Genomic DNA, 53,948 nt, shown 5'->3' with positions numbered 1-53,948 from the left:
TGTTCGTCCTCTTCCGACACACAAGGAGGAAATCATATGAGACAGATTGCGATGGCGGCGGCAATGGCGGCGGGCCTCTTGCTGGTGTTGGGCGGCACAGCACTCGCCGATAAGAAGGGAGAGAAGCATAAGAGCAAGGTCGAAATGGCGGAGACGGCCAAGGTGACGATCGATCAGGCCGTGAAGACTGCTTCCGAGAAGGTGCCGGGCAAGGTCATCGAGGCCGAACTTGAAAAGAAACATGACAAGACGGTGTGGGAAGTCGAGATCGTGACGGACGACAAGATGATCAAGGAAGTGCACATCGATGCGGATTCCGGGGCCGTGATCGATGTGGAGGACAAAGGCAAGGGCAAGGGGCACAAGGGCGAGGGCAAACACTGAAGTGAGGAAAGGTAGGGCGATGAAGGGGACGACGGCGCTGGTTGTCATCGCGCTGCTGATGCCGGGCCTGGCTGAGGCGGCTGGAACGGGCGATCCGGCAAAGGGCAAGCTGCTGTTCGACAAGCACTGTATGGTCTGTCACGGGCCGCAAGGCAAAGGCGATGGGCCGACCGGACGGGCGTTGATTCCTCCCGCGACCGACTTCACGAGCCAGCCGAGCAGGAAGAAAAGCGGGGCCGATCTGCGCCGAGTCATTGAGCAGGGCAGTCCCGGCACGGCGATGCCCGCCTGGAAAGGACCACTGTCCGAGATGCAACTCGCGGATGTCGCCGCCTATGTGGAGACGTTGAGGAAGTGAGGTGCTGCGTTGAGCCGGTTGTGCGTCGCGGCTCTTGTGCTGTGGCTCGTGGGGGTCGGCCTGTTGGCATGGGTGTTTGTGCGGGGGATGACCGCGTCGGCCACCGACGGCCGTACCGAGGTGCTGCTGGCTCCGGCCGAACGAGATCAGATCCTGGCCGAGATGCGGCAGTTGCTCCAGGCCGTGGACGGCATCCTTGATGGAGTCAGGGCGCGCGACCCGGCGGAGGGCGCGCGCATGATCGCCACGGCCGCCCGCACCGCAGGAATGGACATGGCGGCGGACGTGAATCCCGTCCTGATGGCGAAGCTTCCGCTTCCGTTCAAACAGATGGGCATGTCGGTCCACCAGGACTTCGACGGGCTGGCGGAACGAGCGACCCAGGGAGCGTCCAGAGACGAGATCCTCAGCGATCTTTCCAGCATCACAAAACGCTGCACCACCTGCCATGGACTCTATCGGCTGGCCGCGTCCCGGTAGGAAGGTAGAAGGTGAAATGAGGAGTAAGGGTGGCGCGAATCCTTTATCCAGGGCGCTGCTCAAACGGGGCATGCACCACCGGCTGGGTCTCGCGGGCACAGTGCCGCGGCAGCGATCAGACGCCCGCCGGCTCAACCGAAGGTTGGCGCAAAGGGGGTATAGCCATGACTTGTAACGTAGGAGGAATCGAGCGGCCGATTCGAATGGTGCTGGGGTTGGCGTTCATCGCGCTTGGCGCGCTTGCGGATCTTCCGCCGGCTGGCATGTGGATCAGTTATGCGGTCGGAGCCATCGCGCTCATTACCGGGGCGGTCGGCTTCTGCCCGGCATGGAGCCTGTTGGGGATCAATACCTGCCCGACGAAGCCAAAATAAATACCGTCATTCGTCACTGGTCATTCGTCAATCGGTAAACAGCCTGACTACTCCGGACTCTCCGAGTGACGGTTGACGATTGATGATTGATGGGTACTGACGAAGGGGGGAACCATGGCACGCATTGTCATCCTGGGCGCGTCGATCGGCGGGCTGCCGGCGGCCTATGAATCACGGCTGCTGCTGGACAAGCAGCAGCAGGTCACGGTGATCTCCAATATCGATTATTTCCATTTCGTCCCGTCGAATCCCTGGGTGGCGGTCGGATGGCGAAAACGGAAGGACATCAGTTTTCCGCTGGCGCCGGTGCTGGAGAAGAAGGGCATCGAGTTCATCCATGCGGCGGCGGAGCGGATCGAGCCGGAACAGAACCGGGTCGTGACGGCGAAGGGCGATGTGCCCTATGACTACCTCATCATCGCCACCGGTCCGAAGCTGAATTTTCCGGCGGTGCCGGGGTTGGGGCCCAGCGGCCACACCCAATCGGTCTGCACGGTGGACCATGCCGAACAGGCCTGGGGAGTCTATCAGTCCTTCCTTAAGGACCCCGGTCCGGTCGTCGTCGGGGCGGCGCAAGGCGCCTCCTGCTTCGGACCCGCCTATGAAATGGCGTTCATCCTCGACGCGGATCTCCGGAAGCGGAAGCTTCGGCGCAAGGTGCCGATCTATTTCGTTACGCCGGAACCCTACATCGGACATATGGGATTGGCCGGGGTGGGGAAATCCCGGCGTTTGATGGAGGACGAGTTCGCGGAACACTCGATCAAACCGCTGGCGAATACCGCCATCAAAGAGGTCCAGCCGGGAAAGGTGCTGTTGGAGGACGGGCAGGAGGTCCCGTTCCGCTACTCGATGTTCATCCCGCCGTTCACGGGAGTGGATGCGGTCGCCGGCACCGCCGGCCTCTGCAATCCCAAAGGGTTCGTCAATATCGATTCCTACCAAGCCAATCCGAAATACAAGAACATCTATGCGGTCGGGGTCTGTGTCGCGATCCCGCCGGTGGAGCAGACGCCCGTCCCCACCGGGGCGCCCAAGACCGGCTACATGATCGAGTCGATGGTGTCGGCGGCCGTCCACAACATCAAGGCCGATCTCGAAAACAATCCCAAGCGGGAGACCGCGACCTGGAACGCGATCTGCCTTGCCGATATGGGCGACACCGGCATGGCCTTCGTGGCGCTTCCGCAAATGGCGCCTCGCAACGTCACCTGGGCCAAGAAGGGCAAATGGGTGCACCTGGCCAAGATCGGGCTGGAGAAATACTTCCTCCACAAGATGAAAAAAGGCGTGAGCGAGCCGTTCTACGAGAAGGCCATCCTCAGCGCCATGGGCATGGGGAAGCTCGAACGGACCGGGTGATCGTCGGGCATAGCGAAGCATTCCATCGAAGATCAGGAGGAAATGACATGGCGAGATCGAGAGCCTTCTCGTACCTTGTGCAGATCTCGGTCGGTATCGGCCTGGCGTTGACGTGGGTTGGGTGCAGCCATCCCCACACCGGCAAGTTGGCGAACGAATTGAAGGCCAAGGCTTCCATCACCGGTCCCGGGATTTCGGGAGAAGCCAGACTGGAGGAGGAGTACGAGGGCCGGGTCCGAATCAGGGTGAGCCTCCAGGGGACGCCGGAGAGCAAGCTCACGCCAGGCCGCCATGCGATCCATATTCACGAGACCGGCGCCTGTGATCCATTCAGCGCCGCCAAAGGGCATTTCGACGGCAACATTGATCCCCAGGTGAATCCGGACGCCAACGTCAGTCCGGGACTCGGGAACCATCCCTATCACCTGGGCGATCTTCCGAACCTGTTCGTGGATCAGGACCGAAAGGGCTCCCTGTACACTCTCACGAGTCGGGTTGCGATCTCTCCCGGCCTCACGTCGCTCTTCGACAAGGACGGGAGTGCGTTCATCGTGCACGAACTTGAAGACCGGTACCTGCCGGACCCTCCCACCAAAGACGCGCCAGGCGGTCCGCGCATCGCGTGCGGCATCATTGTCAGAGAATAGCTCGTTGCCGAAAACCTAACGCCGCTGCACGATCGGGTGAAGGCGAGAGGCCGTTGTCGGTCGTGAATACGACGGCTCGGCTTCTCTCAGCTTCAATCAGAGGGTGGGACGAAATTCGCCGGTTGCATTGGAGCGGCGTTGATTGTACATAGTTAGTTGACCCCAGCCCTGGGACCTGCGCATTTCATCTGAGCGGCCATGAACATGGAATCGTCCGACCATCAGACGTCCGGATTCTCCACGCCGATCGGCACGAGACGCAGATTTTTCCAGTGGGCTACCGGCGCGGCCGCCTCCATCATTGCGCTCGGGTTGGGCGTGCCCTTGATCGGATTTCTGATTGCTCCGGCCTTTCAGCGGAGAGCCCAATCCTGGGTGGATGTCGGGGGAGTCGATGACCTGCCCATCGGCAAGCCGGCGCAGCTCGATTACAAGCAGACGGTGAAGGAAGGGTGGAGGACCACCGCGGTTCACAAGGGGGTCTGGGCGGTCAAACGTCAGGACGGGCAGGTCACGGTGTTTTCACCGATCTGTACCCATCTCGGATGCGGCTTCAACTGGGACGGCGCGGATCGGAACTTCAAGTGCCCCTGCCATGGCAGCGTCTTTGCGATGGATGGAGCGGTGCTGGGCGGTCCAGCCCCCCGCCCGCTGGACGAGTTACCGTCCAAGGTGGAAAACGGGCGCCTGCTGGTCATGTACAAAGAATTTAAAGCGGGACTGCCGAAAAAAGTGGAATTATAGAGGAATGTGAAATGTGGAATGTTTAGTGGGTAGAACTGAATAGTTTCCCGTGCGTGAACAATTTCTCATTCGTCATTCCTCATTTCACATTTTGAGTCTCGAATGGCTTCCCGACTCTACAACTGGCTCGACAGCCGGCTCAAACTGAAACCCATCCAAAAAACCCTGCTCGACGAGCCCATTCCCGGCGGCGCGAGTTGGATCTACGTCTTCGGCTCCGCGACGCTGTTTCTGTTCCTCACGCAGGCTCTGACGGGCATGTTCCTAGCCGTCTATTATGCCCCCACCCCGGACCATGCCTACGACAGCGTCCAGTTCATCGAGCAAGAGCTGTGGTTCGGCGGCTTCGTGCGAGGCCTGCACCATTGGGGCGCCTCAGCCATGGTCATTGCGATCGGCCTGCACATGCTGCAAGTGTTCCTGTACGGCGCCTACAAGCCGCCGCGCGAGATGATGTGGATCGCAGGCGTCGTGCTCTTTCTCATCACGATGGGCTTTGCCTTTACCGGCTATCTGCTCCCCTGGGACCAAAACGCCTACTGGGCCACGCAGGTGGGAATCAATATGGCGGGAACCGTGCCGCTCGTCGGGGATCTGCTGGTGCGGGTCCTGCGCGGCGGGGAAACGTTGGGCGCCCTGACCCTGTCGAGGTTTTTCGCCGTCCATGTCCTGTTTCTGCCTTCGCTGTTGATCGCCGGCATCATGTTGCATCTGTTCATTCTCCGCCGGGTGGGCCCGGCCGGGCCCTGGACGGACGAGCGCGCCACCCTCAGCCACGAGACCTTTTATCCCCGGCAGGTCTTCATGGACGCGGTGGTGATGCTGGGGGTTTTTGCCGTGCTGGCGCTCCTCGCGGCGATGGTGCCGTTCCCGCTGGCCGACAAGGCCAACCCCGCCGACACGAGCTTCGTCCCGGTGCCGGAGTGGTATTTCCTGTTCTATTACCAACTGTTGAAATACGTCCACGGTCCGCTGGAGCCGCTGGCCACCTGGGTCTTGCCGGCGCTGTTCATGCTGATTCTCTTTCTCTGGCCCTTCATCGACCGGAATCCGGTCCGCAACCCGACCAGGCGGCCGATGGCGCTCGGGACCGGGGCGGCCTTTCTGGCGGTCGTCTTCGTGCTGCTCGGCATCTCGCTGCGGGATCTCTACGCAGTCCCCCATGTCGATCCGGAGGTCGCGCGCGGGAAAGAACTCTACGCGCAGTTCGGGTGCAGCGGCTGCCATCGCATTCACGGGGAGGGCGCAGCGGTGGCGCCGGATCTGTCGTTTGTCGGAGACGAGCGGCCGGACCGGGAGTGGCACCTCCGGCATTTCCGCGATCCCGCCTCAGTGTCCCCCGGCTCGTTCATGCCGAAGTTTCCCCTGACCGAGGCCCAACTCAACGACCTGACCAGCTATATGTTGAGCCTCAAGCGACAATCGTAAGAAGGCGTGAAGCTGTTTGTGAATCCTTTCTGCGCGGAAGGACTCACATCTCGAAGCGGACGGTCTCGTTCCACCGCCGTTCGCGACTGCACCATCACCTTCACTCATCTCTTAAGGAGGCCGTCATGAGAGCAGGCAAGCAGGGTCATGTATGGGTCGGAGTGTTCGCGATGCTGGCATGGGGAGGGCTGGCGATGCCGGCCATGGGCGCGGAAGCCTCATCGCCGGCCGCAGGTTACGATATTCACGTGCAGGCGCCCCATATGATGCCGGACGGCACGCCGGGCGGGCCTTACCACCACTATTGCAAGGGGATTTCCGACCAGATCCTCCAATGTCTCCTCTTCGAATCGACCGACCCCAAGGCCAAACTGGTCGGCATCGAATACTTTGTCGCCAAGGATCTGTCCCGCAAGCTTCCCCCCATCCAATGGCATCGCTACTTCCATGACCACAAAGTCGAGATCGCGACCGGCCGCGTCCAGGTGCTTGACATGCCCGAGGACAAGGCCAAGGCCGTGGCCGAGGCGGCTTCGAAGACCGACGGCGTCATCTATCACCTGTGGCAGCACGGGCAGGAATTTCCCGACGGAACCGTGACGTTCCCGCAGTCGCTGGGGCACAAGTTCCCCGGCCACTCGGAGTAGGGTCTGCCGATCGGTTGTGGAGCACGGCCGGCCGATCGAGTCATCGGCCGATGATCGTGAGGAGGGGCCGGCCTTCAGGCGGCTCCTCCGACCCCCATCATGAAAGCCGCATGACGTGAGCCGCTCACGACGCTTCTTCCGCGACAGGCACATGGTCCTCGCCTGCTGCGCCCTGATGCTGATTGGATTCGGGCCGCCGGTCTGGTCTGCCGATGAAGATGTGCTCAAGCCTCGGGTTCCTCCCGATCAGATCGAGCAGGCGCGAACCTGGGTGAATCCGTTTCCGGCCACGGCGGACAACATCGAGAAGGGAAAGGCGCTGTTCCACGGAAAGGCCTTCTGCGTGACCTGTCACGGCAGGGACGGCACGGGACTCGGCGACATTCCGGGCCTGCGCGGGAAGCTGCCGAGGAATTTCACCGACAGGGTGTGGCAGAAGACGAGAACGGACGGCGAATTGTTCTGGATTCTCCGGAATGGAAGTCCGGGCACCGATATGGCACCATTCATTCCGCTCGTGCTGACGGAAGAGGAGGCTTGGCAGGTGCTGCTCTATGTCCGGTCCTTCGGGCGACCGTCCGACTGAGGGCGCCGCCCATCGATGAAACGCCGGCATTGCAGAGAATTTAATGCGACTCTCCCCCTGATCCCTCACGAAAGGAGGCCAGCCATGCAGTCCAGGCGACACGACAGACCCCGCTTGCCGGGCATGCCCGTTTCATGGCTCACCGCTGTGCTTGGAGTAGGCATCTTGCTGTGGTCCGCCTTCGGCCGGCCTGTTGCGGCGGACGCGTATGAAGTCTGGCTGACCGATCAGTCCGATACGGGCAAGGAAAGCGGCGGATACCTGTACATCTACGATGGCGCGCAGCTTGCGAGCAATCCCGTTTCGGCCAAGCCCGCCTCGACCATCGACCTCTCCGGAGAGATCAACAGATTCTGCGAGGAATCGACCAAGAAACCGCTTCGCCGCCCGCACATGCTGTTCTTCAACCGCGACCAGGACCATGCGATCCTGTCGTTCTTGAGCGGGCAGGTGCTCTTCATGGACGCGAAGACCCGCAAGCCGGAGGCCTGCCTGTTGATGGGGAAGAACGTGCATGCGGCCTGGCCCACTCCCAACCAGAAGATGGCGATCGCCGCGAACATTGCCGAGAAAAAGTTCATCCGGATCTGGACCGACTACCCCGCGCACACATTCAGGTTTGATCCCGAGAAGGATGTGCTGAACCTGGCGGCGTTCGAGAGCGGCGAGCGGCCGGACAACGCGCCGATCTGCCCGATCACCGAGGCCTCCAGCCGGTTTGCGTTCATCACGCTGCGCGGAGGCGGGCTGTTGGTCGTCGATGTGACCGCCACGCCGATGGCGGTCGTGACCATGTTGGACAACAACCAGATTCATCCGGCCGGATGCGGCGGCATTCAGGTCGGCGATACTCTCTACATCAACTCGGGCGGGGGATGGCCGATCGCTCCCCTGTCTTACGACGTCTATGCGGTGGACCTGTCGTCGCTGCCCAAATCCGTATCGGCCAAGCTCGTCTCGCAGCGGGACCAGAAATTTGCCGATTCGCACGGCATGGCGGCCGTGGGCCGGTACCTCTGGAGCGCCGACCGCGCCGGCAACGACATCGAAATCATTGACACGCTGACCAACCTGAGCGTTGGGTCGGTGAATCTCGTGACGGAGGCGAACGCAGATCCGGCTCCGGATCTGATGGACGCCTCGCCGGACGGGCAGTATGTGTTCGTCGGCCTGCGCGGTCCCAATCCGCTGACCGGAAACGACAAGACGGTCAACAATGCCAAGGGGACGATCCCGGGCGTCGGGGTGATCCATGTCGATGGCGGCGGCAAGGTCGGCCATTACAAGGGGCAGGCGGCGATCAGCAATATGAAGGACGGCAAGGAAACCGCCGATACGCACGGGATCGCCGTCCGGAAGTGACGCCATGACCGAGAACGGGCGGTTTCCGTGAAGTAAATCGCGCGGAACCGCCCGCCGTTGCTCCCTGCCAGTTGGTCGCCTGCTTCGATGATGCCAACGACAAGCCGATGGAGCGCCGTTGGCCGTCTCATCACGCTGGTCCTCGTCCTCGATGCCATCCTGCCTCCCATGGCTCGGGCCGAGTGGTCGCTGAACGCCGGCCAAAAGGTCAGTTACACGACCGACGCGTTTCAATTTTCCGCTTCCCGGCGGCTCGCGCTCAGCGAAGATCCGACGCAACCGACCATCGTCCCCTTGGAGAAACCGCAGGATGTGGTCTGGGAGCCGATGGTGGAGGCGGTGCGTACCTCCTCCAATCGGTGGGGCGCCAACGAGTTGTCCATGAAAGCCGTCGGCTTCATCTTCACGGACAAACCGATCTTCAACCACGGGGAGTATCGCATCCAGGGCCGCCAGTGGCTCAACGACTCAACCTCGCTCCTCTTCCGCTACCGCTACGTGCCGAATCTGTTCTTGGGCCCCAACTTCGAGCGTCGATCCGGCCAACGGGCCATTCAAGAGGAGCGAGTGACGTCCCACCGGTGGCGGATGGAAGTGGAGCATCGACTGACCGAGCGATGGACGGCGACGCTGATCGGCCGTTTCGGGCTGCGCTTCTATAACGACGCGTTCGCCGAGCGGGACACGCACTTCTATGCGGCCGGGCCGCAGGTCAGCTATCGGGCAGCCTCCTGGGCGACCGTGGCCCTGGGGTATCTCTACGAGCGAGGCTTGGCCGAGGGCCGCGACGAACCGCAATTCCAGGACGACGTGTCCTATGTTCTCCACCTGCTCTCGGCGGGCGTGGAGTTTCGCCTCCTGCCCAAGCTCACGCTGAGCCTCATGTATCTGCATCTCCGCAAGGACTTCACCAGCGGCATCGCCGGAGATCCTCACGTCGGCCGGTTTGATCAGACCCATCAGGGCTGGGCCGAGCTGCGCTACCACCTCAGCTCGCGAGCGGCCCTCACGGCCAGTTTTCAACGGACCCAGCGGACGTCGACCAATATCGACCGGGACTTCCAGGATTCGATCTTTTCCATCGGCGGCCTCTATCAATTCTAATGCCCACCTATCCAGGCACGAATCCCGGCTTCTGTGGCATAGGGCGACAGGGAGACCAGGCCGCCTGTCGCCTTTGTCTTCAAGTCCGTAGCGGCTGACTGCGTATCTCCTCAAAAATCCGTCATGCCGAACCGCCCTTGGCAGAGAACGGAGCCTTGGGACATGGCATACCTATCGCAAGTAATGGTGTCGGACCCAACCGAGTGTCCGCCTTGCGCCATGCGTGAACGGCACGACGGAAGGCGGGGAAGGCCATGCAGCACAATGCGCGCCTCGGAGGGAACAGGAGGCGGTATGAATCTCACGGTCAGCTATCGCGGAGGCACGAAGTTCCATATTCACAGCAATGCGCACATGGTCGTGACCGACCAGCCGCGGGAAGACGGCGGCACGGACGCGGGGATGAGCCCGGTGGAGCTGTTCATCGGCTCGCTTGCAGGCTGTATCGCCTATTTCGTCGCGCGGTATTGCGCTCGTCACAATATTGAGTCCGAAGGGCTGGTGTTGGACGTGGAATATGAGATGGCCGAACAGCCGCATCGGGTCGGGAAAGTGGCGGTGCGAATCCATGTGCCGGCCTCGATGAATCCTTCGCAAGAAGAACGACTCTTACGAGTGGCCCATGCCTGTACGGTGCACCAATCTCTGGTGGTTCCGCCCAGGGTGGACATCAGTCTGGTCGCGAAAGACCGCACGGCAGCGTGATGTCGCCCTGGCCTACAGAGGCAACGGAAGTGCAACCGAATCCAAAAACGGAGGGAGAGTGTGATGGACGACGTAGTGCCCGGAAGACGGCGGATGCGCGCCTGGGTGATCATGGGCGTGGCGGTGCTCGTCATCGGATTAAGCCTGGCGTCGAGATCCTTGCTGGCGGACGACCGGTCCCGGATCGAGTCGGTGCTCAAGACCACCTGCGCTGGCTGCCATCGTCTGGAGGGAGCGCCGGCCTCCCGTCTGGAAAAAAAAGCGCCGGATCTCATCGGGGTCGGCAGCAAATTCAAACACGAGTGGCTGGTCGGGTGGCTGGCGGGAAAAGAGCCGCCGGTCTATACGTCCGGCTACCGGTGGGATCAACCGGAGGCTCGGCAACCGCACATGGCGTTGCCTCAGGCCGAGGCGGAGGCGATGGCGGAGTATCTTGAGACCAATTTGACGGACCCCAAGATCAAGCCCGGCGCCATCGACATGGCCACGTTCAGCAAGCAGGAGGCCGCCTTCGGCGAAGCCATTTTCAAAGAGCATGCCTGCATCGGCTGTCACCAGATTCAGGAGGGCGGCAAAACCGTCGGAGGGTTGCAAAGCACGTCGCTGGCGAACGCGGGGAGGCGGCTCAAGGCCGATTGGATCTACCGGTTCAACTCCAATCCTCCGGACTATGTGCCGCACAGCGGCGAATTTGTCGGCGACGTGAGCGAGTTGGGGCTGCGCTACGTCACGGGCTTCATCGCGACCAGAGGATGGGACGACTTTCCGTATTATGAACCCTGGACCAGCGAACCGTTCGGCCATCCCAATGTGGACCGCGGGAAAGTGATCTATAAGGAGTATTGCGCGCAATGTCACGGGGCCGCGGGAAAAGGCGACGGGCCGGCTGCGCCGGGGTTGAATCCGAAGCCGGCGGTTCATGCCAACATGGCGTTCGACAAGCTGCCGACGGAGTATCTGTACAACGTGATCTACTATGGAGGGCGGAGCGTGGGGAAAGCGGCGACGATGCCCTATTGGGGCCTCACCATCGGACAACAGGGCGTGGCCGATGTCATCGCCTACCTGCGTGAAACGTTCAAGGGCGGGGAAGCGGTCACGCAAGCGCCGGCGGGCGATGGCGCCTTGGGCGTCTGTCCGCAGCCACGCAACACGCAAAAAGCCCCGGAACAGTTTTTGTCGATGACGAACCCGGTGCCTGCCTCACCGCAGGCCGTGAAGGCCGGGAAGCTGCTGTTCCAGGAAACCGCGAAGCCGCTCGCCTGCATGAATTGCCACGGGGGAAAGGGGGACGGCGCGGGCGTCATGGGCATGGCCTTTCAGCCGCCGCCCAGGAACTTTACCTGCGGCCAGACGATGAAGCACCTTTCCGACGGGCAACTGTTCTGGGTGATCAAGAACGGATCGCCGGGGACCGGGATGATGGCCTTCGGTAACCTGTCGGATGACGAAGTGTGGCAGTTGATCCACTACATCCGTTCGCTGGCCAAACCCTGATCGTCGGAGGAGGCGCGACAATGTCGATGCATCGCATCTCGCGGCGGCGGATGTTGCAACTGGCCGCCTCCGCCGCCCTGGCCGCAGCCGTGCGGCCGCAAGATCTGCTCGGCCCGGCTTGGGCCGAGGAGGCGCAGACCGGAGACGGTGGAAATCCGGCAGGCCAAGACCGGCTTCGCACGAGGGTGAGTCGGCCGTACGACGCGGAAACCCAGGTCTCCTCCTTCCGGGAATGGATCACGCCCACGAAGTCTTTCTTCGTCCGCAGCCATTTTGGTCCGCCTCCTGCCGAGTCGGTGGATCCGGCACGTTGGCGCTTGACCGTGGCTGGTCTCGTCGATCGACCGCTGATTCTGAGCCTGGCCGATGTGAAACAGTTCGAAGAGGTCACGATCACGGCGGTGCTGCAATGCAGCGGCAACGGGCGGGCCTTCCATCACCCGCGCGCCCCCGGAGTCCAGTGGGAACGGGGAGCAGTCGGAAACGCGCAATGGACCGGCGTGCGCCTCACCGATGTGCTGCAACGGGCGGGCGTGCAACGGGCAGGCGTCCGGCATGTGCAGTTGGAAGGGGCCGACCGGCCGGTGTCCGATAAGACGCCGCTCTTCATCCGGAGCATCCCCTTGGCGAAAGCCCTGCATCCGGACACGTTGCTGGTGTACCGCATGAACGGGGAGCCATTGCCGTTGCTGCACGGGGGTCCGTTGCGGTTAATTGCGCCAGGCTGGATGGCCGATGCCTGTACCAAGTGGCTCACCGCGCTGACGGTTCAGGAGCGGGAGGCGGAGGGCTATTACATGCAAACGGCCTATCGACACCCGATCCAGCCGGTCGAGCCGGGGGCCGCGGTGCCGCACGAGCAGATGCGCCCGGTTGAAGCCATGGTGGTGAAATCCCTGATCGTGAGTCCATCGGAAGGTGCGTCGCTCCCAATCGGCCCGGTCCTCGTCGAGGGCGTGGCCTGGACCGGAGAAGGGCGCGTCGCGCGAGTAGAGGTTTCGTCGGACGGGGGCAAGACTTGGCACCAAGCCCGGCTGCTGGGTGAAGACATGCTCTATGCTTGGCGGCGCTGGGACTATCGCTGGGAACCGACAACCGGCGGGACCGCCACTCTTCTCTCTCGCGCGACCGATAGCCTGGGCCATGTACAGCCTGAACGGTCACCGTGGAATCCTGGAGGGTTTTTGTGGAACGGATGGGATCGGGTCACGGTGACCATCACAACCTAGCGAGGCCGCGCCGGAAGCGGATCGTGTGGGTCGCGATCGGCGCCCTGTTCATCGGATGCCTGCTCGTCCTGTCCACGTGGCTGAGGGCCGGTCTTGCGCAGGCCCCTTCCATCGCGACGGCGGGGATGCGCCAGGCCGAAGGACTCCTCATCGCTCGCTGCGCCGTCTGCCATAGCACGGATCTGATCGTCCAGCAGCGCCTCGCTCGCCCGGCTTGGGAAGCGACCGTCGCCAAGATGCGGCATTGGGGCGCGGAGCTGTCGGAAGAGGAGGCAGGACTGCTCGTGGAGTATTTAGCAGGCCGCTACCATGCGACCGCCCCTGATCATCTGCCGGATGAACAGCACGAGGCGATTCCCTTTCGATTCGAAGAGGACGGTCAGATGATGGCCGAACACCTGCCCGGCAACGCCAAGCGAGGGGCGGGCCTGTTTGCGGTCAATTGCCAAGCCTGCCACGGCGCCAAGGCCGCCGGCGGCGCAGGTCCCAAGCTTGCCGGCAATCCGATTCTAGGCGAGGACGAGCGGTTTTGGGACACAGTGGTGCACGGGCGCGGCGCGATGCCGGCTTGGGGCACGGCGCTCAAGCCTCAGGAGATCGCCGATATCCAGGCCTGGCTCCGCGCATTGGATTGACGTGTCGGCTCATCATGATCGCGACCGCGCCCCAATCGAGCCTTCTCCGGCACCTGGTCCTGTCGTTCCTGTCCGTGCTGGCCGTCATCGCGAGCGGGACGGCCGGCTATGTGGCGATCGAAGGCTGGTCGGCCTTCGACGCCCTCTACATGACCGTCACGACGGTGACGACGGTGGGATTCCGGGAGGTGCACGAATTATCCCGGGCCGGCCGCGGGTTCACCGTGGTGCTCATCATCAGCGGGGTCGGCACGTTGTTCTATGTGCTGAGCAACCTCGCGCGGCTGGCGATTGAAGGCGAACTTCGTGTCCTGCTGGGGCAATACCGAGTGGGAGGACGCATGCGGGCGTTGAAGAATCATTACATCATCTGCGGCGGGGGCCAGATGGGACGGCGCATCGGCAAGGAACTGAATTCCAAGGCGCTGCCCTTCGTGGTGATCGAAAAGAATCCGGAGATCGCCGCGCAATTGCAGCGGGACGGCATGGTGGCGGTGGCGATGGAAGGCGACGCGACGAGGGATGAGGTGCTGACGCAGGCCGGGGTCCAGCGCGCGAAGGGGCTGGTCTCCGTGGTCAATTCCGATCTCGAAAATCTCTATATCGTGTTGACGGCGCGAGGCCTGAACAAGGATCTGTACATCGTCGCGCGGGCCGGCGATGAAGGATCGGAGCGCAAGCTGCTACGGGCCGGAGCGAACCGGGTCTCGTCGCCCAATATCAGCGGCGGGATGGAGATCGCGCAGGCGCTCATCCGGCCGGCGGTGCTTGATTTTCTGGAATTGGCGACGCAAAGCGAACACCTCGATTTGCAGATCGAAGAGTTTGCCATCGAACAGGGTTCGCCGTTGGACGGCAAGGCTCCTCACGACTGCGGGCTCAACCATGATCGAGGGTTGATCATCGTCGCCGTGAAGCGGAAGTCCGGGCACATGGAGTTCAATCCCGGTGCGACGGTTCGTCTTGGCGAAGGCGATCGCTTGATCGTCCTCGGAGCGCCTCCCAGTCTGAAACATCTGGAATCCATATTGCGGCTCGGCTCTGCGACCGGCAGGGTCGCGGAATCACCACTGACCTATGCCAGCGAAGAAGGGGGATCATGATATGGCGACGTTCATTGTTTCCGGCAGCCGCGGCACCGACGATCCTACGATGGCGACCCTGCCCTTCATGGCGGCCAAAACCGCAAAGGAGCAGGGACACGACGTGATCCTCTGGCTCTGGAATGAAGCGGTTACGCTCGGTCGCAAGGGCACAGCCGATCACGTGACTGGGGTGAATCTGACGCCCGTAAAGGATCTCCTGGCCGCGATTCAAGCGGCCGACGTGCCGATCTGGGTCTGCGGCGCCTGTGCGGTGGCTAGGCAGATCGGACCGGGAGACTTGGTCTCCGGCGCCACGATCAAGGGCATGCCGGACTATATTAGGGCCGTGGCCGAGCGCGACCGCAGCGTCGCCTTCTGACGGTTTCCTGATGGGAGCGGTGTCCTGCCACGAACGGCGTGGCGCAGCGCGTTCATGCCACGAACGCGCAGGCAAGGCGGAAAGGCCACGTGTGCGTCATCGCCCGTCGCATTTTGCACCAGACCTCCGGCCCGGCCTGTGGATTTTCTCGCCAAGACCCTCCCTAAGCCATTCACTCCTCGCACACTCAACCTTTCGATCCTTCACGATTTCTGGCTCGCATTGGAACCTTGCTAATGGCATGGTCCTGGCAAGAGTGTGATCTCATAGAAGAAGCAGGATCACTGCTGGGTTTTCTCCGGCCGCCAAGAGCCATCGAAAGGGCGGCCGTTCAACCAAAGGTGGTGTAGAGAAGAAACAAGAGTCATCTGAGGTGTTTCTCCGGCGGCGTCAGCTTCGATACGACGAAGAAAAGCCGCCGGTTCAACCAAAGGTTGGGATGGAGGACGCTATGCCTACGGAAATCAGGCCAGGTGTGCCGGTCGGGGGATTCAAGACGGTGGGGCAGATCCATGCTACCAACGATTTGGTCATCAATCGCAAGCAGAACGCGCTCGCCGTCGCGGTGGAGCTGCTGACGGACCACATTCCCGGTGCGCCGGTGGTGGACGAGAAGGGTGAGTTCATCGGCTTCGTCAGCGAGTTTGACATCCTGCGGGCGCTGGAAGCCGGGAAGGACCTGAACAAGCTGACGGCCGAAGACGTGATGGCAAAGGATCGTATTGCCGTGACCGACGATACCACGATCGATCAGGCGGTGAAGCTCATGGAAGAAAAGCGCCTGCTCAATCTGCCGGTCAAGAAGGACGGCAAGGTCGCCTATTCAGTGACCAGACATGATCTCCTGCGGGCCTGGATCGGCCTCGGCGTGTCGTTTGAGTAGCGAAGACGGGAGATCGCGAGCCGTGCTCGCGCGCAATAGAAAGGGAGTCTGTGCATGAAGAAGGGCCTGTGGCTTGCAATCGGATTGACCGCCTGCATGGCCCTGCCGATTGTGGCCGCGGAAGGGCAGGGAATGCGAGGGATAGAAGGCATGATGGGCCCGCGTGTGCCGGCGGACAAGCTCGCTGAGGCTCGCGCGCTTACGAGCCCGCTTCCCGACTCGGCCGAGGCGGTCGAGAGGGGCAAGGCTCTGTATGAGGGCAAGGGCACTTGCTTCACCTGTCATGGACTGTCCGGGCGGGGAGATGGTCCGGCAGGGGCGACGCTCAATCCGCCTCCGCGCAATTTCCATCATCGGGGGTTCTGGCGGCACCGCAGCGAGGGGGAGATCTTCTGGGTCATTAAGAACGGATCGCCCGGCACCGGCATGATTCCGTTCGGTGGTGCGCTGACCGACGAGGAGATCTGGAGCCTCATTCAGTATGAACGAACGTTTTCCGGCGGCCACGGGCCGCGCCGTGGCGGAGGTCAGCCGGAGGGGATGGGCCACAGAGGGGCGCGCGGAAGCATGGGATCGGATGCCGGACAGGAAACCGCCGCTCCGGGCGGTGAATGTTGCCCGCCGTGATGCTCAACGAGCTGTCATTGCCGCTCTTTCGGGAAGGAGTGTGTCCATGAAGAAACACCGCATGGTCGTCCTCGGAGTCGTGCTCATGGTCTTCACCGGTTCCTGGCTGCTGGCGCAGGAGGTACGGGGCAATCCAAAGAACGGGCAGGCCGTGTACGAAAAACATTGTCTTCGCTGCCACGGGGCTTCGGGAGATGGCCTTGGGCCGGACGCGACCGATCTGGTCGTGCCGCCTGCCAATTTTCAGTCGGCCAAGTCCAGGGCCAAGACCGACTTCGAGCTGCTCATCGCGATTTCCAACGGCGTGCTGTTCAGTCCGATGCATGGATGGAGGGGGCGTTTGAACGACACCGAGATGATGGATGTCATTGCGTATATCAGGACGTTTGCGCCGTTTCTGTCCATCTCTCAGACCGGTCCAGTGGCCTCGGACGCTCCGACCGTTGACGACCGCCGTGGATAGGCGATCGGCATCAGGGGCGAACCTGTCGCGCGAGGCCGGCGTGACGTGCCGTCCGAGTTCGCCATCGGATCTATCGCGAACCCCGAGGAAGGAGTGAGCAATGACCGAACAGACCATCGTGTCTGTGTTTCAGCACGACCATCAGGAACTCGACCGGGCGCTGGAACAGTATCGCAGCCTGAAGCAGACACATGTTCAGGCGGCTAAGGACTCGTTCAAACGGGTTCTGACCGGCCTTAAGCGGCATATCATCTGGGAAGAGGAGCTGTTGTTTCCCCTGTGGGAACGGAAGAGCGGCATGACGGGCGGAGGCCCGACGCAAGTCATGCGGCTGGAGCATCGGCGGATCGCAGACCTGTTGCACGCCATTCACGAGAAGGTCCAGGCGGGCAATATCGGCACGGAGGAGGAAGAGCGTCAACTGGTCGAGCTGTTGGCCTCGCACAATATGAAAGAAGAGCGGATTCTTTATCCGGCCATCGATCAGATCATGAGCATGGAGGAGCGGGCCGACATCTTCCAGGCGATGAAGGATCTGCCGGAAGAGCGCTATCACGCCTGTTGCGAGGGAGCCTGATGGCGATGGGACGAGGGAGTGGAATGAGGAGACCGGCGCTGTTCCTCACCCTTGCATTCGGCTTCGTCGGGATGGCCGGCATGAGCGGCGCGTTGGGATTGCCGGCGCCGGTTATCGGCGCACCCGTCAGCGACGGGCAGAAGGTCGGCGAAGGAATGGGAGGTCAGGACTCGGCCGAGCCTCCGTTCAATCCCCATGGCAATTTGGTCTTCCGCGTGACCGGTGCCACCTCTTGCCGCGATTGTCATGCCGCCGGCCGATCCTCGTCGGCCTGGCCTGTGCTGGACAACGAACTGGTGCGGGTGCTCGTGGCCAAAGGGAAGGGCGCGCATGCCGGGAGATTTGCCGACTGTTTTCGATGCCATCCCGGCGGCAGGCTCCCGAGCGAGCGGCCATGATCGTTGACGAGGCGACCGGCGAGGGGACCGGAAGGATCCGGAAGACAGGAAAGGAGCGTGCAGGCAATGGACTAGCAGCCGCCCATCCGGGCCTGACGCCCGGGAGGCAGTCACCGGTCGTGCTGTTTGCTCTGCGGCCGGGCTTCATGATCGGCGGTTGCGGTGACGGACTCAAGGACATCAGGCAGTACGAGCGTGGCGAAGCAGCCGAATCCCTGCCGGTGATCCCCGATACCAGGCAAGCCATCCGCCTATCACCCGCAGCGCAGACTGAGCATCAGGGGGCGATGGTTCAGCACCTGCAGACGATGGAGGGCATCGTCAATGCGCTGGCGGCGGGTGACTTCTGGCTGGCGCAGATGCGAGCGGAAGCCCATCCTATGTTTTTCGAACGGCGGATGGCCTTGGTCCGGCAGCGCATGGAGACCTACCCGCTGGCCTTTCAGGAACTAGCCGTCGCGCATCAGGCGGCGGCCGACGAGTTGGCCCGCGTTATTCCATCACGTGATCTCGTCCAGATCCTTCCACGGCTGAGCGCGGTATTGCAAGCCTGCTCAGCCTGTCATTTGGCCTTTCGTGTGGAACGGGACAACCGCGGAGGGTAATGCTATGACGATGGCCCTCACGCTCGCGGGGGCGTTTCCATCGGAAGAGGCGTTGCGCCGGATGATCCTTGCGCGGAAGGTCTGTTTCGACCATGATCCCTTTTATGTCCGAAACGCCGCCGGCGATATGGTGCAGATCGGATTCCAACTGAACCTCTACGCAGCCTTTAACGATCCTCGTCATCTTCCGCACAGTGACGATCAGGAACAGCGCGAGATCCTCCGGGACCTGCACGGGATCTGCCGCGTGTTCTTCCAGTCGCTTGACGTCCTGAAACCCTGCGAATATCCGGACCCACCCGCGGATCGAATTGTCTATAGTCCGGAGCGGAACTATCGAGCCGATGTCTGTGTGCAGATTCCCGTGTTTGACCGTTCCCATTTCGGTTGGCCCGCCGACCGGCGGGTGAGCGATATCCTCGACACGGTCGAATGTCTGCTCAAGAGCCTGGGAGCCAGGTGGAAGCGGTGGGACGAGGAGGCTACTCCGGCTCAACCCTCTCCCGAGACCTGTGAGGCCAAGGCGCGGCAGGCTGCCGATCTTTCCGATGAAGGGGCCGCATGAACTCGCTGGGATCGCGAGCCAGGCTGGTGGCGACGGCGGCCGCCTTCGTTGTCGGATCGGCATTCGGTATTGAATTCCTGCTCAGCCTCGGTGAGGAAACGGAGTTCGGCCACAGCCGGCGCGGCCATCTCCTCGGTTGGGTGGGGCTGCTGGTGCTTCTGCCCGTCTTCATCTATCCCCTGAAGAAGCGCTATGCTCCGGAAGCCTCGAGGCGGGGCTGGCTTCAACGCTGGTTTGGATTCCACATGATTGCCGGCCTACTCGGACCTGTCCTGATCCTCGTCCATGCCGGGGCGCATTTTCATGCCCTCGTGCCGGTGCTCGCGTTGATCGCGCTGGCACTCGTGACCGTGAGCGGCATCGTCGGCCAGACGCTCCATTCCCTCGCGGTGCGGCAGTTGAATCAACAATGGCGCGAGCTTCATGAACAGGGCCTCTCCGAGGCAGAGATCGAGGAGCGATTGGGGGAACGGGCGGCGCAGGAGGAAGCCTTTCGCTTCTGGCAGCTCGTTCACGCGCCCGTCACCATTCCGTTTGTCGCGCTGACGCTTCTGCACATCATCGGGGCGCTCTTCTTCGGAGGATGGTAGCGACTGATCGGCAAGGGTGCCGCGCTATGGTTGGACCGGCTCAAGCAGGATTCATGGTAAGGAAGACGGCTCACTGATGCGCTATGTGCCGTTGCCGGGCTCGGTGATGCCGAGCGTCTTCATCGGGACCCTCTTGTTCCTGGCCTGGCTTGGATGGGAGTCCTACCGCGCCCCGGAAACCTGGTGGGCGCCCGGGGACCTGAGCCGGGCTCACGTGGATGTCGGGTCCTGTCTCCATTGCCACCAGCCATTCAAGGGCGCGGTGAGCCGAAACTGTGTCGCCTGCCACGGCGAGACGCAATTTTTCAGGACTGCGTCACCGGAGGTGGCTACGGCCCATGCGGAGGTCCTGCGTCGGAAGGGAACCTGCCTCGCCTGTCACACCGAGCATCGGGGCGTGCTGGCTCCCATCACGATCGGCGCGCTGCACAATCCGCACGGCGAGTTCATTTTTCGCGCGACCGGCGCGCGGACCTGCGGCGTGTGCCATATCATCTCGCCGGAAGGAGGCCAGCCCAGCCTGCGGGACAATCAGCCGGTCCGGCAACTCCTGGAGCAAGGCAAAGGGGCGCATCGCCGTAGGCGGATGGCCGACTGCCTGAGGTGTCATGCAGGAGGCGTGACGGAAGTCGGGCAGGACGGGAATGATAGGTGAGGCGCAGCAGCAGTTCTGAGACGCAAAGCACCGGACCAATCCCTCGACAACAGCCCTCTTTCAAATTGGGGATGAGATCGGGATGCGAGCCAGTAATGAATTCCTTGAACAGCTCGAAATGCCCGGCATGAACATTACGGAACTGGCCATATTATAGTATGGAATTATGTATGGCTCCGTGCTAGCCTTTGTTGAGGCTGATGGACAGGACACGGTTTGAGTGGGACCCGGACAAGAATGCCGAAAACCAGAAGAAGCATGGTGTCTCATTCGAACGCGCTCAGTATGCCTTTGCCGACCCTCGACGTGTGATCGCGAAGGATCTCACACATAGTCGGTCAGAAGATCGGTTCTACTGCTTTGGTGAAGTCGATGGCGGCATACTGACTGTGCGGTTCGTGTACAGAGCCTCGATTGTTCGGATCATCGGAGCCGGTTACTGGCGTAAAGGAAAGGCGATCTATGAGCACGAAAATCAAATACACCGATGAGCCGCTAGGCGAAGTTCGCGTGATCCCGGATTTTCTTCCTTCTCCAGCCGACTTGGCTTTTCGGGAGGAGGGCGTCAAAGTCACGTTGGCCTTGAGCAAGAAGTCGGTGGCGTTCTTCAAGGCCGAAGCAGCGCGGCACCATACTCAGTACCAGCGCATGATTCGCCGGCTCCTCGATGCCTACGTCGAGACACAATCTCATGGCCCATCCGCTCGCGCCTCCAGGCCTGCCCGAAAGAGGGCAGCCGGGTAGATTCGATAGACACAAGAAATCTTCACCCGTCATGCTTTCGATAGACCACTCGAGCCCCAAGATCTTTCCAAAAGTTCCACATATTCTTCAAAAGTGACCTCTTGAGTGGAAAAATCAAAAGCCTGGGCAGTCAGAGCATCATCGCGTAAAGGAGAAACATATGTAACCGATCCAGAAAACTTCCGTGCCTTTGCTTGCAGTAACACCTGGACTCGGCTTAGGAAAGGATCATCGAGCGGGTCAGAGCGAAGTTTCACGCCGATTACAGTGACTTCCTGCGCATGTGAGATACGTTCGCACGCGATTCCTCGGACGATTTCAAGCGTGTCGAGATTAACCTTAGACCATTTCCGAGGGGCGTAATAGGCTATCAACACATCTTCCGACTCGCCATGTTTTGGCGAGTCTACAACAGCGATCCTCTTGTAACTTTGCGATCCATCATGCCTAATCCTCATCGTAAGAGGAACCGGCTGGTTTTCTGTAAGCGTACCGTCACCCATCAAGATATCCGGCATCCAATTGATCGATCCGTGCGGTTTTAGTACTTCAACCTTGCCTCCGTATCCCGGTAGCATATAATTCACCAACGCACATCGGCATCCTAGCCCTGCGCTTCCATCTACTGCTTCCATATATCGACAAATCGCCCGTTCGAGAAGGCAGTCATAATTGAGTGTGATGAAAGAGATATCTTTTGCGGATCCGCAAGTTGCGAAGACATGAGATAGTAACCTGTCGTAAACATCAGGCTTTTCGATAAATGCATCATCATATCGAGGGTCATCATTGACAGGAGGAGCGAGGGCACAAGCCGCTAAAAAGTTAAGTTTTTGCAAAAGCTGAAAATTTCCAGAATCTTGAAGTGCACCTGCAAGCACTTCGAATGATGTTGTAGAAGCAAGATGCTTTTGTAGTTCATCTCGAACGGATGAAGAAATCGTACCGTCGTCGTCCTCTAGCTGCTTGAGTTCATCCCAGGCAGCCTTAAGGTACCTAATCAGATATTGATGGAGTGTCGTGCCTAAAGGTGGTCTCGGTGTCCGTGCTCCATGTGAGGCTCCAGCTCCAAGCAGGAAAACTCTCTTTGCTTTCATTTCCGAATGACCTATTAACTGAGAAGCTATACCGGGAGTCGTAATAAGGATTCAGTCAGGCTAGGCGGCGGCCTTCTTCACCCGAGCTTCAGCGCGATGACCTGTTGCGGCCAGCACCCGGATGAGCACGTCGATCGAGACGCCGTGGGTGTTGCCATTGGCAATGCCGGTCACTCGGGTTCTCGAAGTTCCGGCGAGCCTGGCGATTTCGGCATGGGTGAGCCGTCCTGCTTGAATGATCTCGGCCAGCGCGAGGGTAAGCTCGGAGCGAAATTCCATTTCGGCCGTATCGGCCTGAGACAACCCCAGGGCACGCCCAAGCTCGTCAGCGGTCCGAACCGTCACGGTCTTTCTGGTCTTCACGACGACAGTATGTCCTGAGTTGAGGACATTGGCAAGGGTGAGAGAAACAGGGTGAGAGAAACGGGAATGTCCTGAATTGGAGAGACAGGAGCGCATGATGGGCAGAACCAAGACCACTCGTTACGATGTCGCCGAGCACCTTCGAACTCCGGAGGAAATGGCGGCCTATCTGGAAGCCTGCCTGGAGGAAGCCGATGGCGATGCAACGTTGATCGCCAAGGCGCTGGGTGATATTGCCCGTGCTCAAGGCATGGCACAGGTGGCGCGGGATGCCGGTCTGTCTCGCGAAAGCCTCTACAAGGCGCTTTCCGGTGACCGGAGCCCTGGATTCGACACGATCCTCAAGGTGATTGGAGCGCTGGGGCTGAAATTACATGCCCAAGCAACCAGTGGCCGGCTTCGTGACTCAAGAGCCCGTTCACGCGGACGAATGACCAAACGCCGTGCGGCCTGAGTCGTTTACTGCGGCGTCGTTGGCGCGTTTTCTATAATCCAACCCGGAGCGTGTTTGCGCCCACCCGAATTCTCGCATCCACGATTCGGCAGCCTTGGCCGGGCGGCAGGGCGAAGACCGGATTGAGGTCGAGCTCGCTGATCTCACCGACTTCTTCCACGAGCGTGGAGATGCGCAGCAGCAGCGCTTCGAGCGCTGATATGTCCGCGGGGGGATGGCCGCGATAGCCTTCCAGCAGGCGAAAGCCTCTGATTTCCCGCACCATCGCGCGCGCGTCGCGATCCGTCAGCGGAGCCACGCGGAACTGCACGTCCTGCAAGATTTCCACATGGATGCCGCCGAGGCCGAAGGCGACCAATGGACCGAAGGAGGGATCGTGCGTGGCCCCCACCATCACTTCGACGCCCCCGGCAAGCATTGGTTGGATGACGACCCCTTCCATCGCCTCGAGCTGATTGCGCCGCTGGAGTTGTTCGCGGATGTCGCGATAGGCTTGGCGGACGTCCTCAGCATTCTGAAGCGAGAGGCGCACGCCTCCGACCTCGGTCTTGTGAACGATCGTACGGCTGGCCAACTTGGCGGCGACCGGAAACCCCACCTGCTCGGCCAAGGCAATCGCCGCCTCGTCCGATTTGGCAACCCCGCCCGCAGGCAATGGGAGGCCCATCGCGGCCAGGACGGAACGGGTGTCTTCGGCGCTCAGCCAGCCGGATCCTTTTTGTCGCAGCGCCCTGGTACAAATGCCTCTCGCAAGCTGAAGATCGGCATCGGGATGGAGCGGCACCAGCCCGACCGGCTCCCTCCGCCATTCGGCGTAGCCCGCAGCTTTGCTCAAGACCAGGCCGGGCGTCTCGGGCAGGTTGAAGGTCGGGATCGCTTCGCTGGATGTTGAAAAGCGCCGATCCAGATCGCCCTCCGCCATCCAGGTGATCATCACCGGCTTGCTCGTGATGCCGGTTTCCCGCGCCTGCCTGATGCCTTCGAGGATGCCCTCGGCGATCGGCGCCGTGTCCGATGGGCTGACCGAGATATAGAGGATGATCAGCGCGTCGATGTCCGGGGATGCCATGAGCGTGGCGATCGCCTGCCGGTACTGGTCCGGGGTCGCCGAGGCGATCAGATCCACAGGGTTCTTGAGCGAGGCTGCGGCCGGGGTGAAGACAGCCAAGCGTTCTCTCGTCGCCGGTGACAGTTCCGGCACGATCAGACAATTGGCTTCGCAGGCGTCGGCGCAGAGGATGCCCGGTCCTCCGGCATTCGTCAGGATTGCCACGCGACGGCCGGGCGGCAACGGTTGATTCGAGAGGCCCGAGGCGAGCGCGAACATCTCATCCAACGTGTCGGCGCGGATCACGCCGGTCTGCTGGAACAGGGCATCGACGGCCCTGTCGCTCGCGGCCAGCGACGCGGTGTGCGAGCTGGCCGCGCGGCGCCCTGACGAGGTTCGGCCGGCCTTCACCGTCACGATCGGTTTCTGTCTACTCACGCGCCGCGCGATCCGGGAAAATCGCCTGGGATTCCCGAACGACTCGACGTAGAGGAGGATGACGTCCGAGGCCCGATCCTCTTCCCAATATTGCAGCAGGTCGTTGACCGACACGTCGGCCTTGTTGCCGACGCTCACGAAGGTGGAGATGCCGACTTGCAGGCGGCGCGCCGCCGCTAGCACGGCCAGCCCCAGCGCCCCGCTTTGGGACGACATGGCCACCCGTCCCGCGGGCGGAAAGGATGAGGTGAAGGTGGCGTTCAGCCGGATCGAGTCGTCGGTGTTGACCACCCCGAAACAGTTAGGCCCGACCAGCCTCATGCCGTAGTCGCGTGCCTTCTGGGCGAGCATCTGTTGGAGCCTCGCTCCGTCCGCCCCCACCTCGGCGAACCCGGCCGTGATGACGACCAGCGTCCGCACCTTGGCGGCTCCACATTCGTCCACGACCTGGAGCACCTTTTCGGCCGGGACGGCAATGACCGCGACATCCACGCGCGCCGGCACCTTCGTGATGGAGGGGTAGGACGTCAGCCCGCGGATGGACGAAGCCGACGGGTTCACCGGGTGGAGCGCGCCGCGAAATCCCGCCGAGAGCAGGGCGTCGAGCAACTTGGCGCCGATGCGGGAGGGATCGCGCGAGGCGCCGATCACCGCCACGTGCAGCGGATGAAACAGGGGTTTGAGCGATGCGACCGTGGCGACCCGTTCCCTCAGGTCCATCTTCGTCGTTTCCGGTCCCGGTTGGCGGAACTGAAGCTCGACCTCCATTTCATCTCCGTCGAACCGCTCGCGCATCTCGAATCCCGATTCGCGAAACACCTCGCGCATGGCCAGATTGTCCGGCTGGGTCACGGCCCAGAGTCTCGTGAAACCGGCGTCATGGGCGGCGAAGGCCAACCGTTCCAACAGCAGCGTCCCCAATCCCATGCCGTGAAATTCGTCGTCCACGGCGAAAGCCACCTCCACCGTCCGTTCGTCCTTCGCTTCGTAGGAGGCGACCGCCAGGATGTGCAGGCGGTCTCCTCCTTGTCGCGCGACAAAGAAGGTAAGCTGCCGCGCCTGGTTCGACGAGTCGCACATGTCCCGAACCAATTCCTCCGGCGGGGCCGACTCCATGAAAAACCGCCGCCGGCGCGCCGCGGGAGAAAGCCGCGTAAAAAAGTCGAGCAGGGCGGTCTGGTGGGCCTGGTTCGCCACGTAGAGCGTGGCTGTGGTGCCGTCGCGCAAGAGCACCGGCGACGGCTCACCCGCAACCGAAGGAATGGCATCCGGTTGATCTGATCCGAAGCGGCTCATCCGTGATTGTGTTGGCGAGGAAGAGGGTTTTGAATGAAGGTCTTGAGAAACACGCCGGCCGTCCGCTCAGACCGACTCGACAAGATCACCGAATGACGAGCACCGGACAACTGACATGGTGCAGCACCGCATGCGAAACGCTGCCGAGAAGAAACCGCTCCACGCCTCGTCTGCCGTGCGAGCCGATCACGACGAGCTGCGCGTCCTTCGCGGCCTCGGCAATCTGATCCGCCGGATCGCCCTTCAGCACCTGGGTGGATGAGATGTGATAGATGCCGCCGAGCGCGGTCGCGGTCTCGCGCACCTGCCCCTGGGCGTAGAGTTCCATCTCCTCCGTCCAGGCCGCATACCCGTAGGCGAGGGTGGGATCGCCGACATGGGGCGTCGGCACGACGCTGATCACCGACCAGGAAACCGACCGGGCGAGGCGATTGGTCGAGAGCCAGCCTCGCAGGCGGGCGGCATCCTCCACCCCTTCGATGGCCAAGACGGCATGCGTCACCGCGCCGGGATCGCCGCGGACGATCAAGGTGGAGCAGGAGGCGTGCTGAACCACACGGTGGGAGACGCTGCCCAGCACGGCTTCAGCCATGCGGCCTCGACCGCGGCTGCCGAGCACGATCAGGTCGGCCTTGGCGGACTTGGCTGTTTCGAGCACGACATCCGCGGGATTCCCGAATTGATACAGGCGCCGAACCGACTTCACCGTGGAGGGGACCAAGGCCGCGGTCTGGTCTAACAATTTCTCGCCGGCATCGATGAGGGCCTGTCGCAGCTCTTCGTGCGCCTGTTTCGCCAGCGGAACCGGCGTGAACGGGCTCTCGAACGGCCGCATGTCGATGCCGTGGATCAGCGTGAGTTCGTCCGGCGTGAAGAGCCGGCCGGCCACCTGGACGGCATTGAACGTTTGATCCGACCAGTCGACGGCGATGACGATACGCATGGGTCTCCTGTGTCCTAAAACAACGGATGGGGTGCGGTGCCGAAGGGCAGGACCGTCGGGGCTTCTCCGGCGTTCCCGCGAATGCGCCAAGCTCCGTCCTCTTTGACGAGTTGATGGACTTCTTCATGCCAACTGTCGATGGGAACGCGGAGGTTCCCCCGCTCGGAGGTGGCCCACAAAGCCCCCGTGCAGGTGATCTCCGCGAGCAGTCCTTCCGGCGTGGTTGTGACGCGAATCACGGAAAATGTATGGCTACTGGTGATCTCCCGATAGTCCTTGAAGAGCGCCATCCAGATCTGTTCCACATCGGACTTCGCGAGGTCGTGGTAGTTGTACCGCTTGGAGTAGAGGCTCATCACGCCGTCCAGGTCTCGCCGGACCACCGCTTCGTCCGCCCGATGAAAGGTCGCGAGCAACTCGTCCACCGTGTCCCGGTCCGCTTCGATCATGGCATCGGGCAGGATTCTGGTCTCCGCTCCGACCGATTCGATCGCTGCCGGTAATCCGAGGAGCCCCAGCCAAACTATCACGCCGAACAGGCCGAGCGTCAGGAGGAGAAGCCCGGCTTGCACGGGAGACAAGAAGCGGTGCGGTCCTATGGCGCCGCGCGCCATCATAGCATAGGGATGCCCTCCTGGTCCCGCGGAGCCGTCAACGAGTCCATTGGACTCTCACAAAGTCCTCGGCCTTGTTGTAGTGCACGTCCAACTCGCCCTGGTGCGCGTCCTTCAAGGCCGACCCGATCCGGCGGGCCAGGTGCGAGTCCGTGGTCGAGATCACCACCTTGTCCTTCTTTTTTTCGATCGCCATGATCCGCGAGAGCGGATGCTCTTCCTTTTCACTGGCTTCCGCGTTCCGGATGAGTCCGACCAGTTCATGCTCGTGTGATGGCAGGTACGGTCCCATCAAGGTGACCAGCCCTTTGGGATACTTGTCTTCGATCCGCTGGCAGGCCGGGCACAACGCTTCGTGCGCGTTCTCCGGTTTGGGGCCCCAGGACCAACGGCCACGATGGAAAACCGCGCCGCATTGCGGGCAGGCGGTGGGCTCCTTCAGCTTGCGCTTGGTCTTGTAGGTATCGTGCTCGTATTCGCGGACATCCCTGTCTCGTCTTGCTGGTCGTCCGCTTGCGGCGGCGGTCTTGGCTTTCATACGGTCGGCCTCCGTTCTGCCGAGTGGCGCCCGCTCGGCACGGCAATCGGAAAATGAGGTCCTCCTCCGGCGTGGGTTGAGGACACTCATCACCCCACCTTGATCTCCACGCTCTTGGACGCGGGCTTCGCGGTTTTCGGCAGGTGTACCCACAACACCCCGTCCTTGGACTCGGCGGAAATTTTGGCGGCGTCGGCATCGTCCGGGACGGTGAAGCTTCGGGTAAAGCTCCCGTACGCGCGCTCCACGCGATGGAATTTCTTGCCCTTTTCCTCTTTCTCATAGGTCCGTTCCCCGGAGATGGTCATGACGCCGTTGTGGACGGTCAGCTTGATCTGGTCCTTCTTCACCTCCGGCAGCTCGGCCTTGATGAGGTATTCCTTGTCGTCCTCCGAGATGTCCACTAACGGGGACCACTCGGCGACCGTCATGGCCTCCTCTCGTTCGCCTTCTTTCCGCGCGGCCGTGCGACCGAAGAGGGTAGCCAGCCGCTTTTCCATCTCCTCCAATTCTTTCACGGGATTCCATCTGGTGATCGGATCCCAGCGAGTCAGTTCTCCCATGGCGCTCCCCTCCTTTCCGTCTCAATACGAACGGTGAATGGTGTGAACGGCGGCCTCCATCGTCATTCCCGCTAAGCCGCTTCAACCTTCCTCTGCGGTTCCCCGCCCTCCAGCGGCGTCCGGGCCGCTTCGCTCTCCAGGGCGATGTCGCACCGTGGATACTGCGCCGCTTCTTTGTGAGGTGGAAGCGACAGGGCATATTCTCCTCGCCCCTTCAGCGTGACGAGCAGCGCGCCCTCCCGGCTCAGCCGATCGATTTCCGCAAAGACCTGATTCCACGTGAGATCGGGATGCAGGCTCAGCACCTCCTCCATGCGGCAACCGGGCAGGCGCGCGATCGCCTCCAGAATGATGCGAGCGGTCGGTGTGGCGGTATCCATCAGACACCCCTCCTGGATAATCCGGACGCAATGCTCTTGCGAGTGTGCATGCAAGGTGCCAGAGAGAGGAGCCCGGCCTGAGGCGAAGTCCCAGCAAGCCGAACAAGCACTTAGAACAACAGCGAGGCCGGCACGATGTTGCGTTTCAGACCAGCGGGGAGATAGCGGTTGTTGCCAAAAGCCACAGCGGAAGGGAACGACCGATTGAGTCGGTCCGCCTGTGGGAAAGGGTGTTGTTATTGCAGCCAGTCCGGTTTCAACAGCAGGATGAGGCCCAGGCCGGCCATGACGGCTCCGCTCAGGAGCTTGAGCCGGCGTCCTTGACGAGCTTGTAGCTTATGGCGGCTGAGCGTCACGACGGCGATCGCGACCATCAGACTGTCGTCGGCGATATAGGCAAGGTTATAGAGGGCGAGATAGCCGTAGTACTGCCACCAAGTCAGGTCGCGTAAGGTCAGGATTCTGGTATAGGCGGCGGGCAACCCCGCCGTACAAAGCAATTCGATGACATTGACCAGAACGGCGAGCAGGACGACTCCGACGACCGCCCCGGCCATATTGTCGGCCTGAAGAATCCGTCTCGTTCTGGCGTAGAGGTCCGGCTTGGCCGATTCCGGGATTCCGATCGACCACCCACCTTCGGTTGAAGACGCATCGTGTAGGTTGAGGGCGCCGATCAGCAGGGCCACTCCGCCAAGCAGGATTTCCGTGACGCGCGAATAGCCGACGAACCGGAACAGGTTGAGCCAGGCCGCCATGAACGCGAAATACACCAGACCGCTGACCAGGACGAACGTCCCGGCGATCAGAGCCATTTTCTTCCGGTCTCGCAAGTTCACCAACAGGGACAGGAGAAACAGCAGGACCCACATGGCGCAGGGATTGAACCCGTCCAAGAGGCCGAGGACCAGGGTGAAGAGCGGGAGCCCGAGATCCCGCGCGCTCAAACGGCCGAAAAACGAGACCGTCACTGTGTCCGGATCGCTCGCTTGATCGGACGAGGAGCGACAAGGCTCCTCGATCTCGGATCGGCAGGCATCGGGAGGCAGCTCGTCGTCGCGATCGCGTGAAGTTCGGTCGAGCAGCGATCGGATCAGCGAGCCGGTCGTACCAGCCTCGTCGTAGCCGATCAGGAGTTCTCCTCCCACCAGAAAGGCCGGCACGCCGAGTGTCCGAATACCCCGGGCAGCTGCCAGCACGTGCAATCGCTCCGTCGCCTCCGGCGATCGCCCAACGTCGCGGATGACAATCTGAAGGGACGGCCGTTCCTGTTTCAGTTGCTCCAGAAAGGATTTGGCTCGGGTACAGTGGGGGCAGCCTTCTCTGACGAAGACTTCGATGTCCGCGGCGCAGGTGGCGGCCAGCCTGTTGTCGGCTGAAGCGGGGATGGGGTCACCCAGGCAGCAGGCGAGCAACAACACCAAGAGACGAAAGAAACGCATGCCCATGCCCGTTGGACAAGCAACAGGCAGGCCAGGTAGGCGTGCGATATGCTGGCGGGGGACAGAGAACTGAAGGGCGGCCCTTAAATGGAAAAGGGCCGCCCTGTTCGGTTATCGGGCGACAAAATGGGCCCGGCGGTTGGACTGCCAGCAGGCTTCGCTGTGGTCGGTGCAGAAGGGCCGCTCTTTGCCGTAACTGATGATCTGCATCTGCGAACCGGGCACGCCGAGATTTTCCAGGTAACGTTTGACCGATTGGGCCCGGCGCTCGCCAAGGATCAGATTATAAGCCAGCGTGCCGCGCTCGTCGCAATGGCCTTCGATGACGATTTTCTGTCCATCGTTGGCCCGCAGGACCTTGGCGTTCTCTTCCAACGTCGTCCGCGCGTCGGCGCGCAAGACCGATTGGTCATAGTCGAAATAGATGTCCTCCAGCGAGGGAGAGGGAGCCGGAGGGGGAGGCGGTTCCACCGGCAGCGCCGCGGGCGCCTGGGCGACTATGGGCGGCTCCGGCGCCGCAGGTGGTTCGGGAGCGGGAGCAGGGGCCGGCTGAACCGGTTCCGGAGTTGGAGCAGGAACCGGCTGGGCCACAGGCGGTTCGACTTTCGCCTCTTCCATTGGCGGCGGCGGGGGCGGCACCGGTTCCGGCGTCGCCTGCACGGCCGGCGCTTCGGGCTTCGGCCCGGCAATGAACGATTGGTCTCCGGAACCGGACGACAGTTTTTTACCCGAACAGCCCGTAACGATCCCCAGTATGAGGAATCCCAGCAGGACTCGACATGCTGTCGTTGCGATCAATCCATACATGAGTGTGGTTCTCCTTAGCGGATGTGAATGGACTGGGCGACCAGTCCGTCAGGGTTCTTCGAATAGGTGAGGTCGGCAACGTCTCCTACTTTGACATCGGCCAGCGTGATGGCGCGCGTGCCTTTGGTGATCTTGGCCTCGGGCGGAACCGACGCGCCGACGATCAGCTCTTCTTTATTGGGCCGGCCGGATCGGATGACGATCGTGTGCGGCTCGTCCTTCAGGTTCGTGGCCACGACCTGTCCGCGGACCGTGTGAACCGCTCCCTTCTGATTTGCGGCGAAGAGGGACGCAGGCGTGCCGGCCATTCCCACCGCAAGCCAGAGCACACAACAAAGTCTTAGGACGCTCCTCATTGAGACCTCCATTCCATGTGTCGACTGGGTCAGCCGTCGCGGGATCGAGCGACGCTGGTTTCTACGATGTGCGGCGTAGAGAATGTTGTCCCTTATACTCTTCTGTGCGGAAGATGCCAAGATGGACGGGCAATTTTTTGGGCGAGGAGGCGTGCCCGGCAGGCCCGGAGAGCGGTACAGCCTCCTGTCAAAGGAGGGCGGTGGCGATGCCCAAATACATGGCCACGCTCAGGAGGTCCTGGAGCACGGTGGCGATCGGCCCGCTGGCAAGCGCCGGATCGACACCCAGCCGGTCCAGGGCGAGCGGGAGCAAGGTGGCGACCAGCGTCGCGACGCAGGAGGTGGCGAGGAGCGTGATCGAAACGACCAGCGCGAGTTGGCGATGGCCTCCAAAGAGATACAATCCGAGCCCCGCAACGGCGCCGACGGTGGCTCCGATCAAAAGTCCCAGGAGTCCTTCGCGCCAGAGGTGCAGGAACAGGGAGACCCGGCCGTAGGCCAGGGTCCGGACCAGCACCGTCTCCGTTTGCGTGCCGACCGCGTCCGCCATGTAGACGACGAGCGGAAGAAAGAAGGCCAGCGCGATCTCCTGCTGCAAGGCTGCTTCAAAGGCGCGGGCTATTCCCGCGGCCACCCACCCGCCGGCCAATCCGAGAATCAGCCAGGGAATCCTGGCCCGGAAGGCATCGACCGTGCGGTGCGGTTCGGTGGGAGCCGGATGGGTCGAGCCCACGCCGCCTTTTCGGAGCAGATCGTCCACGTGCTCTTCGTGCAACAGGGCGAGCAGCCTGCCGATCGGGATGGCCCCCAGCAACCGGCGCCTCTCATCGACCACGGTCACGTCCGCCTCGTGCCGTTCAACCGCCAGCAACGCGGCCGATTCGGCGACCTCGTCCGGACTCACCTCCAGCGGCGGCGGACCTTGAAGATCGGCCAGGACCTGCTCGGGACCGGCGGCCAGCAGCCGTTCAATCGGCACCTGGCCGAGCAGCCGGCCCTGTTCATCCACCAAATAGAGGTGCCCGGCTTCTTCGAGCTTGCCTTCCCTCAACATCGAGAGGGTGCGGGCCACATGGTCAGTGGGAGCGGCGCGCGGAACAGCCGCCGTCATCAGTTCCGCCGCCCGTCGTCGATCGTCGCGAGGTGGACTGTCCATGCGTGGATCGCTAGGAAGACAGGAAGGCCTTACGGATGCGGAGGGCGAAGGCGTCGACCGCGTTGGGATCGGACCGATGAACACAGGCGCTCAGGCGCTGCGTGGCGACGCCGGCCCAGTGCTCGCCCATGTCGATGACCTCTCCGGGCCGGACCTGGCCGGCCTTCAGCCGAGCGAGATCGGCCCCGACCTCCGTCTCGGCGATCCGCACGGTAAAAGTTCCCCGGTCGAGGAGTTCGCAGAGGTTGTAGAGGACGCGCACGTAGGCCGCCGCATACTTGGCCGGCCTCCCGTCTTTCTTGTCGAGGAACTTCTTGCGTTGGTTCGCCGCATAGGTCATGAAGGCCTCGTAGGCCAGGCGCGGGGACCAGACGGATGGGAAGAGATCGCGCAACTCCCGTCCCCACTCGTCCGCCGAGACGACCGGCGCGAGAAAGGTTTCGAGGACCAGGGGGTAACATTCGAGCGCGAGCGAGAGGAAGAGGCCGATTTCCCAAGCCGTCTCATCCGCCGTTTCCTTCGTCATCCTCGTGCCCTGATACCGGAACCCGACCCGGAAGAGATCCGCGGTCGGCATGACGTAGACGCTTCGATAGTCGGCATCGCTCTCCGGGCCGGCCAACCCATGCGCCTGCGATCCGATCAAGACTTTCAGGATGGTCCGATCCTGTTCCATGAGCAGCACGTTCCCATTGATCAAGCGATCACTGCGATGAACCCATCGGGATGAACGAAATCACGATGGAAATGGCGATGAGCACCACGATGATCCATTCCAACAATTCCATCCGGCGATTGGCGGCCCGGTCGGTCATCTTGCCGTAAATGCTGTCCAACGTCTGGAGCTTGCGGATGATGCTCGCGTCCCAGTCCTCCAGATGAAAGCGCTGCGAGATCATGCGATACAGCCGCGCGAGGTACTGGTCTCCCAACAGCTTGAGCGTGTTGGTGACGCGCTCGAAGAGGATGGCGCTGTCCACCTGCATTTCCGCGATGCGGGTGGAGCTGGTTTCGAGCGAACGAGGCAGGGGCAGCCGGCTCCACGGGGTCCTGGCCAGCGCCTCATAGGCCTGGTCCAGCGCGAGATCGAGTTGGCGGTCGAGCAGGCGCATTTCCAGCAGTTCGACATTGGCGAACTCGATCACCGCCCGCACGTCTTCCATGTCGGACCCGAACAGAAAGGCGGCGTTCCAGTCGATCACCGCGAGGTCCTCGGGGCTGAAGGAGAGACGGTAGGACATGGCGTCGCGGATTTCCTGCTCGGAGAGCGGGGCCCGCTCGCACCGGAGGATCTGCGCCAGCTCGTGCTCAAACGCCGTCCAGAGAAAAGGGCGGTTCGGGGCGCTGGACGCTTCGATATGGAAGATCGCGTAGTCCTCGACCTCCCCGGCCAGCGCCGGCTTCTCGATGGCTTCCCCGAGCGCCTCGGCCAACTGATCGACCCATCGGCGCGAATCGGTCAAGAGCGAGGGGTTGTCGTAGAGGGCTTCGCTCAGCCCCAACAGGCCGGCGAAGGGACCTTCGATCGGGATCTTATAGGTGACCGTCAAGGCGCCGAAGTCGTAGAGCATCAGCTCGATGCTCGGGCTCGTGGCATAGTGCCAGAGCTTGATCGGAGCGGTCTCCTGCAATATCCGCAACGGCGCGGGGCGGTATTCCAAATGCGGCGGCGCGCGGAGCTTGTAGCGGATCTGGGCCCGTTCCTTCAGCGCGGTGATGCGGCGGTCGGCGAGGTCGAGATTGATGGCGGCGCCGATGTCATAGGCGAGCAGCGCGAAGCAGGTGCCCTTCTCGATCGTCAAGCGCTGTGCATCGTCCGTCGGCATGGCGGGACTTCCTCAGCGCAGTTGTTAGGCTACAGGATTCATGACGGCTCGCCGCAACATCGCGCCTGGGAACCACGGCATTCGTCAATCGTCACCCGTCATTCGTCAATCGTGGAACTGCCTCCTCCGGCTGGCGGTTGACGTATGACGCATGACGGTCCCCTAAATCAATTCCTGGTACCGGGCCTTGCGGTAAATCTCTCCCTTGCTCAACAGCGCCGCTCCGGTTCCGATCACCGTCACCAGCAGCATGACGAAACCCCCGGCGAACGGGATGAGTGCCAGGACAAAGTAGAGGATCAACCCTGTCAGGAAGGCGCCCCTTGCGCCGGGCGCTCGTCCAAGGCCTCGCAACAGACCCCAACCCAGCCAGGTGATCGCGAAGACGCGGCTCAGATAGAGGAGCAGGAACAGGCCGGCTGCCGCCACCAGCGCAAGCGGGATACCCAGCAACGTGGCCGCCAGCAAGAGAATCACGATCGGTCCCAGCAGGCACAGCACCAGGCCCATCCCGAAGGAGGCGAGCGTCCGCCGGCTCAGGTTGGCCACGGTCAATTCGGTCGCGATCGGATAGAAATGGATGAGCACCAACCCCAGCACGAGCGTCGACACGAAACTGATTCCGGCGAACAGCAGCTTCCCCATGGCGAGCCCGGCCAGGATCTGTTCCGGCTGAGGCATCCGGAGCGTGCGGAAGGCCCGTTCCGTGACCCGGCCCTTGACGACGCCCGGATCGTCGATGATCGGGGAGCCTTGTCCCATGTAGCTCAGGTTCCCCTCGATCCTGGCGTTGGACGTCACGCGAAGCGTGCCGGCGGCGGCGTTGACATGGCCGCCGATTTCATTGGAGAGGATGACCTCTCCGCCACCCACGTTCAGACCCTTTGCGACCGGCCCGGCTAAATGCACGGAGCCTCCGCCTGCGACCATCGCTCCCTCCACGCGGCCGGTGCCGGCAGTTTCGATCATCCCGCCTCCCACGGTGAGGTTGCGGCCGATCTGCCCGCTGATCGAGACCCGGCCTCCCACGACCCGCGCGTCAGCCGTCACCGTGCCGGAGATCGTCACGATCGCGCCTGCGGCCAGGAGGTCGCCGTTGATGGTTCCATCCACGATGATCCGGCGGGCGATCACATGGGCGTCGCCGTTGATCGTGCCGTAGATCTCCACCTGATCGGCGGCGGCGAAATAATCCCGATTGATGGTCTGTCCGCGCGGCACGGTCACAAGGCCACGGGAACCATCCGATTCCTGACTTTCTTCGTCCGCCAGGACAAGAGGCGGCTGCGACGTGTCCAACAGGCCTGCGCCGAGGATGATCATGATCCCGATGAGCCAACGTGGTCCGGAGGATGTCATAGAAGACTCCTTTATTCAGGCGGCGCCAGTTCGCGAATGTACCGCAGCGCTTCGAGGATTTCTTCATCCGTGAGACGGGTCAGCCATCCGTGCATCGGCGTGTAGGCGACTCCATAGGCGGCGGCCATCCACAATTCAAAGTCCGTTTTCGCACGGATGCGCGGAGCATGGAAATTGGCCGGGCGCACGACGAGCGAGTCGGCCTCCGGTCCATCCCCCTCGCCATTCAAACCATGGCAGCGAAAACAATGCTCTTCATAAATCATGCGGCCGGTGCGGATGCGGCCGTCTTCGCCCCATGACGCCGCCAGGCCCGCCGCGAGCCCGATCATCGTCACGAGTAGCGCAATGGCGGCGATGCGGCCGGTCATGCAGGATCCTGTCATGCGAACGCCCGCGGGCCATCCCGCTCAGACTGAGACAGGCGGCCGTCGTCTCCGGTTGTGACCGGACGCCATCGGCGCCGGACCAGCTTGCGCAGCTCTTCGGCCAGCAACAGGCCGAGCGCTCCAAGAACGAGGACCGGCCAGACCCAGAAGGGAATGGCCTGCGTCGCGAACACCGCCTGCCCCCAGGGGCTATAGACGATCAAGGCCAGGAGCGTGAGCTCGACCACGATGCCCAGCCAGAGCAGCGGATTGGTCCACAGTCCCAGGCGAAACGAAGAAACCTGGTCGGATCGGCAGGCAAAGACGTTCGCGACTTGGCTCATGACGATGGCCGCCAGTGTGACAGCCGTGGCCTGTTTGTACAAGGGAGCGGACCAGGGCAACGGGTCTCCCCAGGCCCAGCCCTGTACGTGAAGAAACCAGAAAAAGGCGCCGAGCGCCACCAGGGATTCCAGCAGGCCCAAGAACAGGTAGGCGCGCAGGAGCAGCGCCCCGTTCATCAACCGCTCGGTCCGCGGGCGCGGCGGCTGATCCATCACGCTTTGGTGTGGGGGCTCGGAGCCCAGCGCGAGCGCCGGCACGATGTCGGTGCCGAGGTCTACGGCGAGGATCTGCGGCACCGTGATGGCGAGCGGGATGCCGACGAGGCCGTATCCCAGGTACGGCACGATTTCCGGCACGTTGCTCGACAGGACATAGGTGCAGAACTTTCTGATGTTGGCATAGACCGTCCGTCCCTCCTCGATCGCGTTCACGATCGTCGCAAAGTTGTCGTCGAGGAGAATCATGTCCGCCGTGTCCTTCGCCACGTCCGTGCCGGCCACGCCCATCGCAATGCCGATATCGGCCTTCTTCAGGGCGGGCGCGTCGTTGACCCCGTCCCCCGTTACGGCCACGACCTCGCCCATCTCCTTCAAGGTCGAGACGACCCGCATCTTGTGCCGCGGCGCCATGCGGGCGAAGACCGGTTCCGGCTGGCCGGGACGGGCGGGAGTCAGCAGGCCGCGCAAGGCCTCCTCGGACATCGACTCCACCTGCGCTCCTTCCACGACCGGAACGAAGGCATCCGGTAGCAGCGCCGGCGACGACGGGGCGAGGCCGATTTTGCGCGCGATGGCCTCCGCCGTCAGCGGGTGGTCGCCTGTGATCATGATCACTCGAACTCCCGCGCGCCGGCAGCGCGCGATGGCTTCCGGCACTTCCCGATGGGGCGGGTCCATCATCGCCACCAGCCCCAAGAACGTGAGATTCTGTTCGACCGTCTCGATATCCAAACGTTTGTCATCCGGAACGATCTCCCGCATCGCCACCGCGAGCACCCGATAGGCCTGTTGGGCGAAGGCCCGGCTTTGGACCAGGATCTTCCGCCGCTCATCCGGAGTCAGAGCAGCCCGCTCGTCGTTCTGTCCGACATGGCTGCAGAGCGCGAGGACGGATTCCGGCGCGCCTTTGACGTAGGCGGTGAGGCGCCCGTTGATCCAGTGGAGGGTAGCCATGCGTTTGCGGTCAGCATCGAACGGCAGTTCCCCCATGCGGCCCGGGAGCTGGTGAGGCAGCACCCCATGGTCGTCCAGGAACTCGACGAGCGCCACTTCGGTCGGATCGCCCGTCCATACAATCCGGCCTCCAGTCTGCCTGACGCGCTTGGCGTTGTGGCAGAGGGCCATGGCCTGGATCAGCGGGCCGAGCTGCCGCGGGTCCGCCGTGCTGGGGAGGTGATCCTTGACGAGGAGCAGCCCTTCCCGAGATTCCATGGCCAGATCGTTTACGTAGAGGCACCCCACCCTCATGCGGTTCTCGGTCAGGGTGCCGGTCTTGTCCGTGCAGATCACCGTCGCGCAGCCGAGCGTCTCGACGGACGGCAGGTGTTTGATCAAGGCCTTGCGCTTCGCCATGCGCTGGCTGCCCATGGCGAGCGCAAGCGTGACCGTCGGCAACAGCCCTTCCGGGACGTTGGCGGCGATGATGCCGATGCCGAAGATCGCGCTGATCCAGAACCCGAGATTCATCGTGAGCCCGAGCGCAAAGACCAAGAGGCCCATCGCCAGCGAAATGAGCGCGATGACCCGCGTCACCCGGACGATTTCTTTCTGCAACGGACTGAGCTCCGGTTCGACCGTGGTCGCCAGGTGCGCGATCCTGCCGAACTCCGTCGCCATGCCGGTGGCGTAGACGACGGCGCGGCCGTGGCCGGCGAGCACCGACGTTCCGGCAAAAACCAGGTTGGGGCTGTCGAGCGGGTGGGCAGCCCTGGAGGCGGCCGCCGTACAGCGTTTGGGCGTGGCCTCTCCGGTCAAGGCGGAATTGTCCACGCGGAGGCCGGTGGCCTCTACGAGACGGGCATCGGCCGGCACCTGCTCTCCCTCGTCCAACAGGAGGACATCCCCCGGAACGACCTCATCGCGGGGCACCTGCTGCGGCTGGCCCATTCGAATCACCCAGGCGGTGGAAGGCAAGAGACTATGAAGAGAAGCGACCGCTCGTTCGGCCCGGTACTCTTGCCAGAAGGCAAAGCCGGCGTTGAGCAGGATGACGCCGACGATGGCCCAGCCCAGCGGGGCCATCCCTTCGCCCGGACGCATCGTATCCGCGATAAACGCGAGCAGGGCCGCAATCCACAGGAGCAACGCGAGAAAGTGGGTGAGTTGTCGGAGCAACCGGAGCGACCAGGGCGTCTCTCTTGAGACCTCGAGGCTGTTCGTCCCATAACGTTGAATCCGGCGCGGCACCTCGTCGGGAGCCAGGCCGGCCGGCGATGACTCCAGCCGTCGATACACGTCGGCCGTCTCAAGGGCGGCCACATCCGTGGCGGATATTTGGTGAAGACCGGCGCTCGACGACATGGTCATCCGACCATTCTTTCAATATGTGACCCGCGACCTATCCTATGGTAAGCGAGTGCACCGGGAATGCCAGCGGCGGATCTGTCTCACCGGCAGGCCGGAGCTGTCAGATGGCCGGAGGAAGATGAGTGTAATGCCCCAAAAAATATGTGGAGAGAGAAGGATTCCGCCTGCTCCACTGTAGCGTTTCGCGCCAGGTCCGAGCTTCCTATGGGGTGATAGGCGTCATCATGCTCGCCGGCCTGTGGAAAATATGATCGAAGATAATGGCACCCGACTTGCGAGACAATCATCAATGAGATGAAGGCCATAGAAGGGGCGCCGTGCCCGCGTAACAACATCACCCGAAACAAGAGAATGAGGAAACCATGACGCAACCCTTTGCCGTCTGGCTGACCGGGCTCCCTGCTTCGGGAAAAAGCACGATTGCGACCGAGCTGAAACGGGCGCTGGCGGAGGCGGGTCTGAATGCGGAGGTGCTCGAATCCGATGCGTTGCGCCGGGTCCTGACGCCGGAGCCGACCTACAGTCTGGAAGAACGGGATCTGTTTTACCGGGCGCTCGCGTACTTCGGCAGCCGGCTCGTGGCCCACGGGGTGCCGGTCCTGTTCGATGCCACGGGTCACCGCCGCGCCTATCGCGAGCTGGCTCGGTCGCTGATTCCCCAGTTCTTGGAGGTCGCGATCGTCTGTCCGCTCGCCGTCTGTGAGCAGCGGGACAAGAAGGGCACCTACCGGGGCGGCTATGCCGGCAAGAGCACGACGGTGCCGGGCCTACAGGTCAACTATGAGCCGCCGCTCCATCCCGACGTGACGGTCGATACGACCGTCACATCGGCCGGATCAGCCGCCGAGACGATCATGCAAACCCTACGAAAGCGAGGCTGGCTCTCGCAGGCCCGGGACTTTCAGCCGAAAGCGTGAGCCGTAGCTCGGCGGTTGCCACGCTCGCTCACCGAGCACGCGTGATTTTCTTACGTGCCCAGGACCATGTCGACTCAGGCAGTTGTCGAGCCCTTGCATCGCCTGCCCGCAAAGGTGCCGCCCGGCCTGAGGGTCAACCGCACGACCTCGCGTTTAAGGCCGAGGCTAAACCGCTTGCGTGGCCCCATCGGACATCCCCTTGGTGGCCGCCACAATATGATCCGTTTCGAGAAGCAACGCCGAAAACCCGTTTGCTTGTTTGCTTCTCCCATATACCTTGTGTACACTGACGGTGTACATGACAGGTGGATGCATGGGATCAATCAATGTTAAAGAAACACGCCGCCTCTTAAAAAGTCTCCTCGATCGTGCCGAGGCCGGTGAAACGATCACAATCGCGCGGCGCGGTGAAGTTGTCGCCAGGCTGGTGCCTCCATCTCGCCGCCGGCGTCGACTCCCGTCGCTCGTCGCCTTGCGCCGTTCGATCAAACGAAAAGGGCGTACGTTGAGTCGGATCGTGATTGACTCGCGCGTGACCGAGCGCGCGTGACCGTCTATGTGGATACCAGCGTTCTCGCCGCCTATTACTGCCCCGAACCGTTGAGCCTGGTCGCGGAGCGGACCTTAAGGAGTGTGACCGCACCGGCGATCAGCGAACTGACCCTTGTCGAATTCACCTCGGCAGTTTCCCGAAAGATTCGGGAGAAGACGTTGTCTCGCGAAAGTGGCGTGAGAGTGATGGCCCAATTCGAAGCGCACGTCGAGGAGGGGTACTATGAAATGCTGTCCCTGAAGGCGCGTGACTATCGTTTGGCCAGGTCCTGGTTGGGGAAATTCCAAGGGACGCTCCGCACGCTTGATGCACTCCATCTCTCCGTGGCCGAGTCCGCGGCGGCGTCGGTGCTGACCGCCGACCGGCGGCTTGCGATAGAAGCGCGGAGCCTGGGCCTACCGGTCAAACTGCTTACCCTCGGACGCGTGGGATAGAGCAGTTCGCACTGTTCGAATACCGCCTGCTCGGCCGAACGCGTCCCGTAGCATTCCCTCGGCTTACCCTAAACATTCTGGCCGTGGCGAGCCAGCGGGAGAGTCATTAAAGCCCTTCGGCCCTCCTCATCACTCCAGGTGTACCAGACCCTGCGGAAGCGCAGCTGGCTTGCGCTGCCCGCGACTTCCAGCCGAAAGCGTGAGATGTCGCTGTTCCCCCACCCTCTCCCCCAAGAAGGGGAGAGGAGAAGGTGAGGGGGGCTTTGCATGCTACATGGGTGAACGCTTCGCGTTCATGACAACTCGTGAAGCATTACTCGGGAAACGTAGCTCGCCGAGCGCATGCTGAGTTACCTGCAGCGACGTGCGATGTGGGCGCCTGCGTGATCGCTGTGCGAGTCTCCAAGAGCTAAGACCCTTCCCTGCCGGCCATTGAACCAGCCCTGGCACATGGCCTATCATGCACCCACAATGAAGCCGCTCCTTGACCGCATTAGCATCAATCCCCGCATCTGTCATGGTCAGCCTTGCGTGAAGGGGACTCGAATCATGGTCTGGCTCATCGTCCAGTACCTTGCCAATGGGAATAGTGTCGAAGAGGTGCTGGCTGCTTATCCGAGTCTCACGCGAGAAGATGTCCGGGCCTGTCTCGCGTATGCCGCCGAAATGGCCCGCGAACGGGTGCTCCCGGTCGAAGTCACGACCTGACAGTGCAATTCAAGCTCGACGAGAATTGTGATCCCCGCTGGCAGGCGCCGCTCATCAGGGCCGGGCACGCCGTGAGCACGGTCTTCGATGAAGATCTGCAAGGTGCTGAGGATGACACGATCGCCGCAGCCTGCAAGCGAGAAGAGCGGTGCCTGATCACCGTAGATCTGGACTTCGCCCAACTCTTGGATTTTCCTCCGGAGCATTCCCCGGGTTTCATCATACTGCGTCATCCACATCCCACCCTGGCAGGGATGCAGGGACTCATTGAGCAGATCGTTCATGCGGTCTCTAAGGAATCGCCTGTCGGCCGACTGTGGATCGTGGAGCCCGGCCGTATCCGTATTCATCTCGGTCCCACCGAAAACGAGTGATCCCGCAGAGCTGGTGGCCTGGGTGTGTGTGATTGCCAGACTCGCCCTCCGAATCTTTCTTGGAATTTCTCCGCGACCTCGGCCACGACGTTGTCCGTGTCGGCGAAATCCACTCCGCCACAGCCGAGGATAAGCGAGCAAGGCGTCGCCGTCTCCCACTCGCCGCGCCCTAACCCCACGGTCTCGTGAGAAAAGGCGTTCAATTCCCAGTTGCTAAAATCAAGTCCTGGCCCTCTTCGGGTGCATGTTCCCATCCCCTCTGCCTGGTCGGACGGTCCATCTGCCGGGAGTTCCGGGGGATTGCACCGCTAGGACCTCATCCGTCACAGTCCGCTGCTACAATCAGCGGAGTTAGCGACAACCCGGGTATTCGGAAAGGGGACCAGGGGAAGGAGACCAGAGCTTGGAGAATCCGGCCAACGAGCGCCGCTGAAAGGAGGATACTCGATGGGCGATTATATCTATACGAACTGGCGAGGCAAGTCATTTGACGTCCATGAAATTCTAGACGAGTTAATAGCGAATCATCCTGAATTAGCTTATATGACCCCTGAAAGTCTTATGGAGTCGATCGCTATGTTCGAAGAGGTGGAAAGATTCAAGCAGTTAGAAGAAATGTGGGAGAATCCAGAGGCGAAGACCAATCGCTGAACCACATCCACGGGAAAAGGGTGTATGGAAGGGCCGGGGAGGAAAGAGCGCAAAGATGCCAATCCTGGCGCACGGATGGTGCGGATGATCCGCACCCTGTGCTCGCGGGGGATGACCAGGGCCGAGCTGGAAGAGGAGTTCCAGGTCAGCCGGCGGCATATCTACGACTATCTTCAAGCGATTGAGGGACTCGGCTATGTGTTCGTCGATCACGAAGGGGGCGGCGAACGGGTCTGGCGCATCGACGGTGGCTATCAGGGCATCAAGCCCGAACCGGCGACGCTTCCCGAGCTCATGGCGCTGCACTTGGCCAAGAGCCATCTCGCATACTTGAACGGTACGCCCTTCGTGGAGAGCCTGGAGCACCTCATACAGAAGGTGGAGGCCGGGCTGCCGACCAAAGTCGCGAATCATCTCAAACGCGTCACCCAGGTCTTTGTTCCGCTTCAAGCCCCCATCCGGCCGTATGAAAACCAGGGCCCTCTCCTCGCGCAGATTCAAAGGGCGCTCCTGCTGCAGCGCGTGGTACGACTGAACCATACCGCTGCCGGATACGATGAACCGGTCGAGCATCGCGTCGACCCCTATGCGCTGCTCCTCTATCAGTATGGGCTGTACCTGTTCGGCTACTCGCATCGCTCCAAGGCCCGACGCCTGTTCGCCGTGGAACGGATTGCTTCGGTGGAGCTGACCGATGACATCTGTGACATCCCTGAGGATCTCTCCATCGAGCGGGCCTATGAACGATTGTTCGGCTTGATCGACGAACCGGTCCATACCGTGCGGATCTGGTTCAGCCCGGAGGTCGCCTACCTCGTTAAAGAGCGGCGCTGGCATCCCACTCAGCATGTAGAGGCTCAAGCTGACGGGTCCGTGGTGGCCACTATCGAAGCCGGCGGCCTGGATGAGCTGGCCTCCTGGGTCCTGTCCTGGGGCGCGGATGCCAAGGTGCTGAGTCCCCAGGCTCTCATTGTCGCCGTCCGGTCGAAGCTTGCCGCCGCCTCCCGCCAGTATTCGTCGTAGCCGACCGTCTCCAGCCCATTGCCTGTTCCGCTGACCGAAGCCCTGTGACCTGTTCCGTCACAGGGCGGGTGTAAGCTCGCCTTCCAGAAGGTGAGGAGGCTCACCGTGACCAATCGAGAGGGGAATTGGGTCGCGCGCACGTGCATAAAGCGGAATTCCAGAGACCAAGGAGGCGCCCCATGCTGAATCGGCGATCGTTTATCAAGAAGGCGGGGCTCGTGGGCCTGGGCACGCTCCTGCCGGCCGGGCCGATCGGTGCGGCCGCCATGAGAAGCCATTCGCGGATCGAGAGATCGGGTTGTGGACCGGCCGATGAGGAGCCGTGCTCGCGAAACGATCCATCGGCGTTGGACGACTTGCTGGCGATTGAGCGATGGGAAGATGTCCGTGACGAGGCCGATTGCCGGGAGGTCGTGCGGTCTTATCTGCCGCCGTCCGGACGCCTGAAACGATGGTCGCCGATAGCGAGTTCCTGGATCGGACCATGTCCCTTCTGCCACTCCGGCTGCTTCGAGGTTAGTCGGGAGTTGTATGCCTGCACCGACTGCCGTGCGAGCGGGTCGCCGGTGGAGTTCATCGCGCAGGCCGAATCTCTGACACGGGCCGAGGCCCTGCAGAAACTCGCGCGGATGCTCGACGCGGGTATGCTTCAAGGCGTTCGACGCGAATATGCGCGATTCTGGCGCGTCATGGAAGACGCCGCGAACTTTTATCATTCCATACTGCTGGAACGACCCGAAGGGGAGCGAGGCCGGGAATGGGCGAAGCGGCAAGGCCTCACCGAGGCGACCATTCGGCAACTCCGGTTGGGCTATTGTCCTTCCGCGCCGGACACCCTGTTGCGAGATCATCTTCAGGAACAGGGCTACTCGGAAGACGAAATGAGAGTCGCGGGGCTGATCGGGCATCGGATCGGTCAGCAGCGTCTCATCGATCGTCATGCGAACGACGTGCTGCTGGTGCCGGTCCATGACGGCCGGGGGCGTGTCTGGTCATTGCTGGATGAGCCTGTTGATTGGAGGCCGTGTCAAGAGGTGCTTTGGGGGGCAAGGGAAGGACCGCTGTACTCGCACCGGTACGACCGACTGGTCTATCCCTCGCCCGGTTGGCCGCAAGACTTCCGGCGTCACGACCAGCTTTTTCTCACACAGCATCCATTGGATGTCCTGCTCCTCCGGCAGCAGGGCCTATCTCATGTCGTCTGCCCGGTCGGAGCCAGAAGCTGGGACAAGCGGGCTGTGCTTCGCACGGCCTGTGCGATGGCGGATCATCTGATCCACGTATCGGTAGGTCCCATGGATTCGCTCCTGCTGGACGATCTGCTGAAGGTCGTTGCGCCTTACGGGGATCGAGTCCGTTTCCTTACGCTGCCGAGCGGGACGAGCCTCGGACGACTGCTGCAATCGGAAGGCTCCTCCCGTATCGCCAAGCTCGTAGCCAGCGCGCAGCCCATCACCCGGCTTCTCATGGCCTAATCAGTCATCTCACAAGAGGAGGTGACCCATGGAATGGATTTTCGCCTTGATCATCGAAATCGTGGTGCAAGGAGATGCGCTCATGCGGGTCACGATGAACAAGTCGCTCAAGCAGGTTGTACAGGAGTACATCTGCCGAAAAGAGTTCGAGGAGGCCAGGCCCGACTTCGAGAAGGCCTCGTGGATTGACGACCCCGTGGCCCGGTTCAACGCCCTGGACAAGGTGCGGATCCAAGTGTTAATACGCTGCGGCGTGAAGCCGTGAGGTGAGGGGTGCCAAAAGAAGTTCCAGGAGAACAAAATGAATTCGTGTGTCGCAGGTCTTTAAATTAGGAGGTAAGTGCCTCAGCAGGATATAGGTACATACTTTGTATTGGGGAGGGAGATAGTCCATGATATACAACTTTAGATTCGATCGTTCTCATAGAAGTGAAATTTTAAGACGAGTGGTGGAGCAAAGGCGGTTGTCCCAAGGATGGGGAGGTGGAGGAGAGAGAGACCTAAGAGTCGATGGAGAGAACTTTGTTGAAGAATGCAAGCTCTATCATCAGCTGGCCACCACTCGAGTCCCTACGAATCTGACGTGGATAAAAGCTTTCAGGAACGGAGATCTCTTGGTAGTTCCTCATCTCCCCGAAGAGAACAAGGTAAGTATTCACGTGGTGGATGGTGATTTTCCGAACTGCTATGAATACGAGGACGGTGACACGACCTGCCAAAATCATCGGATTAAAATAAGGGAATCTCATGGACTCGATGGCAATCTTTCTATTGATAACCATGAGTTAGCAGCTTGGCGTGGCAAGTTGCCGTGGATGAGACTTCCAATTTTACAGATTCCAAGCTACGAGAACCATTTTCAAAAGATCCTAGTGGCACTCAAGGAAAATCCACACGTCAGATATGACAAATCGAGCCTGGAGGATTTCTTAAGTAGCACGAGAGAGCGTGTTGTTGCTTTTATTCAAGAGGAGCTGAACAAGGTAGCTCCTTCAAAAACTGCCATATCATTCGAAGCAATCTGTGAATATCTGCTTAAAGCAGATGGCTACAGCATCGAAGGGCGCAATAGTTTTGATGGACAAGGAGGTGATCTAGATCTCCGCTGTAGACGGCTTAGAAGATCTCTATCACCTTTTGAGCCAGGAGAGACAATTCTGTTTGCCCAGGTAAAAAAGCACAAAGGGACCAGCGATCAACAAGGGGTTGATCAAGTGGTTAAGATGATGGCTAGAAATCCGGGTGCCGAGGGATGCGTAATGAGCCTGGCCGATCATTTCTCGGAGGAGGCGAAGAAGCTAGCTGAGGCCAACGGCGTGTTATTGATAAATGGCAAAGAAATTGCGCGCCTGTTTCTCGCTAATTTTGCGGACAAGACGGAGGCGTAAAGGTACCAGAAGGAAGGAGAAAAAAGGGGGAAGAAGCGGCCAGCTCAGGAGTCCTTGTTGGATCGCCTCGTCCGAGGGCGGCTCCACGTTGCTTTCTCACCCCTTCTTACTTAGAATTTTACCAGCATCATTGGGGTCTCATTGGGGTCAGGCATGACTATTGACTTTTGGTGAGTCTGTTACGTAGGCCTCAATGGCAGTGTTGTTTGAACCGGAACTTGTGGCAGCCGGGGTTGTTCTGGAAATCGCAGATGACCGCACGGCGCACGTCCGTGCGCGCCAGGCGCTCGCTCTAGCCGCTACTTCTTGAAGAGATTGTCGAGCGCGCGTCGAGCATCGTCAGCCATCTTGGGGTCAGGCATGACTAGATGCAAATTAGGGTCACCTATGAAAACGACTGTCAAGAGCGAGCATGCCCGTCCGCGATTCGGTCCCCCGCGCGTCTCAGTGGACGACGAGTCAGTCACCTATGCGGGCTCATAGCCCAGGATGAAATGGGACACCGGTCGCGCAATCAGGCACTTCGGATCTGGCTCACCGCGGATGGTCAGCCGACCATGACCCCGGGGCGCTGACCGGTGCTGCCCTTCGCCATCGGGCGAAATGCCTCCTGCTTTTTTAACATCGCGTAGATCGTCTTCAACATGGCCCGTGCCACCGCCACCCGGCCCACGTTCCGCCCATGTTTCTTCGCCACCCGATAGTAGAGACTCCGAAACTGGGGAGCAGCGTTGATCGCGTGGACGGAGAGCTCCACCAGAATCCACCGCAACCACGACGAGCCCTGTTTCGTCAGACGTCCCAGGCGGGTCTTCCCGCCGGAGGCATGGACCGAGGGCCCCAGCCCGGCATACGAACACAGATGGCGACTGTCCGGGAATCGCTGAATGTCGCCGATCTCACTCAAGATCAACAGCGCCGAGTACGCACCAATGCCCGGCATCGTCTGGAGCAAGCGCGCCTGGGGCTCAGCCGCCGCCTGGGTCTCAATGGTCTTGGAGACCTGGCGAATCTCAGTGGTCAGATGCTCCAAGGTGCGGAGATACCCGTCGAGCCCGAGTCGGTAGCACGACCGCACCGAAACGGTCGCCAGAAAGCGGCGGCTCTTCACGCCGCAGGCCATCCGCGTCGGCGTCTGGAGCCCGGTCTTACTGACGACCGCCGCGATCTTGTTCTTCACCTGCGTCCGCAGCCGCACCAAGGAGGCTCGATACCGAAGCACCTCCCGAGTATCCCGCACGTCGCGCGGCGGAATGTAGGCCGCCGGGACCAAGTCCGCGCGCAGCAACTGCGCCAACGTCGTCGCATCGATCTTATCCGTCTTGATGCGCGCACTGGCGATGGCCTTGGTCTTCAGCGGGTGCGCCAACACCAGATCCGGATGCCGCTCCTCGATCAGTTCATACAACCACATCCAATTGCCCGTCGCCTCCACCGCAATGCGCGTCTCCGCCGGCAACCGCTCCAAATACTGTTGCAACTCGCCGGTGGCGTGGGTGAGTTCGCGCTGCTCCAGCACGCGGCCCCGATGATCGAGCCGGGTCACGAAGGACTTTGCCTTGTGGAGATCGATCCCGATATACTGGCTCACGGCTGCACCTCCTGGTTGAGGGTTGTGCCCTCCCGTCCGTGGGAGCGAGCACCTTCGGAGCTTTCGCTTCCGCTCCGTGGTCCATCGAGACCGCATTCTACCTCGGCCCCGACGGTGCAGCCGTTTTCATTTAATCAGGCATGACTAGTGACTTTCCGGGGCGTGGTCGCAGGGAATGAGGCGTTTCACGACGAAATCGGCCACGCGGTCAGAAGGTGGCTGAATGGGGAACCAGGGGGGACCGCCTGAAATTGGACTCTGACTCGTATTTGACTCAATCAGACGGCAGTTCCTGCAATATGACCTCCATTGGTCCGCTCCTCTCTCGCGTGGCCCCTGATTCCCAAACACGAACAATCAGGTGGGTTGCCGGTGAAATGCAAGAGGGTGTCTTCCAATGAGCCCCGCCTCGGCAGCCTATCAGCCTATTGGCCGGCACGACACGTCGGCGAAGTAGCGGACCGCTTTCCTTGAGCTTTTGTACCCCCCCTGCTACGATCAGGTCACAAACGAGCCACGCGGAGGTCCCATGTCCACGCAACCCCGCTCAACGAGGCTGACGTACGAGGATTATCTCCTCTTCCCCGATGACGGGAAGCGTCACGAGCTGATCCAGGGAGATCACTCCATGACTCCTGCGCCGAGTACCAAGCACCAGCGCATCTCGCGCAATCTCGTAATCGCCATGGGCGCGTTTATCCGCCAGCACGCACTTGGGGAACTGTTCGATGCCCCCTGCGACGTCATCTTGTCCGATGAAGACGTGGTCCAGCCGGATGTCCTATTCGTCACTTCGGCCAGGAAGGGCATCGTGACCGACGACAACATCAAGGGAGTGCCGGATCTCGTCGTGGAAATCCTCTCCGATGCCACCCGCAAGAAGGACGAAGTGACCAAGCGCAAGCTCTATGAGCGCTTCGGCGTGAGCGAATACTGGATCGTGGATCCGGAGCTTGAGACAGTGAAAGTGTTTCGGCTCGGCCACCACCAGTATATTCGGACGGCTGAGCTTTCGACCGAAGCGCACGACACGCTCACCACGCCCCTCCTTCCGGAGTTCCGCCTCCCGCTCGCCGACCTGTTCGAGTAACTCCGTGAATGGAAAGATCCTTCTTGCTTAGCCTGCATTATTCATGAACGCTTCTGCTGCAATCGCGGATTCGCCGCTGCGACAAGCTGGCATGCAGTTTCACGGCCTGCCAGCGGGCGGGCTCGCCACTCGGTCGGTTCGACGTACTGTTTCAAGTACGCCTCACTCCCTCGCGGCTCCACGCGCCCGTCTCGCTTGGCGACTGCCGGGTACCCGTTGCTCTTCCCGATGCAACGGGTGCAACGCGACGAACCGTCATGAATAATGCAGGTTAGAATTTCACCCGCCACAGGAATTTCTACCGCCCAGCCAGCACATCCTCTCATCACCTTGAGCCCTGATATCATGGGCGGCACACCTGTGTTTCGCGGGACCCGCGTACCTGTCCAAACCCTCATCGAGTATTTGGAGAGGGGCAGACGATCGACGACTTCCTTGAAGGATTTCCGACTGTCACTCGTGAGCAGATCATCGCCTTCCTCGAAGAGGCCAAGGCCCGAATGGTGGCCATCGCCTCGTGAAGGTTCTCCTGGACGAGTGCATTGACCGTCGTTTGGCCAAGGAGATTGAAGGCCATGACGTGGTCACCGTGCCACAAGCCGGTTGGGCCGGTATCAAGAACGGCAATCTGCTGAGGTTGGCTCAAGATCAAGATTCTATGAGCATAGCGAGCAATCAGACCTCCCGTTCGTAGTCCTGATGCCCTCCGACCAGAACCATGTCACGGTGTCGCCGTCCAATATGCCGAGTGCGCGATAGCCCAACGTAACGCCAACGGACCAGGTCTTTTCTTCCTGGTTTACGCATTTAAAGTGCAAGGAAGGGTGGAACGGATTCTCTCGCCAGAGGGAGAAGGACTTGCGAGCGGCCTTCTTTACAGGCTCGGGTAGGCGATCATAGGCTTCCCAGAAGCTGGGGATGGTCTTGGACTTCACAATCTGTCGAAGTCCATATCAGAGGCGTTGCCCGCTGCAATCTCTTGCCGAGCTTTCCGCGCAGCGGCCTGTAATCGATCGCTGCGAGCGAACAGCTCATCCCATTTGGCCTCGTCTTGCGCATCCAACGCGAGACGACGAAGCTCCTCGACCAGATGTTCTTGAGTTGATTCAGGCAGCGTCTCGAGCAGCTTGATCGCGGTTTCAATGGCTTTCGTCATCCGCAGGCTTCCTTCTGTGGAAACTGTAGCAAGACCTTCTCGGGGACTCAAGTCATCTTGCCGGAGCTGGTGGGTGGTTCAGCACGCTACCGAGTGGAAAGGGGTCGGGAATCCATGTTGGATAGCCTCGCCCCTGTACGGCTCCACGTTGGTGAGAAAACCCGCCCCTTGCGGTCCGGTGCGTGTGTGCGCGGTAGGCACTCGCCCCGGCAGGCTACTTCTTGAAAAGATTGTCGAGAGCGCGGCGAGCATCCTGAAGGTGCCCTGATCCCGCCGAGGTTTCGCGCTCAACGGTTGTGCGCAGCCCAAAGAAAGTGCAGTCGTTGCGGGCGCGCTTGTCGGCGATGCGCTCCGGGATCGGCTGGGTGCATTCGAACCGCTGCCCAGGAGCGAAGTGAGCGCACTGCTGGCAGGCATGCAGCTCGGCTTTGCACTTGGGACATTGGCCGAGCGTATCGGTCACCGGCGGGAGCTGCGTCCCGCAATCTGCGCAGCGGACGACGGTGCGGCTCTGAAGCGGAGCGGGCGTGCGCGACAGGGACGGCCCCTCCGGCTTTCCTCCTCCTGCCTTTTCGGAGTCCCGATACCCTCGCTGGCCGTATTTTCTGTCCGCCATCGCGATCACCTCGATTGACAGCTTCAGTCTACTCCTTCTGAAACTTGCCCGCGAGTGGGTTGTCGTGACGGCCCGCGGCGTGAGCCGAACGCGCCTCCCTGCGGCTCGCCAAACACATGCTCCAAAGAACAAACATGCCTGCGGCCTGCGAGTGACGCATGACGCTTGACGGTTGACGAAAAGGGCGCCCTACGCCGAGGGCAGTTCCAGCGTATACAACTCTCCCTTCATCTGCTGGTGAAGATCGCAGCGAAACGAATAATTGCCGCCGCGCTCCGGCGTGAAATAAATCACCAGCGTCTTGCCGGGATCGACATAGACCCCTTCGATGCCCGTGCCGTAAGCAGACACGCCCTCGCCCTCCACGCTGAGCCCCAGTTGCGCGAGCACCGGCGCCGTGAAGCCGTGCCGGACGATGTCGTGGTTACGCAGGATGATCGCGGTCGGGACGCCGAGGCGGACCGTGCCAGGCTTCCCGAGCATGAAGGCATATTCCTGCATGGTAATTTCGATCCGCTGGACATCGACCGGTTGAGCCGCCGGGGTGCCGACAACGCGGACGGCCTCGCCGGAGGCCGAAGCTTGGGTCAACCAGACGAGCAGCGAGATGACAGCGGTGAACAGGATCCGAATAGGCTGTGGCATGGACGAGGCTCCTTCTATGACGATGACGAGATTGAAAAGGCCGTGTGTTGCGAAGATTGTCTCACAACCGTCCTCACAAGCGCTGGAGGCTGACCAGGCAAGCCCCCGCAGCTCACCGGCGCTCCGCGACGTAGGCGACGCAACCGTCCAGGGTGGAGAGACGGGGATAATCGGTTTCCGGGATCTCGATCTCGAACGTCTTGTGCAGCGCGATCACGAAGTTCAGAAAATCCATGGAATCGATGTCCAATTGGTCGCGAAGGTTTAGGTCGGACCGAAGCGACGCCATGTCCGCCTCCGGGGCAATCTCGCCGAGCAATCGGATGATCGTCTCCCGTATGTCCGTGGCCGGCGTCGTCATGGTCCGATCCGCTCCCAGGTGGGTTAGAACAACGGATGCGGCGCGCTGCCGAAGAGGCGCGGTCTCGCGGAAGCGCCTTTGGACGAGCCCACGATTCGCCACTCCCCATCTTCTTTGGCGAGGTGATGCACTTCCTGATGCCAACTGTCAATCGGGATACGTTCCTTCGAGTTCTTGCTGGTGGCCCAGAGCGCGCCGCTGCAGGTGATCTCCACCGTCATGTTGTTGCCCTCTCCTGAAGTCCGGATTGCAGAAAAGGTATGGATGTTGGCGATGAATTCGTAATCGCTCAGGAGCTCGGCCCAGATCTTTCTGAGGTCTTCCTTCTTGAATCCATGATGGTTGTATCGCTCGCTGTAGATGCCCATCAATTCATCGAGATTGCGCGAACGGATGGCTTCCTGCGCCTGGTCGAAGGCACTGGTGAGCTCAAGGACGGTTTGCCGATCCGCCTCCACCGTGGCATCGGGCAAAATTTGAGTCATGCCCGCCGCCGGCAGAGGCATCATGAGGAGTCCGACCACCAGGCACCGGACGCTCGCGCGCCGTATTGTCTCTGTTCGCGTCATTGGTCCACCCCTTTTCGACAGGATGATCGCGGCCTCGCGATCCTCTTCAGGATGAGTCTCTTCGCCTCATCGGCCCTCTCCAGCTATCCTCTCACAACCCGCCGGGGTTCTGAAGCAGCCGGTCCACCGCAGCGAGGAAGCGGCCTCCGCGGTGGCCGTCGCTCACCCGATGATCCGCCGAAAGGCTGGCCGTCATCAACGGTCTGGCGACCACGAGCCCTTCCACCACCCAGGGCCGCTCCGCCACCTTTCCGAATCCCACCAGCGCCACCTGGGGAGGATAGATGACGCCGAGCACGCTGTCGACGCCCAGATCGCCCAAATTGGTCACGGTGATGGTCGGGTCGGACAACTCCGAACTCCGCAGGGACCCGGCGCGCGCCCGCCTCACCAAGTCCTGGAGCTTCCCCATCAGGTCCGTAACACTCAACCGGTCGGTATCGTGGAGCGCCGGAGCCACGAGCCCGCCGCCCCGCAACGCGATCGCGACGCCGATGTGGACGGATTGACTCGTGACGGCCCGCCCGTCTTTCCAGACCGAATTAAGCTCGGGGACCTCCTTCAATGCCAGCGCCACGGCCTTGATCAGCAGGGCGCTCGGCAACAGCCGATCGGCAACCGATCGCGCGGCATTTTCCGCCGCGAGCCAGGACAGGGCCTTGTGCAGGTCGATCGTCGTGCTGAGGTAGTAATGGGGAATCTCCCGCTTGGAACGGGCCATGGCCGTGGCGATCGCCTGCCTCATGCGGGCCATGCGGTCGGCTTGCGGCGCCGCTGTTGCCGGGGGAAGGGCTTCGGGAGGGGCGGGCTCCGTTCTAGGAGCCGCTCGCTGGACATCGTCGAGAGTGATTGCGCCGTCCGGTCCGGTACCGGTCACGGCGGTCGGATCGATGCCCAGTTGATCGGCCAACCGGCGGGCTGCCGGCGAGATGCGGAGCCTGGGCTCCTGAGGCCGCGCCGATACGGTGGCCGAGGCTTCGGCCGAGATGGAGGGCGGCTTCGCGATCTGAACCTGTTCCGGTGCGGCGAGCGCAGGTCCCTCCGGCTGAACGGCCGGCTTGGTCGGCGGGGGAGCCGGTGCCGGCGCGGCAGCCGCCTCTTCCCTGATGATCGCCATCACCGTCCCGACCGGCACTTTGTCCCCCGGCTGCGCCGACAGCCGTTCGATCGTGCCGCTGGTGAAAACCTCGATCTCGATCGCGGCCTTGTCCGTCTCCACCTCCGCAATGATGTCGCCCTTCTCGACTCGATCGCCCACCTGCTTCTTCCAGGCGATCAACGTCCCTTCAGTCATGTCCGCGCCCAAGGTGGGCATCACGAATTCAGCCATGGAGCGCCCTACACATCGCCGTTCTCACGCATTCTC

66 protein-coding genes and 3 pseudogenes (1 of these 69 cut by a window edge) are annotated in these 53,948 nt (G+C 61.7%); 43 read left to right on the top strand and 26 right to left on the bottom strand.

The window, feature by feature from the left end; genetic code table 11:
- Positions 1-36: 36 nt before the first annotated feature.
- From QWI75_RS21180 to QWI75_RS21045, 29 genes are all read left to right on the top strand, one after another.
- Positions 37-384: a PepSY domain-containing protein gene (locus tag QWI75_RS21180; RefSeq protein ID WP_289271361.1), complete on the top strand. Its 348-nt coding sequence runs from the start codon at positions 37-39 to the stop codon at positions 382-384.
- 19 nt (positions 385-403) lie between these two features.
- Complete coding sequence (locus tag QWI75_RS21175; RefSeq protein ID WP_289271360.1) at positions 404-742, top strand: c-type cytochrome; 339 nt, start codon at positions 404-406, stop codon at positions 740-742.
- Between the two features lie 9 nt (positions 743-751).
- Complete coding sequence (locus tag QWI75_RS21170) at positions 752-1,222, top strand: hypothetical protein (RefSeq protein ID WP_289271359.1); 471 nt, start codon at positions 752-754, stop codon at positions 1,220-1,222.
- Between the two features lie 164 nt (positions 1,223-1,386).
- Positions 1,387-1,596 (top strand): YgaP family membrane protein, encoded by a 210-nt coding sequence (locus tag QWI75_RS21165; protein WP_289271358.1) that lies wholly within the window; start codon positions 1,387-1,389, stop codon positions 1,594-1,596.
- Positions 1,597-1,710: 114 nt separating this feature from the next.
- Positions 1,711-2,958 (top strand): NAD(P)/FAD-dependent oxidoreductase, encoded by a 1,248-nt coding sequence (locus QWI75_RS21160; protein WP_289271357.1) that lies wholly within the window; start codon positions 1,711-1,713, stop codon positions 2,956-2,958.
- Positions 2,959-3,005: 47 nt separating this feature from the next.
- The gene (locus QWI75_RS21155) at positions 3,006-3,605 is read left to right on the top strand and encodes a superoxide dismutase family protein (RefSeq protein ID WP_289271356.1); all 600 of its coding nucleotides are present in this window, start codon (positions 3,006-3,008) and stop codon (positions 3,603-3,605) included.
- Positions 3,606-3,803: 198 nt separating this feature from the next.
- Complete coding sequence (locus tag QWI75_RS21150) at positions 3,804-4,349, top strand: QcrA and Rieske domain-containing protein (RefSeq protein ID WP_289271355.1); 546 nt, start codon at positions 3,804-3,806, stop codon at positions 4,347-4,349.
- A 102-nt stretch (positions 4,350-4,451) separates the two neighbouring features.
- Positions 4,452-5,777 (top strand): cytochrome b N-terminal domain-containing protein, encoded by a 1,326-nt coding sequence (locus QWI75_RS21145; RefSeq protein WP_289271354.1) that lies wholly within the window; start codon positions 4,452-4,454, stop codon positions 5,775-5,777.
- A gap of 125 nt (positions 5,778-5,902) precedes the next feature.
- Positions 5,903-6,424 carry a DUF1264 domain-containing protein gene (locus QWI75_RS21140; RefSeq protein WP_289271353.1) on the top strand — a complete coding sequence of 174 codons (522 nt, stop codon included), beginning with the start codon at positions 5,903-5,905 and terminating at the stop codon, positions 6,422-6,424.
- Between the two features lie 115 nt (positions 6,425-6,539).
- The gene (locus QWI75_RS21135; RefSeq protein WP_289271352.1) at positions 6,540-7,010 is read left to right on the top strand and encodes a c-type cytochrome; all 471 of its coding nucleotides are present in this window, start codon (positions 6,540-6,542) and stop codon (positions 7,008-7,010) included.
- An 84-nt stretch (positions 7,011-7,094) separates the two neighbouring features.
- Positions 7,095-8,372 (top strand): YncE family protein, encoded by a 1,278-nt coding sequence (locus QWI75_RS21130; RefSeq protein ID WP_289271351.1) that lies wholly within the window; start codon positions 7,095-7,097, stop codon positions 8,370-8,372.
- An 87-nt stretch (positions 8,373-8,459) separates the two neighbouring features.
- Positions 8,460-9,476, top strand: coding sequence for an outer membrane beta-barrel protein (locus QWI75_RS21125; protein ID WP_289271350.1), 1,017 nt, complete (start codon positions 8,460-8,462; stop codon positions 9,474-9,476).
- Positions 9,477-9,770: 294 nt separating this feature from the next.
- Positions 9,771-10,181 carry an OsmC family protein gene (locus tag QWI75_RS21120; RefSeq protein WP_289271349.1) on the top strand — a complete coding sequence of 137 codons (411 nt, stop codon included), beginning with the start codon at positions 9,771-9,773 and terminating at the stop codon, positions 10,179-10,181.
- 63 nt (positions 10,182-10,244) lie between these two features.
- A complete protein-coding gene (locus QWI75_RS21115) occupies positions 10,245-11,678 on the top strand; it encodes a c-type cytochrome (protein ID WP_289271348.1) in 1,434 nt (477 codons plus the stop codon).
- A 20-nt stretch (positions 11,679-11,698) separates the two neighbouring features.
- Entirely contained in the window at positions 11,699-12,907 is a 1,209-nt protein-coding gene (locus QWI75_RS21110; RefSeq protein WP_289271347.1) for a sulfite oxidase, read from the top strand.
- Positions 12,908-12,930: 23 nt separating this feature from the next.
- On the top strand, positions 12,931-13,542 hold the full coding sequence (locus tag QWI75_RS21105) for a c-type cytochrome (RefSeq protein ID WP_289271346.1): 612 nt from the start codon (positions 12,931-12,933) through the stop codon (positions 13,540-13,542).
- Between the two features lie 14 nt (positions 13,543-13,556).
- The gene (locus tag QWI75_RS21100; RefSeq protein ID WP_289271345.1) at positions 13,557-14,645 is read left to right on the top strand and encodes a potassium channel family protein; all 1,089 of its coding nucleotides are present in this window, start codon (positions 13,557-13,559) and stop codon (positions 14,643-14,645) included.
- Between the two features lies 1 nt (position 14,646).
- Positions 14,647-15,006 carry a DsrE family protein gene (locus tag QWI75_RS21095; RefSeq protein WP_289271344.1) on the top strand — a complete coding sequence of 120 codons (360 nt, stop codon included), beginning with the start codon at positions 14,647-14,649 and terminating at the stop codon, positions 15,004-15,006.
- 451 nt (positions 15,007-15,457) lie between these two features.
- Positions 15,458-15,889, top strand: a complete 432-nt coding sequence (locus tag QWI75_RS21090; protein WP_289271343.1) for a CBS domain-containing protein — start codon at positions 15,458-15,460, stop codon at positions 15,887-15,889.
- A gap of 54 nt (positions 15,890-15,943) precedes the next feature.
- A complete protein-coding gene (locus tag QWI75_RS21085; RefSeq protein WP_289271342.1) occupies positions 15,944-16,516 on the top strand; it encodes a c-type cytochrome in 573 nt (190 codons plus the stop codon).
- Positions 16,517-16,562: 46 nt separating this feature from the next.
- The gene (locus tag QWI75_RS21080; protein ID WP_289271341.1) at positions 16,563-16,979 is read left to right on the top strand and encodes a c-type cytochrome; all 417 of its coding nucleotides are present in this window, start codon (positions 16,563-16,565) and stop codon (positions 16,977-16,979) included.
- Positions 16,980-17,079: 100 nt separating this feature from the next.
- The gene (locus QWI75_RS21075) at positions 17,080-17,556 is read left to right on the top strand and encodes a hemerythrin domain-containing protein (RefSeq protein WP_289271340.1); all 477 of its coding nucleotides are present in this window, start codon (positions 17,080-17,082) and stop codon (positions 17,554-17,556) included.
- 23 nt (positions 17,557-17,579) lie between these two features.
- Positions 17,580-17,954: a hypothetical protein gene (locus tag QWI75_RS21070; RefSeq protein ID WP_289271339.1), complete on the top strand. Its 375-nt coding sequence runs from the start codon at positions 17,580-17,582 to the stop codon at positions 17,952-17,954.
- Positions 17,951-18,559 carry a cytochrome c gene (locus QWI75_RS21065; protein WP_289271338.1) on the top strand — a complete coding sequence of 203 codons (609 nt, stop codon included), beginning with the start codon at positions 17,951-17,953 and terminating at the stop codon, positions 18,557-18,559. The genes QWI75_RS21070 and QWI75_RS21065 overlap by 4 nt, the downstream gene beginning before the upstream one ends.
- Positions 18,560-18,563: 4 nt before the next feature.
- Positions 18,564-19,124, top strand: a complete 561-nt coding sequence (locus tag QWI75_RS21060) for a hypothetical protein (protein WP_289271337.1) — start codon at positions 18,564-18,566, stop codon at positions 19,122-19,124.
- A complete protein-coding gene (locus QWI75_RS21055; protein ID WP_289271336.1) occupies positions 19,121-19,714 on the top strand; it encodes a hypothetical protein in 594 nt (197 codons plus the stop codon). Before QWI75_RS21060 ends, QWI75_RS21055 begins: the two co-directional genes overlap by 4 nt.
- A 76-nt stretch (positions 19,715-19,790) precedes the next feature.
- Positions 19,791-20,369 carry a cytochrome c3 family protein gene (locus tag QWI75_RS21050; RefSeq protein WP_289271335.1) on the top strand — a complete coding sequence of 193 codons (579 nt, stop codon included), beginning with the start codon at positions 19,791-19,793 and terminating at the stop codon, positions 20,367-20,369.
- A gap of 200 nt (positions 20,370-20,569) precedes the next feature.
- Entirely contained in the window at positions 20,570-20,860 is a 291-nt protein-coding gene (locus QWI75_RS23015) for a BrnT family toxin (protein ID WP_370693598.1), read from the top strand.
- Complete coding sequence (locus QWI75_RS21045) at positions 20,832-21,113, top strand: hypothetical protein (RefSeq protein WP_289271334.1); 282 nt, start codon at positions 20,832-20,834, stop codon at positions 21,111-21,113. Before QWI75_RS23015 ends, QWI75_RS21045 begins: the two co-directional genes overlap by 29 nt.
- A gap of 29 nt (positions 21,114-21,142) precedes the next feature.
- Here QWI75_RS21045 and QWI75_RS21040 read toward each other — a convergent pair whose 3' ends face one another.
- Both QWI75_RS21040 and QWI75_RS21035 read right to left on the bottom strand, forming a co-directional pair.
- Positions 21,143-22,210 carry an SIR2 family protein gene (locus QWI75_RS21040; RefSeq protein ID WP_289271333.1) on the bottom strand — a complete coding sequence of 356 codons (1,068 nt, stop codon included), beginning with the start codon at positions 22,208-22,210 and terminating at the stop codon, positions 21,143-21,145.
- A 60-nt stretch (positions 22,211-22,270) separates the two neighbouring features.
- Positions 22,271-22,573: an XRE family transcriptional regulator gene (locus tag QWI75_RS21035; protein ID WP_289271332.1), complete on the bottom strand. Its 303-nt coding sequence runs from the start codon at positions 22,571-22,573 to the stop codon at positions 22,271-22,273.
- Positions 22,574-22,670: 97 nt separating this feature from the next.
- Between QWI75_RS21035 and QWI75_RS21030 the strand changes: the two genes are divergently transcribed.
- Entirely contained in the window at positions 22,671-23,027 is a 357-nt protein-coding gene (locus QWI75_RS21030) for an addiction module antidote protein (protein ID WP_370693660.1), read from the top strand.
- A 31-nt stretch (positions 23,028-23,058) separates the two neighbouring features.
- Here QWI75_RS21030 and QWI75_RS21025 read toward each other — a convergent pair whose 3' ends face one another.
- The 15 genes from QWI75_RS21025 to QWI75_RS20955 all read right to left on the bottom strand — a co-directional run bounded on the left by QWI75_RS21025 (position 23,059) and on the right by QWI75_RS20955 (position 39,031).
- The gene (locus QWI75_RS21025) at positions 23,059-25,809 is read right to left on the bottom strand and encodes a bifunctional acetate--CoA ligase family protein/GNAT family N-acetyltransferase (RefSeq protein ID WP_289271330.1); all 2,751 of its coding nucleotides are present in this window, start codon (positions 25,807-25,809) and stop codon (positions 23,059-23,061) included.
- 85 nt (positions 25,810-25,894) lie between these two features.
- Positions 25,895-26,752: a universal stress protein gene (locus QWI75_RS21020; protein ID WP_289271329.1), complete on the bottom strand. Its 858-nt coding sequence runs from the start codon at positions 26,750-26,752 to the stop codon at positions 25,895-25,897.
- 14 nt (positions 26,753-26,766) lie between these two features.
- Positions 26,767-27,369, bottom strand: coding sequence for a Cif family virulence factor (locus QWI75_RS21015; RefSeq protein ID WP_289271328.1), 603 nt, complete (start codon positions 27,367-27,369; stop codon positions 26,767-26,769).
- Between the two features lie 34 nt (positions 27,370-27,403).
- Positions 27,404-27,904, bottom strand: a complete 501-nt coding sequence (locus tag QWI75_RS21010; protein ID WP_289271327.1) for a BCAM0308 family protein — start codon at positions 27,902-27,904, stop codon at positions 27,404-27,406.
- 89 nt (positions 27,905-27,993) lie between these two features.
- Positions 27,994-28,467 carry an Hsp20/alpha crystallin family protein gene (locus QWI75_RS21005; RefSeq protein ID WP_289271326.1) on the bottom strand — a complete coding sequence of 158 codons (474 nt, stop codon included), beginning with the start codon at positions 28,465-28,467 and terminating at the stop codon, positions 27,994-27,996.
- A gap of 71 nt (positions 28,468-28,538) precedes the next feature.
- Positions 28,539-28,847 (bottom strand): hypothetical protein, encoded by a 309-nt coding sequence (locus tag QWI75_RS21000; protein WP_289271325.1) that lies wholly within the window; start codon positions 28,845-28,847, stop codon positions 28,539-28,541.
- Positions 28,848-29,083: 236 nt separating this feature from the next.
- On the bottom strand, positions 29,084-30,289 hold the full coding sequence (locus tag QWI75_RS20995; protein ID WP_289271324.1) for a glutaredoxin family protein: 1,206 nt from the start codon (positions 30,287-30,289) through the stop codon (positions 29,084-29,086).
- A gap of 111 nt (positions 30,290-30,400) precedes the next feature.
- Positions 30,401-31,096 carry a peptidoglycan-associated lipoprotein Pal gene (gene pal, locus QWI75_RS20990; protein ID WP_289271323.1) on the bottom strand — a complete coding sequence of 232 codons (696 nt, stop codon included), beginning with the start codon at positions 31,094-31,096 and terminating at the stop codon, positions 30,401-30,403.
- A 14-nt stretch (positions 31,097-31,110) separates the two neighbouring features.
- Positions 31,111-31,452, bottom strand: a complete 342-nt coding sequence (locus tag QWI75_RS20985) for a hypothetical protein (RefSeq protein WP_289271322.1) — start codon at positions 31,450-31,452, stop codon at positions 31,111-31,113.
- Positions 31,453-31,639: 187 nt separating this feature from the next.
- Positions 31,640-32,608: a magnesium transporter gene (locus QWI75_RS20980; RefSeq protein ID WP_289271321.1), complete on the bottom strand. Its 969-nt coding sequence runs from the start codon at positions 32,606-32,608 to the stop codon at positions 31,640-31,642.
- Between the two features lie 10 nt (positions 32,609-32,618).
- Complete coding sequence (locus QWI75_RS20975; protein ID WP_289271320.1) at positions 32,619-33,284, bottom strand: DNA polymerase beta superfamily protein; 666 nt, start codon at positions 33,282-33,284, stop codon at positions 32,619-32,621.
- A 28-nt stretch (positions 33,285-33,312) separates the two neighbouring features.
- The gene (locus QWI75_RS20970; protein ID WP_289271319.1) at positions 33,313-34,434 is read right to left on the bottom strand and encodes an RMD1 family protein; all 1,122 of its coding nucleotides are present in this window, start codon (positions 34,432-34,434) and stop codon (positions 33,313-33,315) included.
- Positions 34,435-34,596: 162 nt separating this feature from the next.
- On the bottom strand, positions 34,597-35,793 hold the full coding sequence (locus tag QWI75_RS20965) for a DUF8173 domain-containing protein (RefSeq protein ID WP_289271318.1): 1,197 nt from the start codon (positions 35,791-35,793) through the stop codon (positions 34,597-34,599).
- Between the two features lie 11 nt (positions 35,794-35,804).
- Positions 35,805-36,164: a c-type cytochrome gene (locus QWI75_RS20960; protein WP_289271317.1), complete on the bottom strand. Its 360-nt coding sequence runs from the start codon at positions 36,162-36,164 to the stop codon at positions 35,805-35,807.
- 11 nt (positions 36,165-36,175) lie between these two features.
- Positions 36,176-39,031: a cation-translocating P-type ATPase gene (locus QWI75_RS20955; protein WP_289271316.1), complete on the bottom strand. Its 2,856-nt coding sequence runs from the start codon at positions 39,029-39,031 to the stop codon at positions 36,176-36,178.
- Positions 39,032-39,393: 362 nt separating this feature from the next.
- On the opposite strand from QWI75_RS20955, the gene QWI75_RS20950 reads away from it, so the two are divergent.
- The 10 genes from QWI75_RS20950 (at position 39,394) to QWI75_RS20910 (ending at position 46,554) form a co-directional block, all read left to right on the top strand.
- Positions 39,394-39,948 carry an adenylyl-sulfate kinase gene (locus tag QWI75_RS20950; protein WP_289271315.1) on the top strand — a complete coding sequence of 185 codons (555 nt, stop codon included), beginning with the start codon at positions 39,394-39,396 and terminating at the stop codon, positions 39,946-39,948.
- 298 nt (positions 39,949-40,246) lie between these two features.
- A complete protein-coding gene (locus QWI75_RS23010; RefSeq protein WP_370693659.1) occupies positions 40,247-40,498 on the top strand; it encodes a type II toxin-antitoxin system Phd/YefM family antitoxin in 252 nt (83 codons plus the stop codon).
- Positions 40,495-40,935, top strand: a complete 441-nt coding sequence (locus QWI75_RS20945) for a type II toxin-antitoxin system VapC family toxin (RefSeq protein ID WP_289271314.1) — start codon at positions 40,495-40,497, stop codon at positions 40,933-40,935. The genes QWI75_RS23010 and QWI75_RS20945 overlap by 4 nt, the downstream gene beginning before the upstream one ends.
- 450 nt (positions 40,936-41,385) lie before the next feature.
- Complete coding sequence (locus tag QWI75_RS20940) at positions 41,386-41,643, top strand: DUF433 domain-containing protein (RefSeq protein ID WP_306417599.1); 258 nt, start codon at positions 41,386-41,388, stop codon at positions 41,641-41,643.
- A 2-nt stretch (positions 41,644-41,645) separates the two neighbouring features.
- The gene (locus tag QWI75_RS20935) at positions 41,646-42,017 is read left to right on the top strand and encodes a DUF5615 family PIN-like protein (protein WP_289271313.1); all 372 of its coding nucleotides are present in this window, start codon (positions 41,646-41,648) and stop codon (positions 42,015-42,017) included.
- Positions 42,018-42,464: 447 nt separating this feature from the next.
- A complete protein-coding gene (locus QWI75_RS20930) occupies positions 42,465-42,668 on the top strand; it encodes a hypothetical protein (protein WP_289271312.1) in 204 nt (67 codons plus the stop codon).
- 84 nt (positions 42,669-42,752) lie between these two features.
- Entirely contained in the window at positions 42,753-43,691 is a 939-nt protein-coding gene (locus QWI75_RS20925; protein ID WP_289271311.1) for a helix-turn-helix transcriptional regulator, read from the top strand.
- Between the two features lie 179 nt (positions 43,692-43,870).
- On the top strand, positions 43,871-45,166 hold the full coding sequence (locus QWI75_RS20920; protein WP_289271310.1) for a CHC2 zinc finger domain-containing protein: 1,296 nt from the start codon (positions 43,871-43,873) through the stop codon (positions 45,164-45,166).
- Positions 45,167-45,194: 28 nt separating this feature from the next.
- Positions 45,195-45,431, top strand: a complete 237-nt coding sequence (locus QWI75_RS20915; RefSeq protein ID WP_289271309.1) for a hypothetical protein — start codon at positions 45,195-45,197, stop codon at positions 45,429-45,431.
- 127 nt (positions 45,432-45,558) lie between these two features.
- On the top strand, positions 45,559-46,554 hold the full coding sequence (locus tag QWI75_RS20910; RefSeq protein WP_289271308.1) for a restriction endonuclease: 996 nt from the start codon (positions 45,559-45,561) through the stop codon (positions 46,552-46,554).
- 547 nt (positions 46,555-47,101) lie between these two features.
- Here QWI75_RS20910 and QWI75_RS20905 read toward each other — a convergent pair.
- Positions 47,102-48,145: an IS110 family RNA-guided transposase gene (locus QWI75_RS20905; protein WP_289271307.1), complete on the bottom strand. Its 1,044-nt coding sequence runs from the start codon at positions 48,143-48,145 to the stop codon at positions 47,102-47,104.
- A gap of 529 nt (positions 48,146-48,674) precedes the next feature.
- Here QWI75_RS20905 and QWI75_RS20900 point away from each other — a divergent pair.
- The 3 genes and pseudogenes from QWI75_RS20900 to QWI75_RS23000 all read left to right on the top strand — a co-directional run.
- Positions 48,675-49,235, top strand: a complete 561-nt coding sequence (locus QWI75_RS20900) for a Uma2 family endonuclease (protein ID WP_289271306.1) — start codon at positions 48,675-48,677, stop codon at positions 49,233-49,235.
- A gap of 345 nt (positions 49,236-49,580) precedes the next feature.
- Positions 49,581-49,756, top strand: a pseudogene (locus QWI75_RS23005) (DUF433 domain-containing protein).
- Positions 49,753-49,887: pseudogene (locus QWI75_RS23000) on the top strand (DUF5615 family PIN-like protein); the annotation flags it as partial. The pseudogenes QWI75_RS23005 and QWI75_RS23000, both read left to right, overlap by 4 nt.
- A 23-nt stretch (positions 49,888-49,910) precedes the next feature.
- Here the strand turns inward: QWI75_RS23000 and QWI75_RS22995 are convergent.
- From QWI75_RS22995 to QWI75_RS20865, 8 genes and pseudogenes are all read right to left on the bottom strand, one after another.
- Positions 49,911-50,170 (bottom strand): annotated as a pseudogene (locus QWI75_RS22995) (ParE family toxin-like protein).
- Positions 50,167-50,391, bottom strand: a complete 225-nt coding sequence (locus QWI75_RS20895; protein ID WP_289271305.1) for a hypothetical protein — start codon at positions 50,389-50,391, stop codon at positions 50,167-50,169. The pseudogene QWI75_RS22995 and the gene QWI75_RS20895 overlap by 4 nt, the downstream one beginning before the upstream one ends.
- Positions 50,392-50,605: 214 nt before the next feature.
- On the bottom strand, positions 50,606-51,007 hold the full coding sequence (locus QWI75_RS20890) for a hypothetical protein (protein WP_289271304.1): 402 nt from the start codon (positions 51,005-51,007) through the stop codon (positions 50,606-50,608).
- A 189-nt stretch (positions 51,008-51,196) separates the two neighbouring features.
- Positions 51,197-51,652: a cupredoxin domain-containing protein gene (locus QWI75_RS20885; protein WP_289271303.1), complete on the bottom strand. Its 456-nt coding sequence runs from the start codon at positions 51,650-51,652 to the stop codon at positions 51,197-51,199.
- Between the two features lie 112 nt (positions 51,653-51,764).
- Positions 51,765-52,013 (bottom strand): acyl carrier protein, encoded by a 249-nt coding sequence (locus QWI75_RS20880; protein ID WP_289271302.1) that lies wholly within the window; start codon positions 52,011-52,013, stop codon positions 51,765-51,767.
- A 23-nt stretch (positions 52,014-52,036) separates the two neighbouring features.
- Entirely contained in the window at positions 52,037-52,522 is a 486-nt protein-coding gene (locus tag QWI75_RS20875) for a nuclear transport factor 2 family protein (RefSeq protein ID WP_289271301.1), read from the bottom strand.
- A 151-nt stretch (positions 52,523-52,673) separates the two neighbouring features.
- On the bottom strand, positions 52,674-53,912 hold the full coding sequence (locus QWI75_RS20870; protein WP_289271300.1) for a dihydrolipoamide acetyltransferase family protein: 1,239 nt from the start codon (positions 53,910-53,912) through the stop codon (positions 52,674-52,676).
- Between the two features lie 24 nt (positions 53,913-53,936).
- Positions 53,937-53,948: the final stretch of a pyruvate kinase gene (locus QWI75_RS20865; RefSeq protein WP_289271299.1), read on the bottom strand. The gene runs 1,929 nt beyond the window's last position; the window shows 12 of its 1,941 coding nt (coding positions 1,930-1,941); the start codon falls outside the window, past its right edge; its stop codon occupies positions 53,937-53,939.

Origin of the sequence: Nitrospira tepida (assembly GCF_947241125.1) — a bacterium.
GTDB classification, from domain to species: domain Bacteria; phylum Nitrospirota; class Nitrospiria; order Nitrospirales; family Nitrospiraceae; genus Nitrospira_G; species Nitrospira_G tepida.
The sequence above is the reverse complement of the archived record's forward strand: the minus strand, read 5'-3'. Positions and strand labels throughout refer to the sequence as shown.

Bases quoted from the DNA above. Each gene is read 5' to 3' on its own strand.
- QWI75_RS21070 (WP_289271339.1), top strand. From the start codon at position 17,580: ATGAGGAGACCGGCGCTGTTCCTCACCCTTGCATTCGGCTTCGTCGGG.
- QWI75_RS20885 (WP_289271303.1), bottom strand. From the start codon at position 51,652: ATGCCACAGCCTATTCGGATCCTGTTCACCGCTGTCATCTCGCTGCTC.
- QWI75_RS20875 (WP_289271301.1), bottom strand. From the start codon at position 52,522: ATGATGCCTCTGCCGGCGGCGGGCATGACTCAAATTTTGCCCGATGCC.
- QWI75_RS21140 (WP_289271353.1), top strand. From the start codon at position 5,903: ATGAGAGCAGGCAAGCAGGGTCATGTATGGGTCGGAGTGTTCGCGATG.
- QWI75_RS21075 (WP_289271340.1), top strand. From the start codon at position 17,080: ATGACCGAACAGACCATCGTGTCTGTGTTTCAGCACGACCATCAGGAA.
- QWI75_RS20955 (WP_289271316.1), bottom strand. From the start codon at position 39,031: ATGACCATGTCGTCGAGCGCCGGTCTTCACCAAATATCCGCCACGGAT.
- QWI75_RS21155 (WP_289271356.1), top strand. From the start codon at position 3,006: ATGGCGAGATCGAGAGCCTTCTCGTACCTTGTGCAGATCTCGGTCGGT.
- QWI75_RS21045 (WP_289271334.1), top strand. From the start codon at position 20,832: ATGAGCACGAAAATCAAATACACCGATGAGCCGCTAGGCGAAGTTCGC.
- QWI75_RS23010 (WP_370693659.1), top strand. From the start codon at position 40,247: ATGACAGGTGGATGCATGGGATCAATCAATGTTAAAGAAACACGCCGC.
- QWI75_RS20940 (WP_306417599.1), top strand. From the start codon at position 41,386: ATGGCCTATCATGCACCCACAATGAAGCCGCTCCTTGACCGCATTAGC.
- QWI75_RS21100 (WP_289271345.1), top strand. From the start codon at position 13,557: ATGATCGCGACCGCGCCCCAATCGAGCCTTCTCCGGCACCTGGTCCTG.
- QWI75_RS21050 (WP_289271335.1), top strand. From the start codon at position 19,791: ATGCGCTATGTGCCGTTGCCGGGCTCGGTGATGCCGAGCGTCTTCATC.
- QWI75_RS20985 (WP_289271322.1), bottom strand. From the start codon at position 31,452: ATGAGGAGCGTCCTAAGACTTTGTTGTGTGCTCTGGCTTGCGGTGGGA.
- pal (WP_289271323.1), bottom strand. From the start codon at position 31,096: ATGTATGGATTGATCGCAACGACAGCATGTCGAGTCCTGCTGGGATTC.
- QWI75_RS21120 (WP_289271349.1), top strand. From the start codon at position 9,771: ATGAATCTCACGGTCAGCTATCGCGGAGGCACGAAGTTCCATATTCAC.
- QWI75_RS21030 (WP_370693660.1), top strand. From the start codon at position 22,671: ATGGGCAGAACCAAGACCACTCGTTACGATGTCGCCGAGCACCTTCGA.
- QWI75_RS20915 (WP_289271309.1), top strand. From the start codon at position 45,195: ATGGAATGGATTTTCGCCTTGATCATCGAAATCGTGGTGCAAGGAGAT.
- QWI75_RS21080 (WP_289271341.1), top strand. From the start codon at position 16,563: ATGAAGAAACACCGCATGGTCGTCCTCGGAGTCGTGCTCATGGTCTTC.
- QWI75_RS21020 (WP_289271329.1), bottom strand. From the start codon at position 26,752: ATGCGTATCGTCATCGCCGTCGACTGGTCGGATCAAACGTTCAATGCC.
- QWI75_RS20900 (WP_289271306.1), top strand. From the start codon at position 48,675: ATGTCCACGCAACCCCGCTCAACGAGGCTGACGTACGAGGATTATCTC.
- QWI75_RS21040 (WP_289271333.1), bottom strand. From the start codon at position 22,210: ATGAAAGCAAAGAGAGTTTTCCTGCTTGGAGCTGGAGCCTCACATGGA.
- QWI75_RS21145 (WP_289271354.1), top strand. From the start codon at position 4,452: ATGGCTTCCCGACTCTACAACTGGCTCGACAGCCGGCTCAAACTGAAA.
- QWI75_RS21165 (WP_289271358.1), top strand. From the start codon at position 1,387: ATGACTTGTAACGTAGGAGGAATCGAGCGGCCGATTCGAATGGTGCTG.
- QWI75_RS21025 (WP_289271330.1), bottom strand. From the start codon at position 25,809: ATGAGCCGCTTCGGATCAGATCAACCGGATGCCATTCCTTCGGTTGCG.
- QWI75_RS21130 (WP_289271351.1), top strand. From the start codon at position 7,095: ATGCAGTCCAGGCGACACGACAGACCCCGCTTGCCGGGCATGCCCGTT.
- QWI75_RS20920 (WP_289271310.1), top strand. From the start codon at position 43,871: ATGCTGAATCGGCGATCGTTTATCAAGAAGGCGGGGCTCGTGGGCCTG.
- QWI75_RS21090 (WP_289271343.1), top strand. From the start codon at position 15,458: ATGCCTACGGAAATCAGGCCAGGTGTGCCGGTCGGGGGATTCAAGACG.
- QWI75_RS21000 (WP_289271325.1), bottom strand. From the start codon at position 28,847: ATGGATACCGCCACACCGACCGCTCGCATCATTCTGGAGGCGATCGCG.
- QWI75_RS23015 (WP_370693598.1), top strand. From the start codon at position 20,570: ATGGACAGGACACGGTTTGAGTGGGACCCGGACAAGAATGCCGAAAAC.
- QWI75_RS21160 (WP_289271357.1), top strand. From the start codon at position 1,711: ATGGCACGCATTGTCATCCTGGGCGCGTCGATCGGCGGGCTGCCGGCG.
- QWI75_RS20890 (WP_289271304.1), bottom strand. From the start codon at position 51,007: ATGGCGGACAGAAAATACGGCCAGCGAGGGTATCGGGACTCCGAAAAG.
- QWI75_RS20995 (WP_289271324.1), bottom strand. From the start codon at position 30,289: ATGCGTTTCTTTCGTCTCTTGGTGTTGTTGCTCGCCTGCTGCCTGGGT.
- QWI75_RS21085 (WP_289271342.1), top strand. From the start codon at position 15,944: ATGAAGAAGGGCCTGTGGCTTGCAATCGGATTGACCGCCTGCATGGCC.
- QWI75_RS21095 (WP_289271344.1), top strand. From the start codon at position 14,647: ATGGCGACGTTCATTGTTTCCGGCAGCCGCGGCACCGACGATCCTACG.
- QWI75_RS20960 (WP_289271317.1), bottom strand. From the start codon at position 36,164: ATGACCGGCCGCATCGCCGCCATTGCGCTACTCGTGACGATGATCGGG.
- QWI75_RS20925 (WP_289271311.1), top strand. From the start codon at position 42,753: ATGATCCGCACCCTGTGCTCGCGGGGGATGACCAGGGCCGAGCTGGAA.
- QWI75_RS20930 (WP_289271312.1), top strand. From the start codon at position 42,465: ATGGGCGATTATATCTATACGAACTGGCGAGGCAAGTCATTTGACGTC.
- QWI75_RS21065 (WP_289271338.1), top strand. From the start codon at position 17,951: ATGATCGTTGACGAGGCGACCGGCGAGGGGACCGGAAGGATCCGGAAG.
- QWI75_RS20965 (WP_289271318.1), bottom strand. From the start codon at position 35,793: ATGACATCCTCCGGACCACGTTGGCTCATCGGGATCATGATCATCCTC.
- QWI75_RS21125 (WP_289271350.1), top strand. From the start codon at position 8,460: ATGATGCCAACGACAAGCCGATGGAGCGCCGTTGGCCGTCTCATCACG.
- QWI75_RS21010 (WP_289271327.1), bottom strand. From the start codon at position 27,904: ATGAAAGCCAAGACCGCCGCCGCAAGCGGACGACCAGCAAGACGAGAC.
- QWI75_RS21180 (WP_289271361.1), top strand. From the start codon at position 37: ATGAGACAGATTGCGATGGCGGCGGCAATGGCGGCGGGCCTCTTGCTG.
- QWI75_RS20910 (WP_289271308.1), top strand. From the start codon at position 45,559: ATGATATACAACTTTAGATTCGATCGTTCTCATAGAAGTGAAATTTTA.
- QWI75_RS21110 (WP_289271347.1), top strand. From the start codon at position 11,699: ATGTCGATGCATCGCATCTCGCGGCGGCGGATGTTGCAACTGGCCGCC.
- QWI75_RS21150 (WP_289271355.1), top strand. From the start codon at position 3,804: ATGAACATGGAATCGTCCGACCATCAGACGTCCGGATTCTCCACGCCG.
- QWI75_RS20870 (WP_289271300.1), bottom strand. From the start codon at position 53,912: ATGGCTGAATTCGTGATGCCCACCTTGGGCGCGGACATGACTGAAGGG.
- QWI75_RS21115 (WP_289271348.1), top strand. From the start codon at position 10,245: ATGGACGACGTAGTGCCCGGAAGACGGCGGATGCGCGCCTGGGTGATC.
- QWI75_RS21015 (WP_289271328.1), bottom strand. From the start codon at position 27,369: ATGATGGCGCGCGGCGCCATAGGACCGCACCGCTTCTTGTCTCCCGTG.
- QWI75_RS20980 (WP_289271321.1), bottom strand. From the start codon at position 32,608: ATGGACAGTCCACCTCGCGACGATCGACGACGGGCGGCGGAACTGATG.
- QWI75_RS21175 (WP_289271360.1), top strand. From the start codon at position 404: ATGAAGGGGACGACGGCGCTGGTTGTCATCGCGCTGCTGATGCCGGGC.
- QWI75_RS20975 (WP_289271320.1), bottom strand. From the start codon at position 33,284: ATGGAACAGGATCGGACCATCCTGAAAGTCTTGATCGGATCGCAGGCG.
- QWI75_RS20970 (WP_289271319.1), bottom strand. From the start codon at position 34,434: ATGCCGACGGACGATGCACAGCGCTTGACGATCGAGAAGGGCACCTGC.
- QWI75_RS21005 (WP_289271326.1), bottom strand. From the start codon at position 28,467: ATGGGAGAACTGACTCGCTGGGATCCGATCACCAGATGGAATCCCGTG.
- QWI75_RS20880 (WP_289271302.1), bottom strand. From the start codon at position 52,013: ATGACGACGCCGGCCACGGACATACGGGAGACGATCATCCGATTGCTC.
- QWI75_RS21055 (WP_289271336.1), top strand. From the start codon at position 19,121: ATGAACTCGCTGGGATCGCGAGCCAGGCTGGTGGCGACGGCGGCCGCC.
- QWI75_RS20895 (WP_289271305.1), bottom strand. From the start codon at position 50,391: ATGACGAAAGCCATTGAAACCGCGATCAAGCTGCTCGAGACGCTGCCT.
- QWI75_RS21060 (WP_289271337.1), top strand. From the start codon at position 18,564: ATGACGATGGCCCTCACGCTCGCGGGGGCGTTTCCATCGGAAGAGGCG.
- QWI75_RS20950 (WP_289271315.1), top strand. From the start codon at position 39,394: ATGACGCAACCCTTTGCCGTCTGGCTGACCGGGCTCCCTGCTTCGGGA.